Raw genomic sequence first — 55,298 nt, 5'->3', positions numbered from 1 at the left:
CCTGCATCGCTGCGAGGTCCTCGAACCCCTCCGACCCGGTCGCGTCGGCGACCCCTAGGAGCGACTGCACCCGCGAGTCGGCGCCGTAGGCGATCTGCACCCGGTCGACCGGGCTCGGGTTCCACCCGTTGTCGGGTCCGCCCGCGATGAGCAGGGTGGTCGTGAAGCTCGTCGCGTCCGCGACGGCGGGACGAGCGAGCGCACGGTCCTTCAGGACGACGGATGCCGCGGCCAGCGCCGCCGGCATCTGCGAGCCCCACGCGTGCCAGATCGCCGGAGACTCCGCCCACGGCAGCACGGCTCGGTACGGCCACTCCCGCGTCGACCCGTCCGACATCGCGGCGATGCCCTTCGCGAGCTGGCGGAGCGCCGTCGCCGAGGCCCGGTCGGGACTCGCGGCGACACGCGCCGCCAACCCGAGCACGGCCTCAGCCGAGGCATCCGCCCCGTTCGTGATGAGCCAGGCCGGCACGCGCTTGCCGTCCGAGACCGTCCAGGTGCCGTACCTGGACAGGACCTGGCGGTTCAGCGCGCCGAGAGAGAGGTCGAAGCGATCGTCGAGGAAGGCGGCGAAGGCGGGGTCCTCATCCTTGAACGCGGCGTAGCCCTCGCCGAGCGCCCACAGGGTGCGGGCGAGCCAGTAGCTCGGCCCGCTGTCGGACGGGTCGGGGAGCTCGACGGGCTCGGGAGAGGGATTGAAGGTGCCGTCCGGCTGCATCCAGAGGACGACGTTGCCGGCATCCGGACCATCGGTCGTCTGGAAGTACGCGACCGAGCGGAGCAGTTCGTACGCGGTGTCGCGACTGTCGTCGTCGCCGGTGAGCTCCCAGTGGCGGATGTAGACCACGGCGGCACGGGTGATGTCGTCGGCGTTGTAGGCCCCCTGGCCCCAGTAGCCGGTCTCGGGGTCGAGGGGTCCGCCGCCTACCCGCTCGAACGTTCCACCGTCCCGGGCATCGGCATAGGTCCAGGGCATGACGAGCGCGGGCTCCTCGGCCTGTCGGTAGGTGCTGTGCCCGTCGACGTCGGCGGGCGGCGTCGCTTCGTCGAGCAGGAAGTCGAGGTGCGCGAGGTTCGTGACGGGAGGGTCGGCGGGCGCCGCGGCAGCGGCGGTGACGCCGAGCGGGACGGTCAGGGCGAGCGCGGCGAGCGCGGTGAGGCCGACGGTCCTCGCACGACGGTGTGCAGAGGTGTTCACGGGGGGATTCCTTTCGTTGCGGTGCCGAGTGCAGGTCCAGAGTCGGATCGGAGCTCTTCAGTGCGCTCGATGGCCGACGGGACCTGCACTCGGCACGCGATCAGTCGGTGCGTTCGAGCAGGGCGACGCCGATCTTCGAGTCGGCCATGCCGTAGAACACGAACAGGCGACCGTCGACCTCTTCGATCGCGGTCGGGAAGACGACGTTCGGCACGATGCCGCTCCGCTCGTCGTCTGTCTCCGGTGCCAGCAGCGGCTCCGGAGTGCGGGCGACGACCGTCGAGGGGTCGTCGGCGTCGAGGATGAGCGCCCCGGCGGCGTAGTTGACCTTCTGCTGCTGTGCGAAGGCGCTCTCGAGCACGCCCGTCACACCGTGGTGCAGGACGAGCCAGCCTTCCGGGATGCGGCGCGGCGGCGGTCCCCCGCCGATCTTCAGCGCCTCGAACGGGAACTCCGGGCCGGCGACGAAGCGGTGCTGCTCCCACAGGGTCAGCGCCGCGAGGTCGTCACGGACGTCGGCGAGGGGGATGTAGCTGATCCAGATCGACTGCCGTTCGTCCTCGACGCCCGCCGGGACGCGGACGCCCTGGCCGGGCTTCGTCTCGCCGAGGTCCCACATGGGGCGGTGGAGGACGGCGAGCGCCTCCCGTCCGTCGGGCGCGGTGACCGGCTCGGGGAAGAACACGGTGTCCTTGTTGTGGAACAGGTTCAGGTCCATGTCGAGGTCGTCCTGGTACCGGAACAGCGCCGGCCCGAGTCGGCGCCACTCGCGCAGGTCGCTCGACACCGCGATCGCCGTGCGCGGGCCGAGGGGCCCGTAGGCGACGTAGGTCATGACGTGCAGTCCGAGCGTCTCGATCCAGGTGACCCGGGGGTCCTCGACGCCGGCGTTGCCGACCCCGCGCTCCCACCCCCGGTCGGGTTCGAGGACGACGCCCTCGCGTTCGACGCGGGTCGGCACCCCGTCCTCCACGACCACGCGGGCAAGGCCCACGCGCGATACGTTGCCGTCGGCCACGAGTCGGGGCAGCAGGTAGAGCTCCCCGTCGGGGCCGCGGCCGGAACCGGGGTTCAACACCCCCTCGACCTCGTTCGGATCGCCCGCGGCCGGGGTCATCACGACCCCCATGCGGGTGAGTCGGTAGGGCACGTGGGTCTCGGTGGTCATGGTCAACCTTTCACTCCGGATCCGAGGTCGTTGGACGTGAAGTAGCGCTGGAACACGAGGAACAGCACCACGGCGGGGCCGGCCAGCACCACGGCGCCGGCCATCATCGCCCCGAACGGGTTCGCGGTGGATGCCGCGATGTTCGAGATGAAGTTCGCGAGAGACACCGCGAGCGGCTGCATCTCGGCATCCTTCGTGATGAGGAACGGCCACAGGAACTCGTTCCACGGCCCGATGAAGGTCAGCAGCACGACCGTCAGCAGCGCCGGCCGCACGAGGGGCAGCGCCACGCTCCACAGCAGACGGAACTCGTTCGAGCCGTCGATCCTCGCGGCGTCGAAGAGCTCCTTGGGCAGCTGCAGGAAGTACTGCCGGAAGATCACCACCGCCGTCGAGTTGATGAAGAACGGCAGGATCATGCCGAGGTAGCTGTCGGCCAGGCCGTAATCCCGGGCGATCATGACGTAGAGCGGGATCATCAGCAGCTGGAACGGTACGACCTGCACCAGGAGGGCGAGGGCGAACGTCGCCCCGCGCCCCCGCCAGCGGAGGATCGCCAGGGCGTATCCGGCCAGGACCCCGAAGACGACCGTGCCGAGGATCACCCCGCCGGTGAAGATGCCCGAGTTGGCGAGCCCCTGCAGCAGGTCGATGCGCCCGTTGATGGCGGCGTAATTGTCGAGCGTCAGGTTCGCCGGGTTGGGGAACGCCCCCGCCGGCGTCGGATCGACGTTCGTCTGCAGCGACCCGACGATCATGTAGAAGAACGGGAACAGGAACGCGAGCGCACCGATCGACAGCGCCGCGTACATCGCGATCTTCGACCCGAGGGCGCGCTTCATCGCTCCTCACCTCCTACGAGCTTGCGCTGCAGGGCAGCGATGGCCAGGACGAACACGATCAGCACGACGCCGATCGCGGCGGCGACGTCGGGGTTCTGCTGCTCGATGCCGCGCTGGTACATGAGCAGCACGGGCGACGTCGAGGCTCCGTTGGGACCGCCGCCACCGGTCAGCAGGTACGGCTCGGTGAAGAGGTTCGCCCCGGTGATCGTGGCGAGCAGGACGACGAGCAGCGTCGCCGGCCGAACGCTCGGCACCGTCACCGAGAAGAACTGCCGCATCTTCCCGCCGCCGTCCATCGACACCGATTCGTACAGCTCGCGCGGCACGTTCTGAAGGGCGGCGAGGTAGAGCAGGATGTAGAACCCGAGCCCCTTCCACGTCACGAAGATCGCGATGGTCGGCATCGCGAGCGCCGAGTTCACGAGCCACGACGGGTCGGGCGCGAGCGGCCCGAGCACGTTGTTGACGAGTCCGCCGCGGGCGAAGAGGAAGAGCCAGACCGCGACGACGGCGACGGATGCCGTGACGTACGGCACGTAGTAGCTCACCCGGAAGAAGGTCCGCGCCCTCGTGACGCGGTCGAGCGCCGTCGCCAGCAGGATCGACAGCACGACCGTCAGCGGCACGTTGATGATCAGGAAGATCCCGACGTTGCCGAACGACCGCCAGACCTCGGGGTCGCTGAGCGCCGTGACGTAGTTGTCGAAGCCGACGAACGGCCGGTCGACCACGGCCCCCGGGGCGGCGAAGAAGTAGTCCTGGAACGACATCCAGACGGCGAACACCACCGGGTAGGCGAAGACGACCAGGACGAAGACGATGTAGGGCGCCGAGAAGAGTAGCCCGTGCGGCTGCGCGCCGAGGAGGCGGTGGAGGATGCCGCGGCGAGGCGCGGCATCCTTCCCGTCCTTCCCGGGGGTGGCACCGCGGGTCGCGCCGGAATCGGACCCGGCGCGACCCGGGACGACGGCGGTCATCTCAGCCCGCCGACGCCAGCTTGTCGACCTCTGCCGCGGTGTCGGAGAGGAACTGATCGACCGGCGTCTCACCGAAGATGACCGACTTCGAGTAGCCGTCACGGAAGGCCTGCCAGATCTCCACCGATCCGACGACGTTGGGCACCTCGACGGTGCGCGCGGCCTGATCGCCGAACTGCTCGTAGGCGGGGTTGTCGGCGAAGTAGTCCGGATAGGTACCCGTCAGGTCCTGACGCAGCGGCATCTGGCCGGTGGCCTTCAGCCACTCGCCGTCCTGCTCCTCACTGGTGGCGAACTTGAGGACGTCCCATGCCGTGCCCTTGCTCTTGCACGCGGTGAACATGCCGACGTTCTTCGCGTCGCTGAACGTCCAGGTGTCACCCGCCGAGGTGCCGTCCTTCGTCGGCACCGGCACGGCTCCCCACTCGATCGAGTCGCCGTACACACTGATCGCCCACGGCCCCACGATCGCCATGGCGGCGTACCCGTCGGCGAACGCGTCGCCCTGGTACTGCTCGTTGCCGGCGAGCTTCTCCTCGTAGAGGGTCCGCCAGAAGTCGGCGACGGCCTTGCCGTTGTCGTCGTCGAACGTCGCCCTGCCGTCCTCGAGCAGCTGCGTCCCGCCGGTCTGCGCCGCGTAGAGCGGGTAGAAGTCGAACCAGGACTGGAAAAACTCGCTCGTGGGGGCGGGGTTGATCGCGTACTCGGACACGCCCTTCTCCTTGAGCGTCCGGGCGGTCTCGAGGAACTCGTCGTAAGTGGACAGCTTCGGATTCTCGGGGTCGAGGCCGGCCTTCTCGAAGAGGGCCTTGTTGTAGAAGATCATCACCGGGTTCGACTTCCACGGCAGCTGGTAGAAATCGCCGTCCTCGGAGCGGTACTGGTCGGCGAGGTCGCCGCTGCGGGCCGTGATGTAGTCGTCGCCGTCCTCGAAGGTCGACAGGTCGACGAGGCCCCCCTGGCGCTGGAAGCCCGGCACCGCCGCCGGCGAGGTGTTGAAGACGAGGCACGGGGCGTTTCCCGCGGTGATCGCGGCCCCGATGACCTCTTCGCTCGAGGCACCGGCGGGGATCTCCTGCGCCTTGACCTGCTCGTCGGGGTGGTCGGCGTTCCACGCCTCGACCATCTTCTTGCCCCAGCCGATCTCGGCTTCGTTGTTGGAGTACCAGATGGTGATGTCGCCGCGCGTCTCGAGGTCGCCGCCACCACCTCCGCCTCCGCCGCCGCACGCGGTGAGGGCCAGCACACCGGCTGCGCCGGCTGCCGTGATGAGGATGCGTCGTTGCATGTCCTGCTCCTTCGTTCGGTTACTCGTGCTCTCTTGCTGTCGTCGGTCGCGCGTCACGCGCCCGTGGAGGTGCCGTCGAACCCCGGACGGCGAGGGTGGGATCGGGAAGGTCGAGGTGAGTGGGCGCGTCACCGCCGATCGCGGCGAGCAGCGTGCGTGCGGCGGCCACGCCCCAGCCGCGGGCGTCGGTCGCGACGCTCGTGAGAGCGGGGTGCACCCAGCGGCCGATCTCGGTGTCGTCGAATCCGGTGATCGAGAGGTCGTCGGGCACGCTCAGCCCGCGCTGGTGGGCGATCCCCATGCCGGCGACCGCCATGCTGTCGTTCGCGTAGATGATCGCTGTCGGCGGGGTCGCCTCGTCGAGGAGGGATGCCGTGGCGCGCGCGCCGTCGGCGGCGCTGAAGTCGGTCTCCACGACGGCGACGTCGAGGCCGGCGGCATCCGCGGCATCGAGGAAGGCGTCGCGGCGGCGTTGGGCGTGGAGCATGCCGGAGGGTCCTGCGACGTGCCCGACGCGGCGGTGGCCGAGGCCGGCGAGGTGCTCGACGGCGAGACGGATGCCGGCGCCGTCGTCCGTCGAGACCGAGGCGAACGGCGAGGCGACGTCGGGGACGCCGAGGGTGACGGCGGGGATCCCGACTTCGGCGAGGAGCGCGATGCGCGGGTCCGCGACGCGGATGTCGGTGAGGATGACGCCGTCCACGCGTCGGTCCGAGGCGAGCGCCCGGTAGGTGGCCTCCTCCTGACGGCCCGGGTTCGCGACGGCGAGGACGAGGGCCTGACCGGTGACGGAGAACTCGTCTTCGAGCCCGGCGATGAACGAGGGGAAGAAGGGGTCGGCCGCGATGACGTCGGGGCTCCGCCCGATCACCAGTCCGCAGGCGAAGGCGCGCCCGACGCTGAGGGACCGGGCGCTCAGGCTCGGCGTCCAGCCGAGTTCGGCGGCGGTGTCCATGATGCGCTGCCGCGTCTCGGCGGCGACGCCGGGACGGCCGTTCAGTGCGAAGGAGACGAGGCCCTTGCTGACGCCTGCCGCGCGCGCGACATCCGCGATCGTGGGGCGGGTCTCGGGGGGCATCGGTCACTCCTTCGTGGCGGACCTGATCTACTAAACCGGTTCAGGCGACGAAAAAGCAAGACCTTGACACGTGCATCGGCGCGGGCGTAAATGCTGATCAGCGCGTGGGCAGCTCCACGCGGACGCGCCATCGACCCTCGTCGGGGCCTGCGGCGAACGTGCCGCTCAGCACCTCGACGCGCTCTCGAAGCCGGGCGAGTCCGAATGCGGGACCGGGGCGCTGACCCGACACGGGGCGATGCGGATCGTTGATCACCGACAGCACGACGGTGTGCGGGGTCACTACGAGCGACAGCTCGATCGTCATGGCCGGCGCGCCGTGCTTCACGATGTTCGTGACCGCCTCCCGCGCGGCGCGGGTGAGGGTCGTCTCGATGATGCCGGCGAGCGCCGCGTCACCGGTGACCTCCGTCCGCACCGTGTGCCCGAGGTCGCGGAGCTTCTGGGCGAGGGAGTCGATCTCTCGGCGGATGCCGGGGGCGCCGGCATCCGTCACGCCGTCCGTCCCCGTCCTGCCGTGGATGAGCTGCAGAACGCGACGCGTGTCGGTCAGCGCCTGAGCGGATGCCGCGACGATCGCGCGCTGCGAGCTGGAGCGGATCTCGGGGTCGTCCGTGCGCTCCAGGACGCGGGCGTGCATGACGGTGATGGAGATCTCGTGCGCGATGACGTCGTGGAGCTCGTCGGCGATACGGGTGCGCTCCGCCAGCAGCGCCGCGTCGAGCTGCGCCTCGTGCGCGTCGACCTGCGAGGCGAGGACGACGTTCCGGCGGACGACGCGACGCAGGCCCCGTCCGACCGTCGCCGACAGGAGCCCGACGACGAAGACGGCCACGACTCCGCCGACGTCGAGACCCGGCGGCACCGTGGCGATCGCCGCCACCCAGGCGACGGCCGCGACACCGTACGCGGTCGAGAACACGGCGCTGCAGCAGTAGAAGACGACCCCGATGCTCATGGCGACCGCGGTCAGATACTCACCGCTCTGACCCGCGACGACGGCGACGAATCCGGCGAGCACGAGGACGATGGCTCCCCACGTGGGCCGCCAGGCCATCGCGATGATCGAGCCGTTGGTGAGCACGGAGGCGGCGATCGTCGGCCACGAGACCGACGGCCCCGATGTCAGCTGCGCCCACACGACGTCGACCGCCGCGAGCAGGGGCAGCAGAGCCAGGATGGCGCGGGCGACCTTCGGGGGGAGGACGTAGTCCCACAGCTCGCGCTGCACGGCACGGGCTGCTCCGCCCGCGCCGTGCATGCCGCGGGTCAGTTGCAGATGCGCAGCACCCGGCACAGGTGCGTCCACAGATTTGTCGGCTGACTCGCGAACGGGATCCATCGGAACATTCTTTCTCTCCCCATCTCGATTTCGTGCCGGAAGGAGCTCCCGGCACGCCCTGCGCCCATCCTGACGCGAGGAGCGCCGGGGGACGCTCCTGCTCAAGACGCAATCCCGTCACCGCAAGACGCAAAACCGGCACCTATGCTGATCGCATGGACCCCATCCGAGTTCTCATCGCCGACGATGAGGCTCTCGTCCGACGGGCTCTCCAGGTGTTCTTGAACGCAGAACCGGGGATGACGGTCGTAGGAGAGGCGAGCGACGGACCGAGCGCTGTCCGCCTGAGCCTCGAACTGAAGCCCGACGTGATCCTGATGGACATCCGGATGCCGGGAGGCGACGGCATCCGCGCGATCGAGCAGTTGTCGGTCGACCTGCCGTCCGCACGGACCATCGCGATCACGACCTACGGATCCGACGAGACGGTGGCCGGCGCCCTCCGGGTCGGCGCCGTCGGCTTCCTCGTGAAGGATTCCGAACCGGAGCACATCACGGCGGCCGTCCGCAGCGCGCACCACGGCGGCTTCGTCCTGTCGTCGGTCGCCGGCCGAGATCTCGTCCGGCGGATCGGCGCGCAGGCGGGTCAGCCCACCGTCACACTGAGCCCCGCGGAACAGGTCTCCCGTCGTGAGCTCGACGTCCTCGAGCTGCTCGCCAAGGGGATGTCGAACGCCGAGATCGGGCGGGACCTCTTCCTGTCCGAGGCGACGGTCAAGTCGCACCTGCGCCGGATCATGACGAAGTGGGGCGTGCGCGATCGGGTGCAGGTCCTCCTCTACGCCGCGACCACCGGCGTCATCCGACTCCCCTGAGCGGGGCGGCGTCCCTCAGCTGCGCGAACGGCTCCGGCGCGACACGATCGCGTAGGCCGTCGCCGCGGCGGCGATGCCGGCCACGGCGGTGATCCCCCAGCGCAGGATCACCTCGACGTCGGTGAAGACGGCCAGGCAGATGTTGACCGTCAGCGCGACGATGAAGAGCGCGGCGAATGCCGCGCCGTCCGCGGCGGTCCGCTTCTTGTCAGCCATGGGATTCCTTACGTCGCGGACGAACGGGCACCGTGTGTCTGCCGCGCGTCGATGTGGGTGGGAACGCCTCGGAGCCTAGCCGCGGCCTGCTCGCCTCGATACGGCGCGAGAGCGCATTCCATCCGGGGGCGGCACCCCGGGCGGTCCCGTTGCGTCTAAAGGCGGATGCGGATTGCGTCCCCCGCACGAGCGCTGGGGCCTTTCGACTCAAGAGCGGCGGCCCGAGCCGTCGGTAGCGTCACTTCCGGCGCTGCGATCGCGGTCACGAACGCAGCGTCACTGACAAACACCAACGGATCGAGAGGAAACATCATGGGGGCAGTTCTGAGGTTCATCGCGTGGGTCATCGCGAACATCGGCCGCTGGGGCCGTGCCGTCGCCGGCCAGGTCGGACGTATCACCGCGTGGGCACGCAACAACTGGCGTCGCGTGCTCGAGTGGATCAACGCGGGCATCTCGTTCGCGACGATCGTCGACTACATCCTGCGGATCCTCGGCATCGGCTGAGATCTGTCCCGATGGGACGGCACCACGTGCGTGCCGTCCCATCGGGACACCGCGACCACCTGAGAGAGAAGGAGAGGCGACCTATGCCGCAGACACCGGACACCGGCATCCGCGTGAGGGGCGTCTCCAAAACGTACGGCGTCAAGCGCGTCCTCGACGACGTCTCCTTCGACATCCCCGCGGGTACCGTCACGGGCCTGCTGGGTCCCAACGGCTCCGGCAAGTCGACCGCGATGCGCACGATGCTCGGGTTGACGATCGCCGACGCCGGATCGACCACGTTCGACGGCGTCCTCTTCCGCGATCTCGCGCAGCCGGGCCGTACCGTCGGAGCCCTTCTCGACCCGGGCGCCCACCACCCCGGGCGCAGTGTCGAGGACACCCTCGCGACGGCCGCCATCCTGACCGGCTCACCGCGCGAGCGGGTCGGCGAACTCATCGCCACGCTCGGCCTGGCCTCTGCCGCACGTCGCCGATTCGGCGCGCTCTCCCTCGGGATGAAGCAGCGGGTCGCCCTCGCCGTCGCGCTCGTCGGTCGGCCTCGACACCTCATCCTCGACGAGCCCATGAACGGTCTCGACATCGAGACGGGCGACTGGCTGCGATCGACTCTGGTCCATCACGCGCACACGACGGGCGGCTGCGTCCTCGTCTCGACGCATCTCCTGCAGGAACTCCAGACCTTCGCCGATCGCATCGTCGTCCTCAGCGAGGGCGCCATCCGCTACTCCGGCGAGGTCGGCGACCTCACCGCCGAAAAGAACGCGACGGCGATCGCTGCGGACACCGACCTGCTGCGACGCGCGCTCACGACCCGCGGCATCCCGTTCAGTGTGCGTCCCGAGGACGGGCGCTTCTCGGTGGGCATCGACCCCCGCTCCCTCAGCGAGATCTGCATCGCCGACCGCATCGTGCTCGACGAGCTCGCCGAGGACCGCGAGTCGATCAGCGACCTCTACCGTCGCCTGACGCGCGGCCAGTACCGAGTGGAAGGTGACGTCTTTGATCCTCGCTGACAGCACCCCGCAGACGGCCGGCCGCTTCGGCCGCAGCCTGCGGGCCGAACTGCGGAACGTCCGCACGACACGGGGGACGCGGTGGGCGCTGGGCCTCACCGCCGCGCTCTGGGTCGTCGTCGGCGCCGGTGTCGCCGCGATCGCGCTGCTCGTCGACGCGGATTCGGTGAGCATCTCCGGCGCGCTCCTCGGCATGGGAGCGGCCGTCACCGTGTTCGTCCCCATCCTGGCGATTTTCATCATGGCCGCCGACTGGCAGTCGCGAGACGTGCTGACGACGTTCGCCCTCGAACCGCGCCGGCACATCGTCTTCCTCGCCAAGGCGCTGACGGCGCTCATCGTGTGCACCGTCCTCGTCGCCATCGCCGCCGTCCTGGCCGTCGTGTTCACCGCCGGCCTCGCCCTCGCCGCCGGGGCGACCATCGTGTGGAACGCGGATGCCGAGAGCATCGCGGTCCTGCTCTGGAGCGCCGCCGTCGGCACCGTGTCGGGCATCGCGTACGGCGCGGCGACGCAGCGCGTCGCGATCGCCATCGTGTTCTCGCTCGTGCAGGGATTCGTGATCGACCCGCTGCTCATGCTCATCCCGCACGGCATCGGCTCGTGGTTCCGGCTGACCGCCATCACCGAGGCCGGCAGCGGCACGGGCGAGCTCGGCCCGGCTCTGACGGCCGGACTGCTGTGGCTGGTCGTCCCGCTCGCCATCGGATTCGCCCGCAATCAGCGGGCCGACGTGCAATGACCGGCGCCCCCTCTGGAAAGGGGTCTGGCTGGCGTCTCGGTCAAGACGCCAGCCAGGGGTGCTTCGAATCGGATCGAGATGAAGCGGGATCAGTTTACGCGCACCGAGGTTTCGATCTCCCGAGAATCCACGCCGGACGGATGCCCGCCGACGCCGCCGGTGCGGGAGTATCGGGATCATGACCGTCCCCGCGAGCACCCCGTCCTCGGGATACCCGCCGGCGCACGGCACCCGCGGTGACTCGGTGCTGGCACCCCGCGCACTGGCCTACCTCAACGTCCGCGAGGGCGCGACCACTGTCCTCGTCACCACGGCGCTCGCCGTCGCCATCGCCTTCCTCCCCGATCCCGGGTGGCGCACGGCGCTCTGGGTGATCGTCGGCATCCTCGCCGTCGTCTCCCTGCTGATCGAACTGCCCTGGCTCAACCGCAAGCAGGTCGAGAACACGAGCTACACCGCGACGGCCGACTACGTCTACATCACGCGCGGCTGGCTCTGGCGGCGGACCACCGTCATCGCGACGGCCCAGATCCTGAACGTCGAGGTCGTGCAGGGGCCGCTGCTGCGCGCGTTCGACGCCGTGAGCGTGCGGTTCACGTGCATCTCCGAGGTCGAGGGCCTCGGCCCGCTCGAGCCGCGTGCGGCGGAGCGCATCCGCGCGACCGTGCTCCACGCGCAGGCGGAGCCGGCGCGGTGACCGTCCCCGCCGACGCGGTCCCCCGGCGTCTTCCGCTGCGCTACCTTCCGGCGTCGTACCTGGAGTCCTCTCCCAAACTCGTCGGCAGTTCCATCGCGGGCGCCGTCTATCTCTTCGGACCCGCCGTGTGGCCGGGCGCATGGGCGTGGCTGGCGCTCGGCCCCCTGATCGCCGTTCTCGTATGCGAACCGGTCTGGCGGTGGACCTTCACCCGGGTGGCGCTCACCCCGGAGCACCTGGTGGTGACGACCGGTGCGTTCACGCGACGCCAGCAGTCCCTCGCCTGGGCCGACATCGGAACGGTCGACAGCAGGCAGTCCTGGGCTTTCGCCCGATGGGACCTGCGCGTCCTCACCCTGTCCCAGGCGGGCGACGAGCGGACCAAGGTCCACCTGTGGGCGGTCGACGAGGACCTCCATCGCGAGGTGACGGCGCGCGCCGGGCACACGCTCCGGACGGCTGAGGCCGAGGTGACCGCCGAGCAGACGGGCCCGGCGCCCGGCATCCTGCTCTACCGGGTGCGGCTGACGCATCTGCTGCTCGCGAGCGTCGTCTACGGCCAGTTCGCCCTCATCGGCGGTGGCGCGGCGTTGGGAGTATCCGAGACGCTGGGCATGTTCGGCGCCGACGCGGCGCTCACCCGGTGGCTGCCGCTCCCCCCGGTCGTCTGGGCGGTGGCGATCGCCGTCGGCATCGTCGCGCTCGGCCTCGTGCTGACGGTGGTGCGCTACGCCTCGTTCGAGGTGCGACGGATGCCGGGCGACCGGATCGTGATCTCCTACGGCCTGTTCTCCACCCACACCCGGAGCGTCTCGCGGGCGACGACGGTCGGCGTCGTGCTGCAGCGCAACCTCGTCGAGACGCTGCTCGGGCGCGTCCGGCTGTCGCTTCTGACGACGGACTCGGCCGCGCAGCTCGGCACGAACCTCCTCCTCCCGTCGCTCCCCCGCCGGGTCGTGGAACGCCTGCTGCACGAGGCGTTCAACGAGGACCCGTCGACGCGCCTGCTCTCCGGCGATCGGGGTGCCCGAGCCATCGGTACGGGTGTCGTTCTGCTCGCCGGGCTGATCGCTGCCGCCGTCCTCGCCGGCTGGGTCGCCGCGTGGCTGGGGTGGCCGCCGCTGCTCGTCCTCGCGACCGGTGCGATCGTCTTCGCGATCGCCTGGCCCGTCACGGTCGTCCTCTGTTCACGACTGCGGGTCGACGCAGGTTCCGACCGGGTCGTCCTCCTCGTCAGTCACGTCGTGCAACGGCAGACGGTGCTGTCCGCCGCGGCCGTGCACATCGTGGGCACGAGCCGGCTCGCGGGGCATCCGCTCGTCGCCGACGTGTGCTTCTACGCAGGGATGCCGCGCACCTTCCGGGCACTCCGGTTCCGCCCCGCGGAGGTCGACGCGCTGTCGGCTCGGATCGCCGAGACGGTTCCGCTGGCGAGGACGCATCGTCGTGCGCCCGCGCCCGCGCTCACTTGACGAGCGGGAAGAGGATCGTCTCGCGGATGCCGAGGCCGGTGATCGCCATCAGCAGGCGGTCGATGCCCATGCCCATGCCACCGGTGGGCGGCATGCCGTGTTCGAGCGCGCGCAGGAACTCCTCGTCGACACGCATCGCCTCGTCGTCGCCGCGCGCGGCGAGCTTCGCCTGCTCGACGAAACGCTCGCGCTGGATGACGGGGTCGACGAGCTCGGAGTAGCCGGTCGCGAGCTCGAAGCCGCGGACGTAGAGGTCCCACTTCTCGACGACACCGGGAATGGTGCGGTGCTCGCGCACGAGGGGCGAGGTGTCGAGCGGGAAGTCCATGACGAATGTCGGGCGCTCGAGGCCGCCCTTCACGAAGTGCTCCCACAGCTCCTCGACGAGCTTTCCGTGGGTGGCGATCTTCTCCGGCACCTCGACGCCCGACTCGGCCGCGAAGGTCTGGAGCTCCTCGAACGAGGTCTCGGGCGTGATGCGGCGACCGGCGGCATCCGACAGCGACTCGTACATCGAGATGCGGTCCCATTGGCCGCCGAGGTCGTACTCGGTGCCGTCGCCCCACGTGACGGTGGTGGAGCCGGCGACGGCGATCGCGGCGTTCTGGATGAGCTCCTGCGTCAGGTCGGCGATGCCGTTGTAGTCGCTGTAGGACTGGTAGGCCTCGAGCATCGCGAACTCGGGGCTGTGGGTGGAGTCGGCGCCCTCGTTGCGGAAGTTGCGGTTGATCTCGTAGACCCGGTCGATGCCGCCGACGACGGCGCGCTTGAGGAAGAGCTCCGGCGCGATGCGGAGGTACAGCTCGGTGTCGAACGCGTTGGAGTGCGTGATGAACGGGCGGGCCGCGGCGCCGCCGTGCTGCACCTGCAGCATCGGCGTCTCGACCTCGAGGAAGCCGTGCGCGTCGAACGTGCGCCGCAGCGACGCGTTCACCTTGGCGCGGGCGACGACGGTCTCGCGGGCGGTGTCGCGGACGATCAGGTCGAGGAAGCGCGACCGCACGCGGCTCTCCTCGCTCAGCTCGGAGTGCAGGTTCGGGAGCGGCAGCAGCGCCTTCGCGGCGATCGTCCAGTCGGTGACCATGATCGACAGCTCGCCGCGGCGGCTGGAGATGACCTGACCGGTGACCGAGACGTGGTCGCCGAGGTCGACGAGCTCCTTCCACGCCTGCAGCGACTCGTCGCCCACCTCGGCGAGGGAGACCATCGCCTGGATGCGGCTTCCGTCGCCGGACTGCAGGGCTGCGAAGCAGAGCTTGCCGGTGTTGCGGCTGAACACGATCCGGCCGGCGACCGACGCGGTCTCGCCGGTCTCATCGCCCGCCTCGAGCGATGCGAACCGCTCGCGCAGAGCTGAGATCGTGTCGGTGACGGGCACGGTCACTGGGTATGCGCCACCCGCGGCATCCGCTCGTTCGCTCAACAGCCGTTCCCGCTTCGCGAGACGGACCGCCTTCTGCTCGATGACGTCCTCTTCGGTCGTCTCGGCGGGCGTGGGCGCGGACGCGTCGGTCATGTTCGGGGGCTCCTCGGGGATTCGACCCTTCAGTCTATCGACGGGCTCCGGGCGGTTTCGGCGCGGGCGGCGCGGGCGCGGGGTGTGTGCGCCGGGTGCGCGCCAGGTGTGCGCGGATGCAAGAGATCCGCCCCGACACGCCGCGGCACGGCTTCCCACCCCGGGGTGTCGCGCACAATCCCTTGCATCCGCGATCACCCCGCCGGCCCAGCCTCAGCGGCGCGGGGTCCAGCCGGGCGGGCGGGGGTCGCCGCCGGCAGCGCGCTCGGCGTCGAACGCGGCCGACCAGCCCTGTGCGGCGTCGACCGCATCGAAGCCGCCCCGCGCCACGCGGAACCCGACGTCGTCGTGCGTCATGCGGGGTCCGCCGCCGCGGCGGGTGCCGGCGCGGACGTTCCACGCGTCGTCAGCGAAGCCGCCACCGCGGAACACCCGGTAGTCGTCGTAGCGCTCGGTGTCGAGGAAGTCCCAGCACCACTCCCACACGTTGCCGAGGGTGTCGAACAGCCCATTCAGGTTCGGGAGCTTGCCGCCGACCGGCTGCGGCGAGGTCACGCCGTCACCGGCGGTCCACGCCACCTCGAGGAGTGGACCGTAGTGCGGGCCGGTCGAGCCGGCGCGGCACGCGTACTCCCACTCGGCCTCCGTCGGCAGCCGGAAGCCGTCGCTGTCGACGTGCCACCGCACCTCTTCGCCGTCGACGGCATAGGCCGGGTCGAGCCCCTCCCACTCCGACAGCGCGTTGCAGAACCGCACGGCGCGCAGCCAGCTCACCTCGACGGCAGGACGGCGGGGGTCGGATGCCGCCACCCCGATCACCTCCGACAGCTGCTCCTGCGTGACGGGGTAGACGCCGATCTCGAAGGGCTCGAGCGCGACGGTCCACCGCCGCCGGCGTCGAGCGTCGTGCAGTTCGACGCTGCCTGCGGGGATGCGGGCGAGCTCCACGTCGCTCACGAGAGGAGCGGCCCGTCGCCCAGCGCAGGGGCGGCGTCACTCAGCGCGCGGTCGATCGTCGTGTGGACGAGCGCCGAGAGGTACCGCGAGGGGTCGTCGACGCCGGCGCCGCGGAGCAAACCGGCCGCCTGTTGCACGATCGACGAAGAGAAGGCCGTCGCGGTCGAGATCGCCTCGCCGTATGCGGCACGGTCGGCGTCGGCGACCACGACCGGTTCGCACCCCATCTCGACCGCGAGCGCTTGCGCGATCGGCAGGACCGCGGCGGGCGCTGTCACGGCGGCGTACGCGTCTTTGAGGGCGCGAAGGTCCGTCGACGTGCCCGTGAAGGCGATGGCGGGATGGATGGCGACGGGTATGGCACCCCGCGCCGCGGCGGGAGCGAGCACCTGTATGCCGTGCGCGGCATCCGTGTGCATCAGGATCTGGCCCACCTGCCAGGCACCGAGTTCGGCGAGGCCCGACACGAGCCCCGGCAGCTCGTCGTGCGGCACGGCGAGGACCACGAGTTCGCTGCGTCGGACGACCTCTTCGGCGCTGACCCTCGGCACCTCGGGGAGGATCGCCTCGACCCGGTCATCGTCCGATCCCGACGTGATCCCGGTGAGCGCGTGCCCGGCCCCCGCGAGAGCGGCGGCGATGACGGGCCCGACCCGCCCGGCGCCGATCACGCCGACACCGAGGCGCCCCTCGCGGTTCATCGCTCCTCCGTCGGCGACGTCGGCGGGGCGGGCGGCACCCACAAGGGCGGCACCGGCGCAGGGGGCGCGAGCGGCGGCGCGACCGAAGCCGCCTCCGGCCACTCCACCTCGACCGCGTTCCCGTCGGTCGGCTGAGCGCTCTCGGCGGATGCCGCGGCCACCGCGGCATCCGTGATCGCCCGCCACAGCTCGTAGGCGCGAGCGTGGTCGATCGACTCGATGGTGCCGTTCACGGGTCCCATGACCGTGTGTCCCGTGATGGCGGCCAGCCCGAGGCGACGCGCGAGCGGGCCCTGCGAGAGACGCACGGACTGCATGCGGGCCAGCGGCAGGATCGTGAGCTTCGGCCACAGCCGGCCGGTCCGCATCAGCACCGCCTGCGGCAGGACGAGGATGCCGTTGCGTCGCCACGTGAGCGGGTCGATCACCCGCGCCCGGGCAGGCGACGTGACGTACCCGTCACCCTCGCGGGGACCGCGGAGACCCGCGTCGAGCATCGCGGCGTCGACGGAGAGGGACGGCAGCAGCAGTCGCAGGACCCGCTCGACGTCGGCCTGCGTACCGATGGGCAGCACGTCGCCCATCTGGGCTGCCGATGCGTCGCTTGCCGAGCGGCCCGAGAGCTTGTTCACCCGGATCCGGTACCAGCCACCCCACCGCCACAGCAGCGGCTGCCGGATGTCGACGGCGTGCACGCGACCCGGGGGCAGCGTCTCGGTGACCGTCGTGAGCAGACCGAAGGTGACGCGCACCCCCGCCGACGACGGCGCGATCGAGTAGCGGACCGTCTTGATGAACTGCCGCACCGCGTACGCGCCGAAACCGATCGCCGCGGGGATGGACGCACCGAGAGCGGGGATGATCCAGATCGGTTGCAGCACGAGCCCGACGATCGCCGCCACCACGACCAGCACGAACCAGATGGTCGAGCCTGACAGCAACCCCGCGAGGATGAGGCGCGATATCGGCACGCGCACGATGGATTCGGGTTCGGCACCGTCGTCGTCGACACCGTCGATGATCTCGCTGATCCCGGCGGTCACGCGAGAGGTCAGCGGCCCGCCCGCGGATGCCGGGCGGCTCGCGGCATCCTTCGTCCGGTGTCCCGACGCGAGGCGCAGGATGTCGCCGCGGACCGTCTCGGCGTTGCGGGTCGACAGGTACTCGAGCTTGACGTTCGCGTCGAGGCCGGCGCCGACCACCTCGAGCTTGGCGAGTCCGACGAGGCGGGCGAGGGCGGGGCGCGTGAGGTTGACGCCCTGCACGCGGTCGAGCGGTGCGCGACGGTGCGTGCGGAACAGCACGCCGCTGCGCACCTCGACCTCGTCGCCCGTGATGCGGAAGGTGTGGAAGCGCCAGGCCGTCCAGAAGAGGGCGATCAGGATGACGAGGCCGACCGCCACGGCGACGATGGCCTGCACCGCGATGCCGTTCTGCAAGACGAAGTCGACCGGGTCCTCCTCGCCGTAGCGGAAGTTCTCGGGCAGGAAGAACGAGATCAGTCGGTCGCGGAGGTTCGCGACCAGGATGCCGATGATCACGATGAGCGTCAGCCCGCCGCGCAGGAGCGGCGACAGCGGATGCATCCGGTGCCATTCGCCGTCGCTCATCTCGGAGCGGACCGCGGCGGGCGGCGGAGCGGACGCCTGCTCGAGCGGCGCGGGCTGGGGGTCGAGATCGCTCACAGACCGGTCCGCCGGGTCTCAGCCACCTCGATGAGCGTGTCGCGCAGCTGTTCGGCGTCGCGCTGCGGCAGGCCGGGGATCGTCACACCGGTGGATGCCGCCGCGGTGACGAGCTTCAACTGGGCGATGCCCAGCATCCGATCGAGCGGGCCGTGCGTGATGTCGACGAGCTGGAGGCGGCCGTACGGGACCGACACCATCCGCTGCCACAGGATGCCGCGTCTGAAGACGAGGTCGTCCTCGCGCAGCTGATAGCCGATCGACCGCGCCTGCCGCGGTGTGACGACGAGCGTCACGAGGAAGATCGCGAAAAGGATGCCGCCGGGGATGAACGGCCACGTCGCTTCGAACATGAGCCAGAGCGTCAGTACCGCGGCCGCGATCAGCAGGAGCACGACGACGTAGCCGATGACCTGCCCGATCACGTACTTGCGCGACAGCTGGCGCCAGGCGCCATCCCCCAGCGGGAGCCGCGAGGCACCCCGCGGTTCGAGGATCTTCGTGAACGTCTCGTCAGTCGGAGTGGGAGAGCCCGTAGCCGGGTTCGTCGGGTCCGGGCTGGTCGTCATCATCGTCCTTCCGGATGGTGCACAGGTGTTCGGCGACGAGTGCACCGGCGACGAGGAGCAACCCGCCCCCCACCGCGGCGATCACCGCACCCGTTGAGCCTAACGAGGGCGACACGGGTCGTGTGAGCACGAAGGCGAGAAGCCCTCCGCCGAATCCGGCGACGAGCGCTCCGACGATGCTCGACGCCTTGGCCAGCATCGCGATGCGGAGCGCTCGGAAGGGGTCGACGGGTGCTGCGGTTCCGGCTGTCGCCCGGCGGACCGGGATGGCAGCGAGGACGACGGCGGCACCGAGCGCGACGAGCAGGATCGGTAACAGCGGCGACGGGGTGAAGGTCGGCTGCCCCATCCCCGTGAGGACCTGGTCGACGAAGAACCCCGCGATGCCGGCAACGACGGCGACCGCGACGAGGAGGAGCGGGTTCGTACGCCTCATCCCGCACCTCCGGGCAACGCGGCGCGCAGATCGGCGACCGTGCCCACGCCGGGGAGCACCGCGTCGGGGTCGATACTCAGCCACGGGTCGAGCACGAAGTCGCGTTCCGCGGCGCGGGGATGCGGCAGCACGAGAGCCGGGTCGTCGGAACGCACGTCGCCGTAGGTGATGAGGTCGAGGTCGAGTGTGCGGCTCCCCCACCGCTCGCGCCGCTCACGGCCGTGCCGGCCCTCGATCGCGTGCAGATAGCCGAGGAGCAGCGACGGGGCGAGACGCGTGTCGATGAGCGCGACCGTGTTCAGGTAGCGGGGGGCGTCGGCATCCGGCCCGCCGAGGGTGATCGCGACCGACTCGATCGGCTCGGCCGCGGCGACCAGCACGGTCATCGGCAGGCGGCCGAGGTCGGCGATCGCCTCGGCGATGGTGTCGGCGCGCTGACCCAGATTCGCGCCGAGGGCGACGACGGCGCGGTGGGCGGGGCCGTGCGCGCGCGGCTCCTTCTGCGGCATCCCCTCGGCCAGGCGGCGGCTCATGCGCGGGACCGCCTCACCGTGACGGCGACATCGCCGAACGGCACCGGGATCGGCGCGGCGGGTTTGTGCACGGTGACGGCGACCGCGTCGACGAGCGACCAGCCCGTGAGGACGGCGGTCGCGATGCGCTCGGCGACGGTCTCGATGAGGTCGACGGGGTCGCCCGCGAGGATCGCGGCGACGCGCTCGGCGACCTCCCCGTAGTGGACGGTGTCGGTGACGTCGTCGGTCGCCGCGGCGCGGGCCAACGACAGCGACAGGACCAGGTCGGCGACGAACTCCTGCCCGTCGCGGCGCTCGTGCTCGTAGACGCCGTGGAATCCGGTGGCACGGATGCCGGTGATCGCGATCTCGTCGGTCGTCATCCTTCACCCTCCCACGCGGTCCGCACGGCGAGGGCGAGACGCGTCGCGGCGACGTCGTGCACGCGCACCGCCCAGGCGCCGGCCTGCGCGGCGAGGACGCTCGTGACGGCCGTGGCGAGGTCGAGGTCCGACTCACCGCTGAGCTCGATACCCGCGGCGGATGCGGCGACCGCCAGCATCCGCTTACGGCTCGTGCCGATGAGCACGCGATGACCACAGCCGAAGAGCTCGTCGAGGCCGCGGACGACCTGCCAGTTCTGCTCGGGCGTCTTGCCGAAGCCGAAGCCCGGGTCGACGATGATGCGGTGATCCGGGATGCCGGCCGCCCGAGCCGCGGCGACGCGCTCAGCGAGTTCGCCGACCACCTCCGCGACGATGTCGTCGTAGACGGCGGTGCCGTACATGTCGTCGGAGTGCCCGCGCCAGTGCTGCACGACGACGTCCGCGTCGGTGCGGGCGACGACGGCGAGCATGTCGGGGTCGGCGAGGCCGCCCGAGACGTCGTTGACGATCCGGGCACCGGCTGCGACCGCGGCAGCGGCGGTGCCCGCGTTCATCGTGTCGACGCTGATGACCGCCCCCTCGGCGGCGAGCGTCTCGATGACCGGCAGGATGCGCGCCTGCTCGTCGCCCTGCGCGACCCGCGTCGCGCCGGGACGAGTGGACTCCCCGCCGATGTCGAGCAGGTCAGCCCCGTCGGCGAGGAGGGCGCGGCCGTGCGCGATCGCTGCCTCGTTCGTGGCGTACCGTCCGCCGTCGCTGAACGAGTCCGGCGTGACGTTCACGATGCCCATGACGAGGGTCATGTCCGACCGCCGGTCAGCAGGGCGATCGCCTCGGCGCGCGCCACGGGGTCGGTGAACACGCCGCGGGCCGCGATGGTGACAGTGGATGCCGCGGGCTGCCGTCCCCCGCGCATCGTCACGCACTCGTGCACCGCGTCGAGCACGACGAGCACACCGCGGGTGTCGATCGAGCCGGCGATCGCGTCGGCGACCTGCTCGCCCAGGCGCTCCTGCACCTGCGGGCGCGCCGCGAGGATGTCGATCACCTTCGGCAGAGCGCCGAGTCCCACGACCTGCTCGCCGGGAAGGTAGGCGACGTGCGCGTGCCCGGCGAACGGCAGCAGGTGGTGCTCGCAGACGGAGCGGAACCGGATGTCGCGGAGCATGACCGCACCGGAGGGGAGCGTGTCGGGCGCCGGACCGCGCGTGACCGAGATCGTGTGCGCGAGCGGGGCTGCGGCATCCTCACCCACACCCGAGAAGAACTCCGCATACGCGTCCGCGACGCGCTGCGGAGTCAGCTTCAGGCCGGGACGTTCCGGGTCTTCACCGATGGCGACGAGCAGTTCCCGCACCAGTTCGGAGACGCGCTCGCGGTCGACCGCCATGCGCGCCGCCTCAGGCCGTCGCGGGTCGAGCCTGCCCGGTCGCGTGGCGCGCCGGCGAGGTCTCGGGGGCCGGCTGCTCGGCCTCGGTGTTCGCCGCGACCGGAGCCTCGGCGCGACGGGGCACCTCGACGGGCGGAAGCGTCGAGACGGGACGCTCGCTGCTCGAGAGCCACTGCGGCCGGGGCGGCAGGCGCTTGATGTCCTTGAAGATCTCGGCGAGCTCGAGGTGATCGAGCGTCTCCTTCTCGAGCAGCGCCAGGGCGAGCCGGTCGAGGACCTCGCGGTTCGCGTTCAGCACCTCGTACGCCTCGTTGTGCGCCTGCTCGATGAGTCCGCGCACCTGGGCGTCGACGCGCTCGGCGATGCGCTCGCTGAAGTCGCGGCCGTGACCCATGTCGCGTCCCATGAAGACCTCACCCGACGACGAGCCGAGCTTCACGGGGCCGACGTCGGTGGTCATGCCGTACTCGGTGACCATCTTGCGGGCGATGCCGGTCGCCTTCTCGATGTCGTTCGAGGCACCCGTGGTGGGGTCGTGGAAGACGATCTCCTCGGCGACCCGGCCGCCCATCGCGTACGTCAGCTGGTCCTGCAGCTCGTTACGGGTGATGGAGTACTTGTCGTCGAGCGGCAGCACCATCGTGTACCCGAGCGCCTTGCCACGCGGAAGGATCGTGACCTTCGTGACGGGGTCGGTGTGGTTCATCGCTGCGGCGGCGAGGGCGTGGCCGCCCTCGTGGTACGCCGTGATCAGCTTCTCCTTGTCCTTCATGACCCGCGTGCGACGCTGCGGACCGGCGATGACGCGGTCGATCGCTTCGTCAAGGGCGCGCATGTCGATGAGCTGCGCGTTCGAGCGGGCGGTCAGGAGCGCGGCCTCGTTCAGGACGTTGGCCAGGTCGGCGCCGGTGAAGCCGGGCGTCTTGCGCGCGATGACGGCGAGGTCGACCGAGGGCGAGAGCGGCTTGCCGCGGCCGTGCACCTCGAGGATGCGCTGGCGACCCTTCAGGTCGGGCGCGTCGACGCCGATCTGGCGGTCGAAGCGGCCCGGGCGGAGGAGCGCGGGGTCGAGGATGTCGGGGCGGTTCGTCGCCGCGATCACGAGCACCGAGACCTTCGGGTCGAAGCCGTCCATCTCGACGAGCATCTGGTTGAGCGTCTGCTCGCGCTCGTCGTGACCGCCGCCCATGCCGGCGCCGCGGTGGCGGCCGACGGCGTCGATCTCGTCGATGAAGATGATGGCCGGAGCGTTCTCCTTGGCCTCCTTGAAGAGGTCGCGCACGCGGCTCGCGCCGACACCCACGAACATCTCGACGAAGTCGGAACCCGAGATCGAGTAGAACGGGACGCCCGCCTCGCCGGCGACGGCGCGCGCGAGCAGGGTCTTACCGGTTCCGGGAGGGCCGTACAGCAGCACGCCCTTCGGGATGCGGGCGCCGACGGCCTGGAACTTCGCCGGGTCCTTCAGGAAGTCCTTGATCTCCTGCATCTCCTCGATGGCCTCGTCGGAGCCGGCCACGTCGGCGAAGGTGACCGTCGGGGTCTCCTTGGTCACGAGCTTGGCGCGCGACTTGCCGAACTGCATGACCTTGCTGCCGCCGCCCTGGGCGCTCGAGAGCAGCCACCAGAAGAGCAGACCGAGGATGAGGATGGGCAGGAGGATCGAGATCAGGCTGCCGAACCAGCTGGTCTGCGGCACGACGTCGTTGTAACCGTCCTTGGGGGCGGCCGAGTCGACGGCCTGCACCACCGCGTCCGCACGTTCGGTGACGTAGTAGAACTGCACGTTCGTCGAACCCTCGAACGCCTTGTCCAGCGTGAGGTCGACGCGGTTGTCGCCGTCGGTGATCGTGGCCTGCGAGACCGTCGACCCGTCGAGGAGCTTCAAGCCCTCCTGCGTGGTGATGCTCTTGGCGCCGGTGAGGTTCGAGATCAGCGTCATGCCGATGATCAAGAGCACGCCGATGAGCACCACGTAGAGGAACGGGTTGCGGGAGAGCTTCTTGACGTTCATTGTGCGTTCAGGCTACCCCCGCGGCGCTATGCGGGGTCTGTGCGTTCGTTTTGGGCGTACCGCGCGAATTCACGAGTAGACGTGGGGCGCGAGGACCGCCACGTCGCGGAGATTGCGGTACTTCTCCGCGAAGTCCAATCCGTACCCGACGACGAACTCGACCGGGATGTCGAAACCGACGTAGCGGCAGTCGATCTCGACCTTCGCGGCCTCGGGCTTGCGGAGCAATGCGAGGACCTCGATCGATGCCGCGCCGCGCGAGGCGAAGTTCTCGAGCAGCCAGCTCAGCGTCAGGCCGGAGTCGATGATGTCCTCGACGATCAGGACGTGCTTGCCCGAGATGTCGGTGTCGAGGTCCTTCCGGATCTGCACGACGCCGCTCGACTTCGTGCCGGCGCCGTAGGACGACACGGCCATCCAGTCCATCTCCATGGGGCGCTTCAGCGAACGGGCGAAGTCGGCCATCACCATGACCGCGCCCTTCAGCACACCGACGAGCAGCAGGTCCTTGCCCTCGTAGTCCGCCTCCACCCGACGGGCGAGCTCTTCGAGCTTCGCCTGGATCTCCTCCTCGGTGACGAGGACATCGGTGAGCTGGTCGGCGATCTCGGCTGCGCGCATTGCAGAAGTCTAAAGACCGGATCCGGCCCCCGTGAACTCGATCAGCGCGCCCGCGCGGCGGGCGCGGCATCCGGGCAGGTCGATCGGCCCCTGCCCCGCCCACTCAGTGACCAGTCGCGCCACCTCGAGCGTCTGCGTGCGGGTGAGCGAGACGTGGAACTCGCTGGCGACCACGTGCCGGATGATGCGGTGACGGAGCGCGGGAGGGTTGGCGGCGAGCGCGGCGACCGAGACCGCGATGCCGGCCTCGGCGGGTTCGACGATGTCCTCGATCGTCTCGTCGATCATCTCGTCGAAGGCCTCGGCGTCCTCGCGCAGCTGCGCCGCCGTGCGCACCAGTGCCTCGGCGATGCCGGGGCCGAGTTCGGCCTCGAGCATCGGCAGCACCGTCTCGCGGACGCGCACCCGCGCGTACTTCGGGTCGCGGTTGTGCGGGTCGTCCCACGGCTCGAGTCCCTGCGCCGCGCAGGCGTCCCGGGTGGTCGCGCGGCGCACCTCGAGCAGGGGTCGCAGCAGAGGGATGCCGTCGAGATCGGATGCCGCCGCCATTCCCTGCAGGCTGCCCGCACCGGATCCGCGGGCCAAGCCCAGGAGCACCGTCTCGGCCTGGTCGTCCAGCGTGTGCCCGAGGAGCACAGCCGCAGCACGCACGTCGCGCGCGGCATCCCGCAGCACGCCGTACCGCGCATCGCGCGCCGCCGCTTCGGGACCGCCCTCGGTGCCGACCTCCACCCGCACGATGAGCGGATCGAGGCCGAGCGTCGCGGCGGCACGCGCAGCGGCCGAGGCGACCTCGGCGGAGTCCGGCTGCAGGCCGTGGTCGACGGTGACGGATGCCGCGCGCAGCCCGAGCTTCGGCGCCTCGAAGCCGACCGCCGCGGCGAGCGCGAGCGAATCGGCGCCGCCCGAGAGCCCCACGATGACGACGGCGCCCTCCGGGAGGCCGGTCAGGGCGGAGCGGACGGCACGGCGGACCTCGGCGACAGCGGGATGCAGGGACGGCACGAGGTAACGCTATCCGGCCGGGCGTTCCGTCCTCAGTCTCTGCGCCGCGCCGCGGGCGGGGTCGCGGCGTCTTTCCGGGGCTTCGTGCGGGTGCGGCGGCTGCGGGGACTGAATACGGCACACGCTGCCGCGCCAGTAGGCTGGTCGGCGCATCCCACCGGACTTTCAAAGGAGCACAGGTATGGGCGCGTACGACGCCGTCATCGAGATCCCGCGCGGCAGCCGCGTGAAGTACGAGGTCGACCACGGCACGGGCCGCGTCTTCCTCGACCGCGTTCTGTTCACCCCCATGGGGTACCCCGCGAACTACGGCTTCTTCGAGAACACGCTCGGCGAGGACGGCGACCCGCTCGACGTGCTCGTCCTCCTCGACCGCGAGATCTACCCCGGCGTGCTCGCCAAGGTCCGTCCCGTCGCCGTCCTCAAGATGAGCGACGAGGCCGGCGGCGACGACAAGGTCGTCGCGGTCCTCGCGAAGGACCCGCGCTGGGCGCACATCCAGGACGTCGACGACATCGACGAGTGGACCAAGGGCGAGATCGGCCACTTCTTCGAGCGCTATAAGGACCTCGAGCCCGGCAAGTGGGTCAAGGTCGACGAGTGGGCCGGTGCGGCCGAGGCCGAGCGTCTCGTGTCCGAGGCCTTCACGCGCTTCGACGAGCACGAGGGCGAGACCCGCACGCAGGGTGAGGGCGAGGCGCCCAACAGCCTCTGAGGCTCACAACGAGAAGGTCGGATGCCGCGCGGCATCCGACCTTCGTCGTTTCGGGACGCTGAGCGTCAGACGCTGATGCCGCGGGCGCGCAGGAAGGGTGCCGGGTCGACGCGGATGCCGCCGCGGTAGACCTCGAAGTGCAGGTGGCAGCCCGTGGAGGCGCCGGTGCTGCCGATGTAGGCGATCGTCTGGCCGGCACGGACGTAGTCGCCGTATCCGACTGCGTAGCCGCCGTCGATGATGTGCGCGTAGCCGGTGATGGTGCCGTCGCTGTGTCGCACCTTGATGAAGTTCCCCCAGCCGCCGCTGTAGCCGGCGAAGACGACGGTGCCGGAGGCAGCCGCGTAGATGGGCGATCCGCACGAGCTGGCGAAGTCGATGCCGCGGTGGCCGCTGGCCGTGCAGCCGCTGGGCGTGCAGATGCTGCCGCGGACGCCGAACCAGGAGCTGATGTAGCCGTGGGCGGGGCGCACCCAACCGGATGGCTGCACGACTCCACCGCTGCCGCCGCTGCTGCTTCCGCCACCGGAGGAGCCGCCCGACGACGATCCGCCGCCGCTGGATCCGCCGCCGTTGTTGTTGTTCTTGGCCTCTTCTTCGCGGCGACGCTTCTCTTCCGCGAGACGACGCGCTTCCTCCTCGCGGGCTCGGCGAGCGGCCTCCTCGCGGGCCTTGCGGGCGGCTTCTTCACGGCGCTTGCGCTCGGCCTCGACGCCGGCTTTGTACGCGGTGACGGTCTTCGCGGTGGTGTCCTGCAGGGCCTGCAGCTGCGCCTCGAGCACTTCGCGGTGCTCGTTCTGCGCGGCCAGAGCAGCCTGTGCGGCCTGCGCGGCATCCTGAGCGGCCTGCATCTTCTGCTCGGCCTCCACCTTGCGCTTGTCACGCTCGTCGCGGGCGACCTGCGCCTGCGCAGCGAGGCTCTTCGCGCTGTCGCGCGCGCCGACGGCTTCGGCATAGACATCGCGGTTGGCATCGACGAGGCGATCCATCGTGCCGAGGCGACCGAGGAGGTCGTCGGCGCTCGCGGAGGAATCCGAGAAGAAGAGCTCGAGGGTGGCATCACCCTTGCCGGAGCGGTACTGCTCGGCGGCGAGCACACCGAGCTTGCCGGCGGCGGCCTTGGCGCGCTTCTCCTCGGCGTCGGCCTGCGCCTGACGCTGATCCGCAAGCGCTGCAGCGTCTTCGTACGCGATCAGGGCGTCCTGATATTCGGCGCCCAAGCGCTCGGCCTCGGCCTGCTTGACGGTGACGTCGTTCTCGAGAGACGAGATGAGGTTCTGGATGCGGGTGATCTCGGTGCCCTTGGACGCCTCGTTCTGACGCGCCTTCTGGACGTCATCCCAGCTGGGGTAGGACGTGGCGGCGAAGGCCGGGAGGGCGAAGCCGAGACCGGTGGATGCCGCGGCCACACCGAGGACGCCGAGGCCCAGCGCGTTCCGGCGGCTGATGCGCGACGAGAACGAGCGCGTCTCTTCGGCGGTGGGCGCGCAGCCGCAGTCGGCTCCGGTCGCTTCGGGCAGGTCGGTCACTGCACACACCCTTCCCTCGGCCAGATGGCGTGCTGATCCGCCCATCACAGTAGCAACACTGTTCACATTCGTCACAGGTCGAGACCGAGAGAGGCACCGCCATCCTGCCCCCGATTCCCCCATCGGAACGGTGGGCGCGCCCTCGATTCGCACATTCGCGAGGGATCGCATATGCTTGACCCTCGGTAAGCGTGATCCCCCCGGGGTCGCTCGGCCCCATCGTTTAGCGGCCTAGGACGCCGCCCTTTCACGGCGGTAGCACGGGTTCGAATCCCGTTGGGGTCACTCCCACAATTTAATAAGCATGGCCCTGTAGCGCAGTTGGTTAGCGTGCCGCCCTGTCACGGCGGAGGTCGCGGGTTCAAGTCCCGTCAGGGTCGCTCCGAGCGACAGGCCCTTGTCTTCAGCTTCTGTTGAATTCACGGGCCTTTCGTCTAGGACATGGCACTTCTGATGCCATGCGGCTCTGTAGCTCAGTTGGTAGAGCGCACGACTGAAAATCGTGAGGTCACGGGATCGACGCCCGTCGGAGCCACACGAACCGTCGTTACAACGGTTCTAGGAACCCTCGCGAAGCTTCTATTCGCGGGGGTTTCGCCTTTTCCGGGGACGAGCCGTGGACGCTCAGCCCGCGTCGACCCGCTGGCTCTCGGCAGACTGACGCGCCTCCTGGATGCCGTGCGCGACAGCCTTGCGGATGATCCAGTAGAGGACGTACGAGCCGGCGGCGAACACGGTGACGAAGAGCACGGCGCTCGTCAGGGGATTCATGCGACCAGTGTGGTCGCCACCGACTCGTCTATCGACCGTCGCTACTCGCAGCCGACGCCGTCACCGTCCCGGTCGAGGTGCTTCGCGTAGCCGGGATCGCCCACGCGCACGGGGGCGGCCCCTGCTTCGCGGGCCGCGGTGCAGTTCTTGAAGTACACGTTCGCCGGCGGGGCGGGCTTCGACTCCTGCGTCGGCTGAGGCTTCGGCGCCGGCGCGGGCTTCGACTCATGCGTGGGCTGCGGATTCGGCGCCGGCGCGATGCTCGGGCGGGGCTTCGCCGCGGGCTCTCCCGCAATCGCCATGGCGTCCGCGGCGTAGTCCGACGTCCGCAGCTGCTCCGTCGGGCACCCCGTCAGGATGCGCTCCATCGCGTCGCGCTCCGCCTGCGTGACCCACAGCTCGTACGCGACCTTCACCGAGACCTGCCTCGCGACGTACGAGCAGCGGAACTCTGTGTTCTTCGGCAGCCAGGTCGCGGCGTCGCTGTCGCTCTTCTGCGCGTTCGCGGCACCGTCGACGGCGAGAAGGTTGAGCGGGTCGTTCCCCAGGGTCTCGCGCTGGTGCGCGGTGAGTTGCTGCGCGCCCTTCTGCCAGGCATCCGACAGGGGAACGACGTGGTCGATCTGTACGAGCGACGAGGTGTCCTCGCCGCGCTCGAACGCGATGCGCTCGCCCGTGAACGGATCGTCGAGGATGCCGGAGGTCACGACGCATCGACCGTCCTTCTGCACGCCAGCGAGGTCGCGGGCGAGGACGTCGTCGCGCTGCCCGCATCCGTTGCGGTCGATGTCCTTCCAGCGCTGTCCGAACTCGTCGCGGTCGTAGCCCGTCTTGGGGGCACGCCCCTTCACCTCGAGGGCGTCGAGAGCCGCCAGAGCCGTACCCGGCTCGGGTGGGACGGTGTCGGCCGGAGCCGGGTACTCCGGCTGATCTTCACCCACCGCGACCGCCTCATCGGCAGCCGGAGCGAGCGCGACGGGCGCCTCGTCCACCGTCGTGTCCGCCCGCGGCAGGACGAGGTTCGCCATCCCGGCTGACAGCAGCGCGACGACGACGGAGATGATCAGCGCACGTGTGGCGGTGGCCGGCGTCCTGAACCGCAGGAACGTCGGGGTCTTCTTGCCGAGCGAGACTCCCGCGGTGATCGCGACGGCGACCGCGAGGGTGGAGGTGATCGGCGAGAGGACGATGATCGCGATCAGCAGGACCAGTGCCAGAGCAATCCACCGGAACGCCTTGATGCGCGCCACCTTCGCGGTCGTGGTGTTCGAGGCTGCGCGAGGCGGGGTCGACGAGTGCATGGGGGTGCTCCTTCGAGCGAGGAAAGACCGCACGAAGGGCGCGCGAGTACTGAGCGAACTGGCCACCGATCCGTGTCAGTGGCAGAAGCCGGAGCGTCGTCGGGTGGGACGGTCGGCATCGCCGGGACCGGGCTGCAGCAGCCCGTCGCCATCGAACGTATCCCGCGCCGCTCACCCCGGCGCGCGCGACCCGCAGGCCCGGTCGAAACCCGAGCGCGGGCTCACTCGGCGAGCTCGTCGAGCCAGTTCGATCTGAGACGCAGCGCCCTCTCGGTGCTGGCGACCACGACGGCGACGCCCAGCGTGATATTCCCGCCGACCGACAAGCGGATCGGCGAGGTGAACGTGCCGAACGAGTCGGCGATCAGCTCGGTGTGCGAGATCGTCTCGATCAGCTGGGGCACGGCGACGCAGACGCCCAAGAGGACGGTCGCGAACGTGACGACGCCGATGGCGTGACTGAGAATCGGATGCCGCCGGTGCAGGCGCGCGCGTCGCCCCTCCCCCGAACCGGGGTGCGGGCTGAGCTGACGTTCATCGCCGCCCTCGGAGACGAACTGGCAGCGCCGGAGACCGTACGAGGTCGTCGCGACCTCGATGTGCCCACCCGGTACCCGGAACCTCGCGGGCAGTCGCGAGACGGCGGACTGGGCGCCGTCCCGATACAACCGCGCACGCACCTCGCCGTCGTCCCGGTCGCCCCAGTGGTGCACGTCGACGGTGAAGGTGGATGCCGTCCCCTCGGGCGACGGCAGGGTGATGGCGAACATCGACCTGCTGAGCGCCTGCCACCACCGGTAGGGCTGCAGCGGACGGCCGTCCCCGGGCCGACTGCGGCGCTCCGCCCACCGCTGACGCCACGAGTCCGAGGGCGTCATGCGGATCGCGTCGGGGCGGGGGTGTGTCGGGACATGCCTCCATCAGAGGCGCTTCGGCCGCGTCACGACAGTGCCGGAGCGTCACCACCCGCCATGACAAACGTCACGACGCTGGCCGTCAGAACGTCAGCGTCTGCCCGTCCTGGGGGACGTGGACGGCCGCGGTGATCCCCTGCGCCTCTGCCGTCGCGAGCACATCGGCGCGGGTCACGGTGCAGTGGTCGAGCGCCTCCATGTGGACGGCGACGATGCGGGCGTCGGGGGCGAGGCCGTGCACCCGTACGACGTCCTCGGCGCCCATGAGGATCGGGTCCAGGCCGGGGAGCACGGCTTCGCCCGTGTTCAGGACGACGACGTCCGGCCGGTGGGCGGCGAGCGCCGCCTCGACGGCCGGGTGATAGACGGTGTCGCCGGCGACGTAGAGGGTCGGCTCCGCGGAATGCGCGATGACCACCCCCATGACCTCTCCCAGTCGCGGGGCCGCGGCGAGCGTCGCGTCGGAGCCGTGCTGCCCGCCCGTGCGCGTGAAGGTCACGCCGCCCAGTGTCGTCTGCTCGTCGAGGACGATCACCTGAGTGAAGCCGGCATCACCAATCACCGCGGCGTCCTCGGCGTGCTGGACGAGAACGGGAACCTCACGCGGCAGGAGCGCGGCGGCCGCGGCATCCCAATGATCGGAATGCGTGTGCGTCACCACCACGATGTCTGGCGCCAGCAGATCCGCGAGCGGGACGACGAGGTCCACCAGCGGATTGCGGCGCTCACTGGCGAAGCCGGGCTGCGAGCCCCGCGCACCCAGCATGGGATCGACGAGGATGCGGATGCCCCCGACCTCGAGCAGCAGCGTGGCATTACGCACCTGGGTGATCTTCACCCCGGGATCGTCTCACGCGGGCGGCCTCGATAGCCTCGCAGGATGACTCGCACGACCGCCGCGTACTCCCGCCGGGCGACGGAGTACGCGGACGCGCTGGGATCGGTGAGCGCGATGCACCACGCGGATCGCGACCTCATCGAGACGTGGGGAGCCGCGGCATCCGGTCGGCTCATCGACGCGGGCTGCGGGCCGGGGCACTGGACGCAGCACCTCGCCGAGCGGGGCTCCGACATCCGCGGGATCGATCTCGTGCCGGAGTTCATCGACCACGCCCGCGCGGCCCACCCGGGCATCCGGTTCGACGTCGAGAGCATCGAGTCGATCGATGAGGCGGATGCCGCGCTCGGCGGCATCCTCGCCTGGTTCTCGACGATCCACCACGAGCCGTCGACGATCGCGGTTCCGCTCGCCGAGTTCGCGCGCGTGCTGCGTCCGGGTGGATCGCTGCTGCTCGGCTGTTTCGACGCGGACGAGACGGAGGCGTTCGACCACGCCGTCCTGCGCGCGTTCCGATGGAACGCAGACGACCTGCAGCGCATTCTCGAGAGTGCGGGCTTCGACGTCGTCGCCGTCCACCGCCGAGCCGAGCGCGGAGCGCGACCCGTCGCGGCGATCGTCGCCGAGCGCCGCCGCTGATTTCAGCGCGGCTCCGTCACGCGCACGAGCCCGCAGTTGAGGCACGACCACGCGACCGTGAACCGCTCGTCGTCGAGGATCTCGAACCGCAGCGGATCCCCGCAGGTGGGGCACATGACCCCCGGACGCTCGCTCACCATTCGAGCCTAAGGTCGCCGCGGCACCCGGTTACCCTGATCGCATGCCGCAGTTGCTCAGCGCCGAACGGCGGTCGCTCCTCCTCGAGATGCTCGCCGAGTCCGGCAGCGTCCGACTCGAGCCGGCCGCCGAGGCGCTCGGCGTCTCGGCGATGACCGTCCGGCGCGACCTCGACGACCTCGTCCGCGAAGGGCTCGCGCGGCGGGTCCGCGGCGGCGCGGTCGCCGCCATCGTCCCGCAGGACTTCACAGCCCGGATCGCCGCGCGCGGCGGCGCGAAGGCCGAGATCGCCCGCAAAGCGCACGACCTGCTCCCCCACGGCGGTGCCGCGGCGATGGATGCCTCCTCCACCGTCGGCGCACTCATCTCGACCCTCGACGACGGCGACGAGCTCCTCGTCGTCACGAACTCGTACGACAACCTCCGCGCAGCGCAGGGGCGCCCCGGCGTCGACGCGATCCTCCTCGGCGGCCGCCTCGAACCCCGCACCGGGAGCTTCGTCGGCGCGCAGGCGTGCGAGAGCGCGAGCCGGTTCCACTACGACCGCTTCTTCACGAGCGCCGCCGCCCTCGACCCGGCGTTCGGCACGAGCGAGACGACCCTCGAAGAAGCCGAGGTCAAGCGCGTCCTCTCGACACACGCCGACGAGACCGTCGTGCTCGCGGACTCGTCGAAACTCGAGCGACTCGCCGTCGCGCGCGCCCTCGCCTGGACCGACGTCGACCTGCTCGTGACCGAGCTCGACCCCGCCGACGAGCGGCTCTCCGCCTTTCGGGGGCTGGTCGACATCCGCTGAGCCTGTTAGATTGTGAAAGGTTTCACAAGATCTTTCACGCCTGAGCCTCGCAGGAGAGTCGATGTCCCCCACGCCCACGGCCGCCGCCGAACTCATCGCGCGCAGCAACCGCCTCGGATCCGACCCCAAGGTCACCAACTACGCGGGCGGAAACACCTCCGCCAAGGGCACCGACACCGACCCCGTCACCGGCGAGCCCGTCGAGCTCCTGTGGGTCAAGGGCTCCGGCGGCGACCTCGGCACCCTGAAGCCCGAAGGGCTCGCCGTCCTCCGCCTCGACCGCATGCGCGCCCTCGTCGACGTCTACCCCGGCGTCGAGCGCGAGGACGAGATGGTCGCCGCCTTCGATTACTGCCTTCACGGCAAGGGCGGGGCGGCTCCCTCGATCGACACCGCCATGCACGGACTGGTGGATGCCGCCCACGTCGACCACCTGCATCCCGACGCCGGCATCGCCATCGCCACGTCCGCCGACGGCGAGAAGCTCACCACCGAGATCTTCGGCGAGAAGGTCGCCTGGGTGCCGTGGCGCCGTCCCGGCTTCCAGCTCGGACTCGACATCGCGGCGATCAAGGCGGAGAACCCCGACGCGATCGGCTGCATCCTCGGCGGACACGGCATCACCGCCTGGGGCGACACGTCCGAGGAGACCGAGCGCAACAGCCTTTGGATCATCGAGACCGCCCAGGCGCACATCGACGCCCACGGTGCGGCGCAGCCCTTCGGCGGCATCCGCTCCGGCTTCGAGGCGCTGTCGGAGGAAGAGCGTCACGCGAAGGCCGCGGCGCTCGCCCCGACGATCCGCGGGCTCGCGTCGACGGACAAGCCGATGGTCGGCGACTACACCGACAGCGACGTCGTCCTCGACTTCCTCGCCTCCGAGAAGGCTCCCGCGCTCGCGGAACTCGGCACGAGCTGCCCTGACCACTTCCTGCGCACGAAGGTCAAGCCGCTCATCCTCGACCTGCCGGCATCCGCGTCCGTCGAGGACTCGATCGCGCGCCTTCGGGAACTGCACGCGGCCTATCGCGCCGACTACCAGGCCTATTACGACGCGCACGCAACGGCGGACTCCCCCGCGATCCGCGGCGCCGACCCGCTCATCGTCCTCATCCCCGGCGTCGGCATGTTCAGCTACGGAGCGAACAAGCAGACCGCCCGCGTCGCCGGCGAGTTCTACGTCAACGCGATCAACGTCATGCGCGGCGCCGAGGCCCTCTCGACCTACTCCCCCATCTCGGACGCCGAGAAGTTCCGCATCGAGTACTGGGCACTCGAAGAGGCGAAGCTGCAGCGGATGCCGAAGCCCAAGACGCATCAGGGGCGCATCGCGTTCGTCACGGGCGCGGCATCCGGCATCGGCAAGGCCATCGCCACCCGCCTCGCCGCAGAAGGCGCGTGCGTCGTCGTCGCCGACCTCGACCTCGAGAAGGCACAGGCCGCAGCCGCCGAGCTCGGCGGCACGGACGTCGCCATCGGCGTGGCCGCGAACGTGGCGGATGCCGCGGGTGTGCAGGCCGCGATCGATGCGACCGTCCTCGCCTTCGGCGGTGTCGACCTCGTCGTCAACAACGCGGGCCTGTCGCTGTCGAAGCCGCTGCTCGAGACCACCGAGAAGGACTGGGACCTGCAGCACGATGTCATGGCGAAGGGCTCGTTCCTCGTCGCGAAGGCCGCCGCGAAGGCGCTCATCGAGCAGAAGATGGGCGGCGACGTGATCTACATCTCGTCGAAGAACTCCGTCTTCGCCGGCCCGAACAACATCGCCTACTCGGCGACGAAGGCCGACCAGGCCCACCAGGTGCGTCTGCTGGCCGTCGAGCTCGGCGAGCACGGCGTGCGCGTCAACGGCATCAACCCCGACGGCGTCGTCCGCGGGTCGGGCATCTTCGCCGCCGGCTGGGGCGCCAACCGCGCCGCCACGTACGGCGTCGAGGAGAAGGACCTCGGCCAGTTCTACGCGAACCGCACGATCCTCAAGCGCGAGGTCGTCCCCGAGAACGTCGCCGACGCCGTCTACGTGCTGACCGGACCGGAACTCTCACGCACGACCGGGCTCCACATCCCCGTCGACTCCGGCGTCGCCGCCGCGTTCCTGCGTTAATCCCGGCCCGCGTCGGATCACTCCAGAGGAGGATGGTTGCCATGGTGCAGCGTCAATTCCCGAAGCCGGTCGAGCTGCTCGAGCTCATGCAGTTCAAGAAGCCCGAGCTGAACGGCACGAAGCGACGGCTGGATGCCGCGTTCACGATCGCGGACCTCCGCACGATCGCGAAGCGACGCACCCCCAAGGCCGCCTTCGACTACACGGACGGGGCCGCGGAGGGCGAGACCTCGCTCGCCCGCGCGCGCCAGGCGTTCGAAGACGTCGAGTTCCACCCCGACGTCCTCCGGCCCGCCGAGAACGTCGACACGTCCGTCGAGATCCTCGGCGGACCGTCCGCGCTCCCCTTCGGCATCGCGCCGACCGGGTTCACCCGGCTCATGCAGACCGAGGGCGAGGTCGCGGGCGCGGGAGCGGCGGGGGCCGCCGGCATCCCGTTCACCCTGTCGACCCTCGGCACGACCTCGATCGAGGGCGTGAAGGCGGCGAACCCGCACGGACGCAACTGGTTCCAGCTCTACGTGATGCGCGAGCGCGAGATCTCCTACGGCCTCGCGAAGCGCGCGGCCGAGGCCGGGTTCGACACCCTGCAGTTCACCGTCGACACCCCCGTCGCCGGCGCACGCCTGCGCGACAAGCGCAACGGTTTCTCGATCCCGCCGCAGCTGACCCTCGGCACTATCGTCAATGCGATCCCGCGGCCGTGGTGGTGGATCGACTTCCTCACCACTCCGAAGCTCGAGTTCGCGTCGCTCTCAGCCACCGGCGGCACCGTCGGCGACCTGCTGAACGCGGCCATGGACCCGACGATCAGCTACGAGGACCTCGAGATCATCCGCGGCATCTGGCCCGGCAAGATCGTCATCAAGGGCGTGCAGAACGTCGCCGACGCGAAGCGCCTCATCGACCACGGCGTCGACGGCATCATCCTGTCGAACCACGGCGGGCGCCAGCTCGACCGCGCGCCGATCCCCTTCCACCTGCTGCCCACCGTGGTGCGCGAGGTCGGCAAGGACGCGACCATCATGGTCGACACCGGCATCATGAACGGCGCCGACATCGTCGCCGCGATGGCGCTCGGGGCGAAGTTCACCCTCATCGGCCGCGCCTATCTCTACGGCCTCATGGCCGGCGGGCGGGCGGGCGTCGACAAGACGATCGAGATCCTCCGCAGCGAGATCGAGCGAACCATGAAGCTGCTCGGCGTCGCCTCGATCGCCGAGCTCGAGCCGCGGCACGTCACGCAGCTCACGCGCCTCGCGCCGATGCCCCGTTCCGACGCCTGATACACCGCGCTACCCTGGCGCGGTGAGCGCAGCCGACGAGCCCGGACCCTTCTTCCACGGCACGAAAGCCGACCTCGACGTCGGCGATCTGCTCACGGCGGGGCGACGCTCGAACTACCGGCCGTCGATCGTGATGAACCACATCTACTTCACCGCGCAGCGCGACGGCGCCGGCCTCGCCGCCGAGCTCGCGGCGGGCGACGGTGAGCCGCGGGTCTACCGCGTCGAGCCGACCGGCCCGTTCGAGGACGACCCGAACGTGACCGACAAGAAGTTCCCCGGCAACCCCACGCGCTCGTATCGCAGCACCGATCCGCTCCGCGTCGTCGGCGAGGAGGCGGGCTGGCCGCGCCTCAGCCCCGAGGCGCTCGCGGACTGGAAGCGCCGCATCGCCGCGATCGAGGAGTCCGGCGGCGAGATCATCAACTGATGAGCGACGTCGTCCGCTTCTGCCGCAGTCGCAACGCCGGTCGCCGCTGCACGCGCCCGCTCGACCACCCGGGCCTCCACCGCCACCGCACGATCATGTGGACGGATGCCGCGGCCGACCCGTCCCGCTGCACCGGGTCCAGCAAGCCGGGCTCCCCCGCCGCCGCGCTCGCGGACGGGTGGCCGCACGGCCGCGCCCTGTGCCCCGTCTGCCACCGCTTCGTCCCCCTCGAGGACGGCCTGCTCGAGGAGCACGTGAGCTCGGACGAGGACGAGACGGATGCCGAGGCATCCCGTCGTCGCGAATGGCTCAACACCCACGGGTGGTGACGGCCCTCGCTATCCGACGCGCGTGCCATGCTGACGGGATGCGCATCGCCGTCACCGGTTCGTCCGGAAAACTCGGGTCCGTCGTCGTCCGCGAACTCACCGCCGCCGGCCACGAGGTGATCGGCTTCGACCAGCACGGCACCCGCGGCCCCGGCTTCGTGCAGATCGACCTCACCGACCACGGACAGGTCGTCGACGCGCTGACGGGCGTCGGCGATCAGCACAACGGCATCGACGCCCTCGTCCACCTCGCCGCGATCCCGGCCCCTGGCATCCGGCCCGATGTCGCGACCTTCCACAACAACATCACGACCACGTTCAACGTGTTCTGGGCGGCGCTCCGTCTCGGCATCACGAAGATCGTCTACGCCTCGAGCGAGACGGTTCAGGGACTGCCGTTCGAGACACCGCCGCCCTACATCCCCGTCGACGAGGCCTACCCGGCGCGTCCCGAATCGGTCTACTCCCTCGTGAAGCACCTCGAGGAGCAGATGGCGATCGAGCTGACGCGGTGGTACCCGGCGGCATCCATCACAGCCCTCCGGTTCTCGAACGTCATGTGGCCCGAGGACTACGCGGAGTTCCCCTCGTTCGACGCCGACGCGCGGCAGCGCAAGTGGAATCTGTGGAGCTACATCGACGCCCGCGACGGATCGCAGGCCATCGAACGCGCGCTCGACGTCGCCGGCCCCGGCTTCGACCACTTCCTCATCGCGGCGGCCGACACCGTCATGAGCCGCCCGAACGACGAGCTGGTCGCCGAGGTGTTCCCCGGCGTCGAGCTCCGCGGCGACCTCGGGGTCAACGACTCGCTGTTCTCGACCGCGAAGGCGCAGCGGGTGCTCGGTTACCGGCCGCAGCACTCGTGGCGCGACTCCGTGGGCTGAGTGCTCAGCCGCCGAATTCGGCGAGGACGTACACCTCGCTGTGGTTCACCGCGCAGATCCCGGCGATCGGATTCTGGGCGTCCCAGAACTCCTGCACCTCGGTCATCCCGCCGGGGATCGGCGAGCGCTCCGCGAGAACCGTGTGGATCGACCGCAGGTACGGCGCGAGAGTGGTCGTCGACGACGCGGCGAGCGTGTCCGCCGCATCCGCCGCGGCATCCACCCGGCGGTTCCACTCGTCGGCGCCGAAGGCCGCGTAGAAGCCGTAGCCCTCGTCGGCGTTCGTGACCTGGCTGTAGACGCCCGAGAACAGCTCGCACTCCTCGGCGAGCGCGGCGTCCTGCGGGAACGGGGCCGATGAATACGAGACGGATGCCGCCCACTCGGCCTCCGGGGCCAGGCCGAGCGTGAGCTCCGGCGCCGACCGGGCTTCCCACGGCCAGGCGAGGACGCGATCGGGATCGCAGGATCCGGACTGCGGCGCCTGCCCGAGCATCATCGAATCGCCGAGCTCCGCCGTGAATCGCTCCGCGGGGTCGCACGTCAGCTGGACGAGCACCGACTGGGTGCCGGCCGGCACGTCGAGGGCGACGGGGCCGGGCCCGGTGCCCGAGAACGCCTGCGTCGCGATCACCGTCGGCGACGCCGGGGCCGGCTCGGCCGTCGGTGACGCCGGCGCGGGTGCGACCACCGGCGCCTCCACCGTCGGCCGGGCTTCTCCCGCGGGCTCCACCACCGTCGACACGCATCCTGCCGACAGCATCACCACCGCGGCCGCGATCACGGCCGCCTTCGCGCCTCGACGCGTGCGCGGCGCACCGGCATCCCCCCAGATCATCTGATCTGTCTATCAGACGGCCCGGGACCCCGTCAGCGGATCCCTGTCGTTCGCCGGGGACATCCTCAGTCCGGTGCGCCCGGTCCCGGCTAGGCTGAGACGTCCCCGTGCCCGCCGAGCATCGCGAGCCCCGCCATGGATCTGTCGATCATCGTCCCGACCTTCAACGAGGGTCCGAACATCGACGAGCTGTTGCGTCGCATCGGGGAGAGCCTCGAGGGGCGCGTGTTCGAGGTCGTCTTCGTCGACGACTCGACGGACGACACCCCCCAGGTCATCGCGGCCGCGGCGAAGGGCGCCCCGTTCCCCGTGCGCCTCATCCATCGGGAGAACGCCGATGCCGGCCTCGGCGGCGCGGTCGTCGCGGGATTCCAGGCGGCCACCTCGCGCTGGTGCCTCGTCATGGACGGCGACCTGCAGCATCCGCCCGAAGACATCCCCCGACTGATCGAGCGGGCCGACCGAGGCGACGTCGACGTCGTCGTCGCCTCGCGCTATGCGTCCGGGGGCACGTCGAAAGGCCTCGCCGATGCGACCCGCACCGCCGTCTCTCGCGCCTCGACCGCGCTGACCAAGGCGATGTTCCCGCGGAAGCTCGCGAACTGCTCCGACCCGATGACCGGGTTCTTCCTGCTCGACACCCACGCGGTCGACGTCGGCGCGCTCCGCCCGCGAGGCTTCAAGATCCTGCTCGAAGTCCTCGCGCGACGTCAGCTGCGGGTCGACGAGGTCCCGTTCGACTTCGCCTCACGCCACGCCGGCACCTCGAAGGCGACCTTCACGCAGGGCGTCCGCTTCCTGACCCAGCTCGCCATGCTGCGCTTCGGTCGGATGTCGGCGTTCGCCCTCGTCGGCGGGTTCGGCGCCATCGCGAACCTCGTCATCATGTGGGGTCTGATCCGGCTGGGGATGGACTACGTGCCGGCGGCCATCGTCGCGAGCGTCATCACGATCATCACGAACTTCCTGCTGCTCGAGTACCTCGTCTTCGCCGACATGCGGTCCGAGTCGGGGCGGATGCTCACCCGGTTCCTCAAGTCGTTCTCCTTCAACGGCCTCGAAGCGATCATCCGCATCCCGGTCCTGTCGATCATCGTCGAGGCCACCCACATCCCCGCCGTGCTGGCCGCGGCTCTCACGCTCGTGGCCGCCTTCGTCCTGCGCTTCGTCTTCCACGCACTCGTCGTCTACGCACCGCGCCGGCCGGGACGTGCCGTCGCGGCCCAGGAATCCGAGCCCGCAGCAGCGGGCGGGCGTACCCTGGAGTGATGACCGACACGTCCACTCAGATCACGATGTTCGGCGCCGAATGGTGCCGCGACTGCCGCCGCACGAAGGCGCAGCTCGACAGCCTCGGAGTCGATTACCGGTACGTCGACCTCGAGGCCGAGCCCGACGCCGCCGACATCGCACGCGAGATCTCCGGACGCACCAACATCCCGGTCGTCGTGTACCCCGACGCCACGCATCACGTCGAGCCCAGCAACGACGACGTCGCGGCCAAGCTCCGCGAACTGTCGCTCATCTGAGTCCACCGGCACAGCGACGATGACGACGACGTCACCGGCCACGCCGCACGAGCACTCCCCCGAGGCCCGCATCGATCTCGACTCCGCCCTCACCCGGCTGCGCGCCGGTTCGAGCGAGTGGACCGCACTCACCGCTGCCGGGCGTCGTGATCTGCTCCGGCGCATCCGCTCCGCCGTCGCCGGCGCCGCCGATGATTGGGCGCGCATCGCCGCCGCGAGCAAAGGGCTCGAGCCGCGGCATCCGCTCGCGGGCGAGGAATGGCTCGCCGGCCCGTACGCCGCGATCGTCGCGCTCGACGCGTACATCGGGACGCTCGACGCGCTCGCCCGCGGGCGCAGTCCGCTCGCCGGCGTCCGCACCGGCACCGCGCCCGGCGGTCGCACCGTCGTCCACACCTCGCCGCTGAACGTCGCCGACCGGATCCTCCTCTCGGGCTACACGACCGAGGTCTGGTTGCAGCCGGGCGTCACCGCGCACGAGGCGAGGGATGCCGCGGGCCTCGCCTCGCGGCATCCGCTCCGCAGCGGCGGGGTCGGCCTGGTCCTGGGCGCGGGGAACGTGACATCGATCCCCTTCCTCGACGTGCTGTACGAACTGCTCGCCGAGGGGCGCGTCGCACTGCTGAAGGTGAACCCCACGCAGGATGCGCTCGTGCCGGTGTTCGAGCGGGCGTTCGCGCCGCTCATCGAGGCCGGGTTCGCCGCGGTCGTGAGCGGAGGCGGTGACGTCGGGGCCTACCTGACGCGGCATCCCGAGATCGACCACGTCCACATCACCGGGTCGGAGACGACCTTCCATGCCATCGTCGGCTCCGGCGACGACCGCCTGCGCGTGCCGATCACCGCCGAGCTCGGCGGCGTGTCGCCGGTCATCGTCGTGCCGGGGCGCTGGACGGCGGCCGACCTGCGGTTCCAGGCTGAGCACGTCGCCACGATGCGGCTGCACAACAGCGGGCACAACTGCATCGCCGGTCAGGTCGTGCTCCTCAGCCGCGACTGGGATCAGCGCGAGGACTTCGAGCTCGAGCTGCGCCGCGCCTTCGCGCGGACGCCGAAGCGGCCCGTCTGGTACCCGAACGCGGCGGCGCGGCTCGAGCACGTGCGCGAGGTCTACCCCGACGCCGAGTGGTTCGCCGACGGCACGCGGGCGATCGCGGTGGGCGACGGTGAGATCGAGACGACCGAGTACTTCGCCCCGGTCCTCGGGATCGTCGACCTGCCCGGCACCGGCGCCGCCTTCGTCGATGCCGCCGTCGCGCACGCGAACGAACGACTCACCGGAACCCTCGGCGCGAACGTCCTCGTCGACCCCGTCACCCAGCACCGGCTCGGCTCCCCGTTCGACGAGGCGATGGCTCGCCTGCGCTACGGCACGGTCGCCATCAACGCGTGGACGGCGTTCGGGTTCCTCACCCCCACGGCGACGTGGGGCGCGTTCCCGGGCGGCACCGTCGACGACGCGCCAAGCGGCATCGGGATCGTCCACAACGCACTCCTGCTGGACGAGGTCGAGCGGAGCGTCGTCCGCGGGCCGTTCCGGCCGTTCCCCCGCTCCCTCGGCCGCGGGCGCTTCTCGGTGCTGCCGAAGCCGCCGTGGTTCGTGACCTCGCGCACGGGACGCGCGGTGTCGGAGGGCTTCGCCCGGTTCCGGATCGACGGCCGCATCGGCCCGCTCCTCGTGACGCTCGCCCGCGCCTTCGGCGCCTGAGCCGGATCGCCCGGCGACGCAGTCGGGGATCGCAGGCGCGGGGCCTCTGACGACATGACGCGTCGGTTTACATCGAGTTAACGCCCCGCGCTCGCACGACCGTTCGTCGCACGCTACAGTTGCCCTCGAGTGGATCGCGCGGCCGGGGGGTCGCGCGGAGGTTCTTGGGGGACCGCGAAGCTCATTGGGGAACTATGCATCCGCCTTGGGGGCGGGTGCAGTGATCGCACATTGCTTGGGGGCATGATGCGGACACCGTCCGATGTGTGTGGGGACGCACGATGAGCGCGGTCGAGGGCATCTCGCCCGGCCTGTCGCTGCCAGGGCTGAGCCCGCTGACGACCGTGCGCACGTGGGCCGGCGAAGCGCCGCGGGCATCCGCCGCGCTGGTCAGCCGTCAGCAGTGGGAGCGTCGCTTCCGCGTGCGGCTGCGAACCAGCGACACGGCGATCGTCGCGGTGGCCTGTGCGTTCGCGACCGTCCGCGTGACGGCGTCGGGCGCCGTCGCGCCGGTCCCGTACAGCGCGGTCGCGATCGCGCTCGCGACCGGCACGCTCTGGCTCGTCGCGCTGATGCTCTTCAACACCCGGTCGGCGAGCGTCGTCGGCTCGGGCTCGGTGGAGTACGCCCGCGTCGCTCACGCGACCGGGCTCGCGTTCGGACTGCTCGCGATCATGTTCGTCGTCTTCGAATGGGGCGGGATCCGGGCGCAGCTGTTCACCGCTCTCCCCCTCGGGACACTCGCGCTCCTGCTCTCGCGATGGGCATGGCGGCGGTGGCTCGTCGCGCAGCGCGCCGAGGGCAGGTTCGCCTCGCGCACCGTCGTCGTCGGGTCGCGGGATGACGTCGAGTACGCGATCCGCACCCTCGGGCCCGCGGGCCAGCTCGGCTACCTCGTCGTCGGGGTCGCGCTCCTCGAGGGCACCGGCGAGCGCGTGAGCGTCGACGGTGTCGACTACCCGGCGATGCACGGCGAGGACGCCGTCCTCCGCGCGGCGGAGATCTACGAAAGCGACACGATCGTCGTCGCGAGCCAGCCGGCAGGCGATCCCACGTATGTGAAGCGCCTCTCCTGGTCGCTGGAGGGCACCGCTGCCGAGCTCGTCATCTCGAGCCGGCTCGCCGACGTGGCAGGACCGCGGATGTCGCTCCGGCCGGTCGAGGGGATGCCGCTCATCCACGTGAAGATCCCGACCTTCGAGGGGGCTTCCTTCTACGTCAAGCGGGCGCTGGACATCCTGGTGTCGGCCACCGCCCTCCTCGCCTTCGCGCCGGTGGCGGCGGTCATCGCTCTGGCCATCAAGACGAACGACGGCGGCCCGGTCTTCTTCCGCCAGGCGCGCGTCGGCCGAGACGGGCACGAGTTCGCGATGCTGAAGTTCCGGACGATGCGGGTGGATGCCGAGTCCGAGCTCGCCGCACTGCTCGCCCGCAACGAGGGCTCGGGCCCGCTCTTCAAACTGAAGCAGGACCCTCGGGTCACCCGCGTCGGCCAGATCCTCCGGAGGTTCTCGCTCGACGAGGTGCCGCAGTTCTGGAACGTCCTGCGCGGCGACATGAGCGTCGTCGGCCCGCGTCCGCCGCTGCCTGCCGAGGTCACCGCCTACGACGGCACCGTCTTCCGCCGTCTCTACATCAAGCCCGGCATCACCGGACCGTGGCAGGTCGGCGGACGGAGCGACCTCTCCTGGGAGGAGAGCGTCCGCCTCGACCTTCGCTACGTCGAGAACTGGACCGTCATGACGGATCTCGTCCTGATGTGGCGAACCGCCAAAGTCATGGTCACCCCCGAGGGAGCGTACTGATGGTCATCGAAATCCCGCGCCCGGTCGACACCGACGCCGACCGCGGTCGGCACCGGACGCGGACGCTCGAGACGCGGACGCTGCACATCGCGATGATCGGCACCCGGGGGGTGCCGGCCTGCTACGGCGGCTTCGAGACGGCGGTCGAGGAGATCGGTCGTCGCCTCGTAGAACGCGGCCACGAGATCACGGTCTACTCACGGGGCGCGAGCACCCGGACCTCGGAGTACCTCGGCATGAGGGTCGTCCACCTTCCGGCCGTCTCCGTGAAGCAGCTCGAGACACTCAGCCACACCGGGCTCTCTGCCGTGCACGCCGTGTTCGGCCGGCGGACGGATGCGGCCTTCGTGTTCAACGCCGCGAACTCGCCGTTCCTCCCGGTCCTGCGTGCCCGCGGCATCCCGACCGCCCTCCACATGGACGGTCTCGAATGGAAGCGCTCGAAGTGGGGCCGGCGCGGCAAGGCCTACTACCGCTGGGCCGAGGAGTTCGGCGTGCGGACGGCCGACGCCCTCATCGCGGACGCCCCCGGCATCGGCGAGTACTACGACCGCGAGTTCGGGGTCCCGACGGAGCTGATCCGCTACGGAGCGCCCATCCTGGACGATGCACCGACCGACGGCATCCGCGCCCTCGATCTCACCCCCGGCGGGTACCACCTGGTCGTCGCGCGGTTCGAGCCCGAGAACCATGTGCTCGAGATCGTGGCCGGCTATCGGGCCAGCTCTGCGACCACTCCGCTCGTCGTGGTCGGCTCGGCGCCGTACGCCGCCGAGTACACGCAGCGCATCCGCGCCGCGGCCGGCGACGACCCCCGCATCCGATTCCTGGGCGGCGTGTACGACCAGGACCTGCTCGACGCGCTGTACTTCCACGCGACGTCGTACGTGCACGGGCACTCGGTCGGCGGGACGAACCCCTCGCTCCTGCGCGCCATGGGTGCGGGCACCGCCGTGCTCGCCTACGACGTCGGCTTCAACCACGAGACCCTCGACGAGCACGGCCTGTTCTTCGCGGATGCCGCCGAGCTGACGCGTCGCATCGATGCGCTCGACCGCGATCCGGCGCTCGTTGCGAGGCTCGCAGGCCCCGCGAAGAATCGAGCGGCCCTCGCTTTCCACTGGGATGACGTGACGAGCGCGTACGAAGACCTCGCCAAGCGCCTCGCAGGGCGCGAGTCCATGCACCGACTCGGCCGTCGCGCGCGGCGGCGCGCGAGTGACGTCCTCTGACATCGACCTCGCGTCTCCCTGGTGCAGGACACCGCGGTGCGACGACCGGAAAGGACAATCCATGCGGATACTGCTCGCCTGGGCGGATGAGACCTCACCCAACCTGGGGGTACGGGCTCTCGGGCGCGGGTCGCAAGATCTGCTTCAGCGCATCTGGCCCGAGGCGGAGTTCACCTACATGAACTACGGCACGAAGCCCGACGCCGTCACCTGGTCGCCCCGGGGGCTGATCCGCGAATGGGTGACAGGCAGGCGGGGGATGCGCGACTGGCTCGGTGGATTCGATCTCTACTGGGATACCCGTTCCGGCGACAGCTTCTCGGACATCTACGGCCTGCCTCGACACACCACGATGTCGCTCATCCATGAGTTCGCGGCGCGCAGTCACGTGCCGACGATTCTCGCCCCGCAGACCATCGGCCCCTTCGGGTCGCGTCGCTCCCGGCTGCTGGCACGGAGGGATGTGCACCGCTCGAAACTGGTGCTCGCCCGCGACCCGATGAGCGCCCGAGCGTCGGCGTCGCTCGGGCGCCCCGTCGATCTGACGACCACGGATCTCGTATTCGGGATAGACCAGCCCGTCCCCGAGCCCGGGAACGACGTCCTCCTGAATGTGTCCGGGCTGCTCTGGCGGTCGCTTCACCACGGCGATCCTCATGTGTACCGGCGTCAGATTGAGGGCGTGATCGACGGGCTGCTGGATCGTGGACGTGCGGTGACGCTCTTCCCGCACGTCCTCGATTCGGCCGACGCGGACAACGACGTTCCGCTCGCCGTCGAGCTGCGCGATCGGTACGACGGACGTCTCGACCTGGTGATCCCTCGCGACCTCGACCACGCACGAGCACTCATCGCCGGCGCTCGCGTCGTCATCGGTGCGCGGATGCATGCGTGCTTGAACGCCCTGTCCACCGGCACACCGGCGATCGCCATGGCCTACTCGCGGAAATTCGCTCCCCTCATGAGCGAGTTGCAGTGGCCTCACGTCGTGGATGCCGGCAGGTCGGATGACGCCGTCGGCCGCATCCTCGCCGCCGTCGACGATCCCGAGCTGACCGCGCAGGCGCGCAAAGCGCAGGCGCGGGGCCAGCACATGCTCGCCGGCGCGGCCGAGCTCGTCGGATCATCGCAATGAGCTCCGCGCTGACGTTCGTCACCGTCGTCTTCGAGACGGAGACGCACCTCCTCGAGCTTCAAGCGCGCTCGATGTCGCTGCACCTCGACGCGAAAGAGGTCGATGAGATCCTCATCCTCGACAACTGCGTTCTCGGCATGGGCGGATGGACGCGAAAACGACTGCTGCGCGCCTACGGCCGATTGCAGGGCCGCGTCCGCATCGTCCGGACGACCGCCGTCATCGACCCTCGCGCTGCGGGCGGATGGCGCAGCCAACAGGCCGCGAAGCTCGCCATCGCATCGCAGGTGAAGACACACCATTACGTCGTGCTCGACGCGAAGAACCACTTCACCCGACCGACGTCGGCTACCGAATTCGTCGGTCCGGACGGTCGAGCCCACGGTCGTTCGCATTCCTACGTGTCGCACCCGCTGCGAGCCTCCCTCGTGGCGACGCTGGAGTACGTGCACGCCGGCCCTGACGTGATCGACAGGGCAGTCGAGTCATTCCCGCCGACGGCGACCCCCTTCGTTTTCGACACCGCGGCAGTTCGCGCGCTCATCCTCGATCTCGAAGAGCGGTCGGGTCTCCCCTTCGGCGAGGAGTTCGAACGTCACAAGCTGCTGGAGTTCTTCCTCTATGCGGCGTGGAACGAGACGCGAGGGCGGGGTCTCCGCAAACTGCGCGATGAGGTTCCCATCCCGTCGCCGACGGTGTGGCCGAAGGCCGCGTCGGAGGAGGGCGTCCGGTCGGCGATCGATGAGCACGCTCGCGACGGCGCCGCCGTTTTCGCCGTCCACCGACAAGCTCTCGCCAAGGCGGATGCCGCCGCGCTCGAACTCATCGCGATCCAGTGGGTGTCGTTCGGACTCTTCACCGACACCCCCGCCGCGCAGGCGTTCATCCGGCGTTTCCGCCGCCGATACCTGCCCTCACTCGTGTGGGTCCGCGGTGTCGAGCGCGCCCGCCGCTCGCTTCAGCTGTGGCGGGCGCGCTCGACATCGGAGGAGCGAGCCGATCCCGTTCAGGGGAACCGAGCGCCGAGCCGAACTTCACCGGACGCCAGACCGGAGACATCCGCAATCTGATCGGGCACGGGAACTGCGATGGTGCTCTGTCGTTCCGGGGAGATGGAACGGAGCGAGTAGTCGGCGTTCACCGGTGACGATGTCTGCTCGAGAAGGACCGACCGCTTCTCACGGCCCGTCGCCGCGACGAAGTCACTGAGCGTTCCGAAGGACCTCGACGATCCTGAGGCACCCTGGGCGTAGATCGCGAATGACCGCGGTGCGGACGGGGAGGTGCGGTGATACACATTGCCTTCGGCCCGCGTCACCATCTGCGCACCGGTGAGCACCCGCGAGAAGTCGTCGATGCAGACGAGACACGTTCCCTCCGGGTCAGCGGAGACGTTGTTGGCGATCACGATGTTCTTGCTCATCCACGGGATGGTCGGGTTCTTCGAGCGACGCGAGTCCTGGGTGACGGCGATGTTCCGTTCGTTGCCCACCGCGGTGTTGTTCCAGATCGACGCGGAACCCGCGTTCACGATGTAGATCCCGTTGATCCCGTTGTCGGCCACGACGTTGTCCGCAATGACAGCACGCTCGGAGAGCTCGAACACGAGACCGTTCCCCGTATTGCGGAGGCTGTCGTTGCCGGTGAAGACCACGCCGTTGTTCGACTCGTCGAACCACGGACCCTGTCCGTAGTTGTCCGCGAACACGCTGTCGGCCACCGTGACGCCAGAGGAGCTGTGGATCTTCAGCGCACCCGAGACGGGCGCCCTGTTGAAGCGCTCCCTGTTGTTCCCGGACGACAGCATTCCGCGGATCTCGAGCCCGTCGGCGTGGGCTGCGCCCGCGCCGAGGAGTCCGTTGCCCATGAGGGACACCTTCGAGAGGGTGGTGTCCTTGGCCCAGGTGTAGAGCCCGGTGGTCGAGTTGTCCCGGATCGTGACATTGGAGAGCGTGACGCCCTTGGCCGCGATGATGACGGTGCCCATGTCCGGAACGCTCGTGGCATACCTGCGCACGCCGATGCCCCGCACGACCGAACCTTCGGAACGGACGGAAAGAGCGCTGACGAGTGTGCTCGCTTCCACTCGCCTCCCATTCGGGTCCGACCCCACGACGAGCTGATCCGCCGCCGCGTCGACGAAGAAGCGCCCCGGTGCCACCTGAGACCGCGAGGACACCTGTGTGAGCTGCTGACCGTCGATCCACAGTTGATCGGGATGGGCTGCCATCGGATATGCGGGGTCGACGAATCTCCATCCCTCGGCCGAACCGTCCGACGCTCCTCGAACGAACGTCGGACTGGCATCCAGCTGCTGGGTCCATCCGGGACGGACCCACGCGTTGCCGGATGCGCGGAAGCCTGACACCGGCTCCGCGCCGTCCAGCCAGACTGCTTCGGAGCCGTAGGGCTGAAGTGTGACGCGCTTCTGGGGCGCGACGATGACGCTCTCGTGATAAACCCCGCCGCGAAGGGCGATGGTCCCCCCGTTGGGGACCTTCCGCAGGGCGGCCGTGATCGTCCGGACCGGCGCCGCGACCGTACCCGCTGCCGAGTCGTTACCACCGGGCGAAACGATGATCGCGTTCGACGGGACCTTGTAGGCGACCGAGCCCGGGGCGCTGGCCCCGGCAGCCGCCCGGGCACCGGTGACCACCTGTCCGACTCCGGGTGCGGGTCCAGGAGCGGGCGCCGGGCCCGGTGCAGGTGCCGGCCCGGGGGGCGGCGCGGAGACCCCGGGCGCCGCGATGGAGAGATCGTCGACTCCGACCGGAAGCAGCGCGGTCGACGACGAGGTGTACAGCGAGAACTCGGTCCCACCGGAGCCGGCGATGCGCTTCGCAGACGAGTCGGAGTACCTCAGCGTCCGCGCGGCGCTGTCCGCGGAGCCCGCGACGCGGGCGGAGGCGATGAGGGCGACCGTCGTCGACCCGGTCGCCTGGATCCGGACATCGACCGTTCCCCCCTGCCGGATCCTCTCCGGCAGACGCACCGACGCGAAAGTACCCACGGTGACACCGGTTCGTTTCTGGAGGCTCAGCTCCACGACGCCGCCGACCATGATGCGGGCACCCACGATGTACGCGCCGCCGGCGGTCGAGCGCACGCCGTGCGACAGATACAACCCGGTACCCGATGTCGGCAGGGTCGGAACCGCGAGCGAGAAGGTGGAGTCGACGTCTTGCATCGCGCCCGCAAGGGAGACCCGCGACGTGCGTCCGGGCTGCGGGCTCGACACCCAGCCGCGGCCGTCGCGGACGGATGCCACGGATCCCGGCGCCGTCGTCCAGGAACCACCCACCTCGGAGGTCCCCCATCCGGAGGCGACGGATCGTGCCATGCCGTCCTTGACGTACACCGCGGTCGCAGCGGAGGCGGACTCACCAGGGCCACCAGCGACCCCGATGCCGAGGAGGACAGCCAGGAGGAGGGCACCAGTTTTAGTGGGGTGGAAGCGTCGGAACATGAGGTCTCGATTCGAGCGGGGAGGTCGGGACGCCGGCAGGGAACGTCGGGTAGACCTGCTGGCGGAATCCCGCTGAAGGTATCAGGGCGTTCAGATCGGCTCCGTCCGCATGAGAGCTCCCTCATGCGGTCGCCGTGCTCGCCTGCGATGCGCGTCGGCACCGCAGCGCGTCGACGTCTCGAGACCGTCGTTCGCTGTCGTGATGGCGTGCGCGCCGATAGAGTAGGAGGATTCTGGGGGAAGGGGAGCCATGGCGGAAACAACGCCCTGGTCCGGTCATTGGCTGCTGAACGCGCTGCGGAAGTTCTGGTGGGGAATCGCCGCCTGTGCGGTCGTCGGCGGCGCAGCGGCCTTCGGCGTGTCCGCGCTCGAAACCCCCCAGTACCAGTCGACATCCTCGCTCTACTTCGCCCTCAATCAGGGGGCCAGCGCGTCCGACCTGAACCAGGGTTCGACGTACACGCAGAATCAGATGCTGTCGATCGCTCAGTTGGCGACGACGTCGCGGGTCCTCGAACCGGTGATCCAAGACCTTGGGATCGACACGACCCCTCGGGATCTGGCTCGCTCCGTCGACGTGACGATCCCGCAGGACACCGTCATCCTGCGGATCACCTCCACGACGACGAACGCCGAACGGGCGGCGGCTCTCTCGAACGCGATCGCCGCCGAACTCGCCGAGGTCGTGCTGGAGATCTCACCGAAGGGCGCCGCAGGTGCCCCCACGATTGCTGCCGAGACCATCGACAAGGCTGTCGTGCCCACGTCGCAGTCGTCGCCGAACAAGCCGCGGGATGCACTGGTAGGACTGCTCATCGGCGGCATCCTGGGGATCGCCGTCGCCCTGATCATCAGCGCCGCCGACACCCGCGTCCGGAACGAGGATATCCTGGCGCGCGTCAGCGGCACGCCCGTCCTCGGCGTCGTCACACGCGCCCCCCTCCTGTCGCACCGCGCCGCCGGAATCGCGCAGGAGCCCCTGGGCCGATCGGCAGAGGAGTTCCGCCGGCTGAGGTCTGCGCTGACATACGCGAATGTCGGCTCACGCGTCTCGACCCTGCTCGTGACGTCGAGCTCGCCGGGCGAGGGGAAGTCGACCGTCGCCGTCAACCTCGCGCTGACCCTCGCCGACCTCAATCACCGGGTCCTGCTTATCGACGCGGATCTCCGACGACCGCAGGTGCACGCGTTCTTCGGTATCGAGGATGCCGTCGGGCTGACGTCCGTGCTGTTGAAGATGCACGACTTCGACACCGCGAAATACCCCTTCCGGTCATCGACGCTCGACGTCCTGCCATCCGGCGGCACTCCGCCCAACCCTGCGGAGATCCTCGCCTCTCGAGCGCTGGCGGATCTTTTGGAGGAGTCGGCCAGTCGATACGACTTCGTCGTGGTGGATGCCCCTCCGGTCCTGAACGTGGCGGACGCGAGCCTTCTCGCCCCGTCCGTCGACGGCGTCCTGTTCGTGGCCGACGCGACCAAGACCAGCAGGCCGAACGCTGCGAAGGCGATCAAACTGCTCGAGGGCGCCGGAGCGCGCGTCCTCGGAAGCATCCTGAACCGCGCACGGCACGACAAGAAGTCGGGCGAGTACTACGGTCCGGTCAGCCCGGTTCGCGCCGCGAGCGCCGAGAAGCCCGGGTCGGGGTCGGACGCGCCCGTCGGCTGATCGGCGGAATCAGTTCGCCAGGGGTTCGCGGAGCCCCGCGAACAGGGACAACTGTCCATGCAGCGCTTTGGACTGTGCCTGGACGACGCTCAGCACCTTGTGGTGATCACGAGGACGCCTGTTGTGTGCATCGGCGATGTCGAGATCGAGATCGGTCGCGCCACCGCGACGGCGCGGCCAGTGACGACGAGGGGACATCTCCTCCAGGCGAACACTGCCGCGATGACGGTCGAGTGACTCGGCGAAGGCCGCGAGCATGTCATCGACATTCGCCCCCGTCTGCGCCGGGGCGGAGACAGGCTCGATGCGAGCGAGCGCGACCGCCTCGAGAAGCGTGAAGGTACGAGACCGCATCGTCGGGTCGAGAAGTGCAACCTCCGCGCGCTCCGCACGCGTAGCCGTGATCACCAGTCCGGCCTTCTCGAGAACGTCGCGGTCGAGAAGCACAGCGCCTCGATCCGCTCGCCGCGGTCTCGCGCCCAAGGGGGAGTCTGCTGCGAGGAGGAGTACCTCTTCGCAGGGGGGATTGCCAGCCACGGCGGCAACGCCCGCGCTCGACGATCGCCACCGTTCCGGACCTGCCGCTCTCTCTGCAGCCCGGAACTCATGCTCCATCAGCCGCGATCGGCAGACGTTCGCGTGGCAGATGAAAAGCACCTCTGCAGTCATCCGACCCTCCTCGTGAAGCCTCGGACGCATCGCGATCGATCATGACAAACGCTGCTCATGCGGTCAGCCCCGTTCCGACCTACGCGCGGAGCCCTGAACAGCGGCGCGGCTCGAGATCTCGCTGACCTCTCTGAAATAGGTGTTGTTGTCCATGAGGTTCTCGGCGGTGTCCAGCCCGACGATCGCGCCGTCCGCAATCACCATGACCCGATCGCAGATCGCGAGCGTCGACAAACGATGCGCGACCAAGAACACCACAGAGTCGCCCGCCAGATCCCGCAGCGATTCCTGGACGGATTCCTCGGACTTGACGTCCAGCGCGCTCGTCGGTTCGTCGAGGATCATGACCGACGGACGGGCTGCGAGGGCGCGGGCGAGACAGATCCGCTGCTTCTGCCCACCGGAGACCAAGGACGCCCGTGCGCCGACGATGGTGTCGTACCCGTGCGGAAGTCGGAGGATGTCGTCGTGGAGGTGAGAGCGGCGTGCGGCATCCTCGACAGCCGCGTCGTCGATGTCGTCTCGGAAGAACCTGATGTTCTCGCGCACCGTCCCGTAGAAGAGCTGCGGCGACTGGGGAACGTACGTCACCATCCGACGCCAATCCTCGCGGTCGATATCTGATGCACTGACACCGTTGACCGAGTAGGTTCCCTCGGTGGGCTCGCGGAGCCGGAGCAGGAGCTGCACCAAGGTCGACTTGCCGGATCCCGAGGGACCCACGATGCCGATCGTCTCACCGCTCTTCACGGAGAAGGACACGTCGCGGAGGACATCGGCGCCACCCTCGTAGTGGAACCCGACGCCGCTCATGGTCAGGTCGCCGATGTGATCGGCGCCCTGACGACCCGGATCCTGCGGCTGGGACTCGTAGCGCTCGATCGCATCAGCCAGATGGTGCACGAAAGGCAGCTTTTCGTCGACGGAGGAGACCACCGTCTGCACTCGCTGTCCGTAGGTGACGGCGCGGACCAGGATCAGGACGACGGCTCCGAGTGTGGCGACGTTGCCGGCCCCGAGGAGCGCCACCACGCCGAGCGCGAGGACGAGGACCAGGAGCGCCACGCTCTGGTACAGCGACGGGACCGCCGCCGAGAGGAAGCGCACGCGCTGCGACGGCACCTGCACGGCCCGCAGTTGGGAGTAGAAACGTCCGCGGTAGGCGGCGCTCGCACCGAACACCTCTGTCTCTTCGGCGAGCGCGGCGGCTTCCTGCGTGGTCTTCGCGTACTCGATGTTCTCTGAGCTCAAAGTGGTCGCGCTTTTTCGCAGGGAGTTCGAAAGCGGACGGAGAGCGGCGAAGAGCACCAGCGACACGACGGTGATCACGGCCGCCGCCGCGGGGCTCATCACGACCGCAGACGCCAGCAGGCTCGCGAACATGAGCGCAGCGGAGATGATGCCGGCGATGAGGACGATGGTCTCGGACGTCGCGCGGACCTGATTCAGCATGACGGACTGGAACCCACCGTCTCGCTCGGACGCCTTCGACGGCCACGCAGCGCCGACGAACGCGTCGAAGAGGCGGGTCCGCAGGTCGACCATGGCCTGTCCACCCATGACGGCGGGGAGGTAGACGACCCACAGCTGCAAAATCCCGCGCAGCACCGCCAGGGCGACACCCAGTCCCAGCGCGACAGGGATCGTCAGGTCGAGGCCGATTCCACCGAGTTCCATGCGAACGTCGCGACCGTCGGCGAGGGCGAGCGCGAGCGCCGCGATCAGCGTGAGGAGGACGGCCTCGAGGAGTCCGGCTACGACGGAGGCGATGGAGATCAGGACGATCTTGCCCCGGGACTTCGAGAAGAACGGCGCGATACGGCGCCACGCCGCCAGCGATTCCCTCGCGGTCGTCAGAGGAGACCTTCTGAATTTACTTTCCGGACGTCGCGACACTTCTTCTCCCCCTTGCGGACCCGCCGTTGACGGCGTCGTCCATGATCATGAATTGCTGACGCGGCGCTTCGACCGATGAGGCCACCCCCGCACTCGTCTTTGCGCGCCCGACGGTGACGCCGACGATGAACCAGAGCAGCATCCCGTATTGCGTGATGAACGCGACGGCGAACAGTCCTGGCACTTGCGCGACGATCGCCACGAGCCCGGGCGACAGCGCCTTGGATCGCACGGCGAGAACGATGGCGATGGCATAGACCGCGAAGAGGGCCGCCGTCGGCAGATAGCCGTATCGCAACAAGACCGCGATGAACGCATTGTCGATGGATGCCCGGAAGTTGCCCAGATAGACGTCGCCGACGACGAGATCCTCCCACCCGGAGGCACCGCCGATGAGTCCTACCTGGCCCAGCAGGACCGTCAGACCACCGCGATAATCCGCGCTTCCCCCCGCTTCACCGCCGGCTTCGGCGAAGACCGTGTCGAGGAACGGAACCAGGACCGCCGCTGCGACGACGACGAGCCCACCCACCAGCCATCGCGTGGATGCCCCGACACTGCGAAGAAAGACGAGCGAGAGGACGACCGTCAGGACGAAGGTGATGATGCCGATCCTGCTGAACGTCAGGACGACCGCGAAGCCGACGATCACGAGGCCCACCGCCTTCATCCACGCTTTCGCGCGCGATGCCAGCACGAACGCCGCTGACATGGCGAGGGCACCACCCAGCGCGATGGAGTGTCCGAAAGCGCCCTCCACGCGCAGGAATCCTGCGCGTGGCTGAAGCTGCGCCCACGTCTCCTTGAGCGGCTCGTACCCGGGAATGGCGACGAACAGATTCGTCCCGGTGGCGAACTCGACGATGGCCAGTGCAGCGACGCCCACCGCTGCCCCCGCCACCCACGCGGTGATGGTCGCCGAACCGACGCGCTCGTAGACGATTCGGCCCCAGAAGTACGGCAGGACCAGCTCCAGGGTCCCCGACACCAGATAGGTCAGCTCCACCTGCTTCGCGGCGAAGAGCATGACGACGAGCCCCAGGAAGAGGAGCATGAAGGCATCCGGCCCCGAGAGCCGGAAACGGCCGCTGTGAAGGGCGACGAAGGCGACCGTCAGGAGGGTGATCGCGGACATGAAGAACCCGACGTTCACCCCCACCCAGATGGGCAGAAGGAACACCGAGAGGATCCACACCACGAAGCTCAGGCGCGGCGCGCGGGCGAGGAACACAGCGGCGAGGCCCGCGACGACGCACGCCGTGAGCCCCGCAGCGATGACTATCGCACTCGGCACTCGTTCCCCCTCCCCGGTTCGGTCATGCCCGCCGGACGCGCTTCCGCGGTCCGGCGGGCATCAGTCTTCTCAATTGATCGGCGCGATGCGGAACTCGTCGAAGGACACGGTCATCGCGCTGGTCGAGGAGGACGCGCGCGAGGCGCGCAGACCAGCCGGTGCCGCTGCCTGCAGCGCAGCGTCCGTGTCGGAAGCGACGAGTTGCCACGCGGTGGGCTCCGTCG

Annotated in this window: 55 protein-coding genes and 3 tRNA genes (2 of these 58 only partly in view); 25 read left to right on the top strand and 33 right to left on the bottom strand. The window is 69.8% G+C overall.

Features of this window, described 5'->3' with window-relative positions; all coding sequences use genetic code 11:
• From Q9S78_RS03300 to Q9S78_RS03270, 7 genes are all read right to left on the bottom strand, one after another.
• Window positions 1-1,198, bottom strand: partial view of a hypothetical protein gene (locus Q9S78_RS03300; protein ID WP_311868844.1) — the 5' portion only. It extends 809 nt beyond the left edge of the window; 1,198 of the gene's 2,007 nt are visible here — the first part of the coding sequence; its start codon is at window positions 1,196-1,198; its stop codon lies off the left edge, out of view.
• Between the two features lie 100 nt (window positions 1,199-1,298).
• A complete protein-coding gene (locus Q9S78_RS03295; RefSeq protein ID WP_018185739.1) occupies window positions 1,299-2,366 on the bottom strand; it encodes a glycoside hydrolase family 130 protein in 1,068 nt (355 codons plus the stop codon).
• 2 nt (window positions 2,367-2,368) lie between these two features.
• The gene (locus tag Q9S78_RS03290) at window positions 2,369-3,208 is read right to left on the bottom strand and encodes a carbohydrate ABC transporter permease (protein WP_311868840.1); all 840 of its coding nucleotides are present in this window, start codon (window positions 3,206-3,208) and stop codon (window positions 2,369-2,371) included.
• The gene (locus Q9S78_RS03285; RefSeq protein ID WP_311868839.1) at window positions 3,205-4,188 is read right to left on the bottom strand and encodes a carbohydrate ABC transporter permease; all 984 of its coding nucleotides are present in this window, start codon (window positions 4,186-4,188) and stop codon (window positions 3,205-3,207) included. The genes Q9S78_RS03290 and Q9S78_RS03285 overlap by 4 nt, the downstream gene beginning before the upstream one ends.
• A gap of 1 nt (window position 4,189) precedes the next feature.
• Window positions 4,190-5,476 carry an extracellular solute-binding protein gene (locus tag Q9S78_RS03280; protein ID WP_311868837.1) on the bottom strand — a complete coding sequence of 429 codons (1,287 nt, stop codon included), beginning with the start codon at window positions 5,474-5,476 and terminating at the stop codon, window positions 4,190-4,192.
• A gap of 19 nt (window positions 5,477-5,495) precedes the next feature.
• Window positions 5,496-6,554 carry a LacI family DNA-binding transcriptional regulator gene (locus Q9S78_RS03275; RefSeq protein WP_311868835.1) on the bottom strand — a complete coding sequence of 353 codons (1,059 nt, stop codon included), beginning with the start codon at window positions 6,552-6,554 and terminating at the stop codon, window positions 5,496-5,498.
• 97 nt (window positions 6,555-6,651) lie between these two features.
• Window positions 6,652-7,896, bottom strand: coding sequence for a sensor histidine kinase (locus Q9S78_RS03270; protein WP_311868833.1), 1,245 nt, complete (start codon window positions 7,894-7,896; stop codon window positions 6,652-6,654).
• A gap of 155 nt (window positions 7,897-8,051) precedes the next feature.
• On the opposite strand from Q9S78_RS03270, the gene Q9S78_RS03265 reads away from it, so the two are divergent.
• Window positions 8,052-8,711 (top strand): response regulator, encoded by a 660-nt coding sequence (locus tag Q9S78_RS03265; protein WP_018185745.1) that lies wholly within the window; start codon window positions 8,052-8,054, stop codon window positions 8,709-8,711.
• 15 nt (window positions 8,712-8,726) lie between these two features.
• Here Q9S78_RS03265 and Q9S78_RS03260 read toward each other — a convergent pair whose 3' ends face one another.
• Window positions 8,727-8,927, bottom strand: a complete 201-nt coding sequence (locus Q9S78_RS03260; RefSeq protein ID WP_018185746.1) for a hypothetical protein — start codon at window positions 8,925-8,927, stop codon at window positions 8,727-8,729.
• Between the two features lie 312 nt (window positions 8,928-9,239).
• On the opposite strand from Q9S78_RS03260, the gene Q9S78_RS03255 reads away from it, so the two are divergent.
• The 5 genes from Q9S78_RS03255 (at window position 9,240) to Q9S78_RS03235 (ending at window position 13,361) form a co-directional block, all read left to right on the top strand.
• The gene (locus Q9S78_RS03255) at window positions 9,240-9,434 is read left to right on the top strand and encodes an aureocin A53 family class IId bacteriocin (RefSeq protein WP_018185747.1); all 195 of its coding nucleotides are present in this window, start codon (window positions 9,240-9,242) and stop codon (window positions 9,432-9,434) included.
• Window positions 9,435-9,517: 83 nt separating this feature from the next.
• A complete protein-coding gene (locus Q9S78_RS03250; RefSeq protein WP_020097788.1) occupies window positions 9,518-10,450 on the top strand; it encodes an ATP-binding cassette domain-containing protein in 933 nt (310 codons plus the stop codon).
• Window positions 10,428-11,192 (top strand): ABC transporter permease, encoded by a 765-nt coding sequence (locus tag Q9S78_RS03245; protein WP_311858681.1) that lies wholly within the window; start codon window positions 10,428-10,430, stop codon window positions 11,190-11,192. Before Q9S78_RS03250 ends, Q9S78_RS03245 begins: the two co-directional genes overlap by 23 nt.
• A gap of 178 nt (window positions 11,193-11,370) precedes the next feature.
• Entirely contained in the window at window positions 11,371-11,889 is a 519-nt protein-coding gene (locus tag Q9S78_RS03240) for a PH domain-containing protein (RefSeq protein WP_311858680.1), read from the top strand.
• The gene (locus tag Q9S78_RS03235) at window positions 11,886-13,361 is read left to right on the top strand and encodes a PH domain-containing protein (protein ID WP_311868830.1); all 1,476 of its coding nucleotides are present in this window, start codon (window positions 11,886-11,888) and stop codon (window positions 13,359-13,361) included. The genes Q9S78_RS03240 and Q9S78_RS03235 overlap by 4 nt, the downstream gene beginning before the upstream one ends.
• On the opposite strand, the gene lysS is transcribed toward Q9S78_RS03235, so the two are convergent.
• The 13 genes from lysS to tilS all read right to left on the bottom strand — a co-directional run bounded on the left by lysS (window position 13,354) and on the right by tilS (window position 25,156).
• Window positions 13,354-14,877 carry a lysine--tRNA ligase gene (gene lysS, locus Q9S78_RS03230; protein ID WP_311868827.1) on the bottom strand — a complete coding sequence of 508 codons (1,524 nt, stop codon included), beginning with the start codon at window positions 14,875-14,877 and terminating at the stop codon, window positions 13,354-13,356. The two genes, Q9S78_RS03235 and lysS, sit on opposite strands and share 8 nt — an antisense overlap.
• Window positions 14,878-15,090: 213 nt before the next feature.
• Window positions 15,091-15,834, bottom strand: a complete 744-nt coding sequence (locus tag Q9S78_RS03225; RefSeq protein WP_311868825.1) for a formylglycine-generating enzyme family protein — start codon at window positions 15,832-15,834, stop codon at window positions 15,091-15,093.
• The gene (locus tag Q9S78_RS03220; protein WP_311868824.1) at window positions 15,831-16,535 is read right to left on the bottom strand and encodes a DUF2520 domain-containing protein; all 705 of its coding nucleotides are present in this window, start codon (window positions 16,533-16,535) and stop codon (window positions 15,831-15,833) included. The genes Q9S78_RS03225 and Q9S78_RS03220 overlap by 4 nt, the downstream gene beginning before the upstream one ends.
• Window positions 16,532-18,220, bottom strand: a complete 1,689-nt coding sequence (locus tag Q9S78_RS03215; protein ID WP_311868822.1) for a PH domain-containing protein — start codon at window positions 18,218-18,220, stop codon at window positions 16,532-16,534. Before Q9S78_RS03215 ends, Q9S78_RS03220 begins: the two co-directional genes overlap by 4 nt.
• Window positions 18,217-18,789, bottom strand: a complete 573-nt coding sequence (locus Q9S78_RS03210) for a PH domain-containing protein (RefSeq protein WP_018185755.1) — start codon at window positions 18,787-18,789, stop codon at window positions 18,217-18,219. The genes Q9S78_RS03215 and Q9S78_RS03210 overlap by 4 nt, the downstream gene beginning before the upstream one ends.
• Window positions 18,734-19,225, bottom strand: a complete 492-nt coding sequence (locus Q9S78_RS03205; protein WP_018185756.1) for a DUF3180 domain-containing protein — start codon at window positions 19,223-19,225, stop codon at window positions 18,734-18,736. The genes Q9S78_RS03210 and Q9S78_RS03205 overlap by 56 nt, the downstream gene beginning before the upstream one ends.
• Window positions 19,222-19,758, bottom strand: coding sequence for a 2-amino-4-hydroxy-6-hydroxymethyldihydropteridine diphosphokinase (gene folK / locus Q9S78_RS03200; RefSeq protein WP_376716528.1), 537 nt, complete (start codon window positions 19,756-19,758; stop codon window positions 19,222-19,224). Before folK ends, Q9S78_RS03205 begins: the two co-directional genes overlap by 4 nt.
• Window positions 19,755-20,123: a dihydroneopterin aldolase gene (gene folB / locus Q9S78_RS03195; RefSeq protein WP_116227958.1), complete on the bottom strand. Its 369-nt coding sequence runs from the start codon at window positions 20,121-20,123 to the stop codon at window positions 19,755-19,757. The genes folK and folB overlap by 4 nt, the downstream gene beginning before the upstream one ends.
• Window positions 20,120-20,929 (bottom strand): dihydropteroate synthase, encoded by an 810-nt coding sequence (gene folP / locus Q9S78_RS03190; protein ID WP_311868820.1) that lies wholly within the window; start codon window positions 20,927-20,929, stop codon window positions 20,120-20,122. Before folP ends, folB begins: the two co-directional genes overlap by 4 nt.
• Entirely contained in the window at window positions 20,926-21,516 is a 591-nt protein-coding gene (gene folE / locus Q9S78_RS03185; RefSeq protein ID WP_311858672.1) for a GTP cyclohydrolase I, read from the bottom strand. Before folE ends, folP begins: the two co-directional genes overlap by 4 nt.
• 10 nt (window positions 21,517-21,526) lie before the next feature.
• Entirely contained in the window at window positions 21,527-23,530 is a 2,004-nt protein-coding gene (ftsH, locus tag Q9S78_RS03180; protein WP_018185761.1) for an ATP-dependent zinc metalloprotease FtsH, read from the bottom strand.
• A 69-nt stretch (window positions 23,531-23,599) separates the two neighbouring features.
• A complete protein-coding gene (hpt, locus tag Q9S78_RS03175) occupies window positions 23,600-24,151 on the bottom strand; it encodes a hypoxanthine phosphoribosyltransferase (RefSeq protein ID WP_018185762.1) in 552 nt (183 codons plus the stop codon).
• A 9-nt stretch (window positions 24,152-24,160) separates the two neighbouring features.
• Window positions 24,161-25,156, bottom strand: coding sequence for a tRNA lysidine(34) synthetase TilS (gene tilS / locus Q9S78_RS03170; RefSeq protein ID WP_018185763.1), 996 nt, complete (start codon window positions 25,154-25,156; stop codon window positions 24,161-24,163).
• Window positions 25,157-25,337: 181 nt separating this feature from the next.
• On the opposite strand from tilS, the gene Q9S78_RS03165 reads away from it, so the two are divergent.
• Window positions 25,338-25,871, top strand: a complete 534-nt coding sequence (locus Q9S78_RS03165) for an inorganic diphosphatase (protein WP_018185764.1) — start codon at window positions 25,338-25,340, stop codon at window positions 25,869-25,871.
• Between the two features lie 65 nt (window positions 25,872-25,936).
• On the opposite strand, the gene Q9S78_RS03160 is transcribed toward Q9S78_RS03165, so the two are convergent.
• Window positions 25,937-27,400, bottom strand: a complete 1,464-nt coding sequence (locus tag Q9S78_RS03160; RefSeq protein WP_018185765.1) for a M23 family metallopeptidase — start codon at window positions 27,398-27,400, stop codon at window positions 25,937-25,939.
• Window positions 27,401-27,612: 212 nt separating this feature from the next.
• Here Q9S78_RS03160 and Q9S78_RS03155 point away from each other — a divergent pair.
• From Q9S78_RS03155 to Q9S78_RS03145, 3 genes are all read left to right on the top strand, one after another.
• Window positions 27,613-27,685, top strand: a tRNA-Glu gene (locus tag Q9S78_RS03155).
• A 21-nt stretch (window positions 27,686-27,706) separates the two neighbouring features.
• Window positions 27,707-27,780, top strand: a tRNA-Asp gene (locus Q9S78_RS03150).
• Between the two features lie 82 nt (window positions 27,781-27,862).
• Window positions 27,863-27,935, top strand: a tRNA-Phe gene (locus tag Q9S78_RS03145).
• 89 nt (window positions 27,936-28,024) lie between these two features.
• Here the strand turns inward: Q9S78_RS03145 and Q9S78_RS03140 are convergent.
• The 4 genes from Q9S78_RS03140 to Q9S78_RS03125 form a co-directional block, all read right to left on the bottom strand.
• The gene (locus tag Q9S78_RS03140) at window positions 28,025-28,171 is read right to left on the bottom strand and encodes a hypothetical protein (RefSeq protein WP_311868818.1); all 147 of its coding nucleotides are present in this window, start codon (window positions 28,169-28,171) and stop codon (window positions 28,025-28,027) included.
• Between the two features lie 41 nt (window positions 28,172-28,212).
• Entirely contained in the window at window positions 28,213-29,472 is a 1,260-nt protein-coding gene (locus Q9S78_RS03135; RefSeq protein WP_311868817.1) for a GmrSD restriction endonuclease domain-containing protein, read from the bottom strand.
• A gap of 221 nt (window positions 29,473-29,693) precedes the next feature.
• Complete coding sequence (locus Q9S78_RS03130; RefSeq protein WP_116227952.1) at window positions 29,694-30,350, bottom strand: hypothetical protein; 657 nt, start codon at window positions 30,348-30,350, stop codon at window positions 29,694-29,696.
• A gap of 118 nt (window positions 30,351-30,468) precedes the next feature.
• On the bottom strand, window positions 30,469-31,224 hold the full coding sequence (locus tag Q9S78_RS03125) for an MBL fold metallo-hydrolase (protein WP_116227951.1): 756 nt from the start codon (window positions 31,222-31,224) through the stop codon (window positions 30,469-30,471).
• Window positions 31,225-31,266: 42 nt separating this feature from the next.
• Between Q9S78_RS03125 and Q9S78_RS03120 the strand changes: the two genes are divergently transcribed.
• Entirely contained in the window at window positions 31,267-31,863 is a 597-nt protein-coding gene (locus Q9S78_RS03120) for a class I SAM-dependent methyltransferase (RefSeq protein WP_116227950.1), read from the top strand.
• A gap of 2 nt (window positions 31,864-31,865) precedes the next feature.
• Here the strand turns inward: Q9S78_RS03120 and Q9S78_RS03115 are convergent, their stop codons facing one another.
• A complete protein-coding gene (locus Q9S78_RS03115; protein ID WP_256335408.1) occupies window positions 31,866-32,000 on the bottom strand; it encodes a hypothetical protein in 135 nt (44 codons plus the stop codon).
• A 44-nt stretch (window positions 32,001-32,044) separates the two neighbouring features.
• On the opposite strand from Q9S78_RS03115, the gene Q9S78_RS03110 reads away from it, so the two are divergent.
• From Q9S78_RS03110 to Q9S78_RS03085, 6 genes are all read left to right on the top strand, one after another.
• The gene (locus Q9S78_RS03110) at window positions 32,045-32,797 is read left to right on the top strand and encodes a DeoR/GlpR family DNA-binding transcription regulator (RefSeq protein ID WP_116227949.1); all 753 of its coding nucleotides are present in this window, start codon (window positions 32,045-32,047) and stop codon (window positions 32,795-32,797) included.
• Between the two features lie 61 nt (window positions 32,798-32,858).
• Window positions 32,859-34,901, top strand: coding sequence for a bifunctional aldolase/short-chain dehydrogenase (locus Q9S78_RS03105; protein WP_311868816.1), 2,043 nt, complete (start codon window positions 32,859-32,861; stop codon window positions 34,899-34,901).
• 41 nt (window positions 34,902-34,942) lie between these two features.
• Window positions 34,943-36,187 (top strand): alpha-hydroxy acid oxidase, encoded by a 1,245-nt coding sequence (locus Q9S78_RS03100; RefSeq protein WP_116227947.1) that lies wholly within the window; start codon window positions 34,943-34,945, stop codon window positions 36,185-36,187.
• Window positions 36,188-36,209: 22 nt separating this feature from the next.
• Entirely contained in the window at window positions 36,210-36,617 is a 408-nt protein-coding gene (arr, locus tag Q9S78_RS03095; RefSeq protein WP_116227946.1) for an NAD(+)--rifampin ADP-ribosyltransferase, read from the top strand.
• On the top strand, window positions 36,617-36,946 hold the full coding sequence (locus tag Q9S78_RS03090) for a hypothetical protein (protein ID WP_116227945.1): 330 nt from the start codon (window positions 36,617-36,619) through the stop codon (window positions 36,944-36,946). Before arr ends, Q9S78_RS03090 begins: the two co-directional genes overlap by 1 nt.
• Window positions 36,947-36,984: 38 nt before the next feature.
• Entirely contained in the window at window positions 36,985-37,833 is an 849-nt protein-coding gene (locus tag Q9S78_RS03085) for an NAD-dependent epimerase/dehydratase family protein (protein WP_116227944.1), read from the top strand.
• 4 nt (window positions 37,834-37,837) lie between these two features.
• On the opposite strand, the gene Q9S78_RS03080 is transcribed toward Q9S78_RS03085, so the two are convergent.
• Window positions 37,838-38,671 carry a hypothetical protein gene (locus Q9S78_RS03080; RefSeq protein WP_311858661.1) on the bottom strand — a complete coding sequence of 278 codons (834 nt, stop codon included), beginning with the start codon at window positions 38,669-38,671 and terminating at the stop codon, window positions 37,838-37,840.
• A 135-nt stretch (window positions 38,672-38,806) separates the two neighbouring features.
• Between Q9S78_RS03080 and Q9S78_RS03075 the strand changes: the two genes are divergently transcribed.
• The 7 genes from Q9S78_RS03075 to Q9S78_RS03045 all read left to right on the top strand — a co-directional run bounded on the left by Q9S78_RS03075 (window position 38,807) and on the right by Q9S78_RS03045 (window position 47,150).
• On the top strand, window positions 38,807-39,940 hold the full coding sequence (locus Q9S78_RS03075; protein WP_020097763.1) for a glycosyltransferase: 1,134 nt from the start codon (window positions 38,807-38,809) through the stop codon (window positions 39,938-39,940).
• Window positions 39,940-40,200 (top strand): glutaredoxin family protein, encoded by a 261-nt coding sequence (locus Q9S78_RS03070; protein WP_028497448.1) that lies wholly within the window; start codon window positions 39,940-39,942, stop codon window positions 40,198-40,200. The genes Q9S78_RS03075 and Q9S78_RS03070 overlap by 1 nt, the downstream gene beginning before the upstream one ends.
• 19 nt (window positions 40,201-40,219) lie before the next feature.
• On the top strand, window positions 40,220-41,908 hold the full coding sequence (locus Q9S78_RS03065; RefSeq protein WP_116227941.1) for an aldehyde dehydrogenase family protein: 1,689 nt from the start codon (window positions 40,220-40,222) through the stop codon (window positions 41,906-41,908).
• A 281-nt stretch (window positions 41,909-42,189) separates the two neighbouring features.
• Window positions 42,190-43,713, top strand: a complete 1,524-nt coding sequence (locus tag Q9S78_RS03060; protein ID WP_116227940.1) for a sugar transferase — start codon at window positions 42,190-42,192, stop codon at window positions 43,711-43,713.
• Window positions 43,713-44,945 (top strand): DUF1972 domain-containing protein, encoded by a 1,233-nt coding sequence (locus Q9S78_RS03055; protein ID WP_116227939.1) that lies wholly within the window; start codon window positions 43,713-43,715, stop codon window positions 44,943-44,945. The genes Q9S78_RS03060 and Q9S78_RS03055 overlap by 1 nt, the downstream gene beginning before the upstream one ends.
• A gap of 61 nt (window positions 44,946-45,006) precedes the next feature.
• Window positions 45,007-46,080 (top strand): polysaccharide pyruvyl transferase family protein, encoded by a 1,074-nt coding sequence (locus tag Q9S78_RS03050; RefSeq protein ID WP_116227938.1) that lies wholly within the window; start codon window positions 45,007-45,009, stop codon window positions 46,078-46,080.
• Complete coding sequence (locus tag Q9S78_RS03045; protein ID WP_311868814.1) at window positions 46,077-47,150, top strand: DUF6492 family protein; 1,074 nt, start codon at window positions 46,077-46,079, stop codon at window positions 47,148-47,150. The genes Q9S78_RS03050 and Q9S78_RS03045 overlap by 4 nt, the downstream gene beginning before the upstream one ends.
• Here Q9S78_RS03045 and Q9S78_RS03040 read toward each other — a convergent pair.
• Window positions 47,087-49,546 carry a right-handed parallel beta-helix repeat-containing protein gene (locus Q9S78_RS03040; RefSeq protein ID WP_311868812.1) on the bottom strand — a complete coding sequence of 820 codons (2,460 nt, stop codon included), beginning with the start codon at window positions 49,544-49,546 and terminating at the stop codon, window positions 47,087-47,089. The genes Q9S78_RS03045 and Q9S78_RS03040 overlap by 64 nt on opposite strands.
• Before the next feature lie 250 nt (window positions 49,547-49,796).
• On the opposite strand from Q9S78_RS03040, the gene Q9S78_RS03035 reads away from it, so the two are divergent.
• Entirely contained in the window at window positions 49,797-51,215 is a 1,419-nt protein-coding gene (locus Q9S78_RS03035; RefSeq protein ID WP_311868809.1) for a tyrosine-protein kinase domain-containing protein, read from the top strand.
• 9 nt (window positions 51,216-51,224) lie between these two features.
• Here the strand turns inward: Q9S78_RS03035 and Q9S78_RS03030 are convergent, their stop codons facing one another.
• From Q9S78_RS03030 to Q9S78_RS03015, 4 genes are all read right to left on the bottom strand, one after another.
• Entirely contained in the window at window positions 51,225-51,884 is a 660-nt protein-coding gene (locus Q9S78_RS03030; RefSeq protein ID WP_181900396.1) for an arsenate reductase/protein-tyrosine-phosphatase family protein, read from the bottom strand.
• Window positions 51,885-51,947: 63 nt separating this feature from the next.
• Complete coding sequence (locus Q9S78_RS03025; RefSeq protein ID WP_311868807.1) at window positions 51,948-53,780, bottom strand: ABC transporter ATP-binding protein; 1,833 nt, start codon at window positions 53,778-53,780, stop codon at window positions 51,948-51,950.
• The gene (locus Q9S78_RS03020; RefSeq protein ID WP_116227933.1) at window positions 53,758-55,074 is read right to left on the bottom strand and encodes a hypothetical protein; all 1,317 of its coding nucleotides are present in this window, start codon (window positions 55,072-55,074) and stop codon (window positions 53,758-53,760) included. The genes Q9S78_RS03025 and Q9S78_RS03020 overlap by 23 nt, the downstream gene beginning before the upstream one ends.
• A gap of 69 nt (window positions 55,075-55,143) precedes the next feature.
• Window positions 55,144-55,298: the 3' portion of a PKD domain-containing protein gene (locus Q9S78_RS03015; RefSeq protein WP_311868805.1), read on the bottom strand. It continues 5,260 nt past the right edge of the window; 155 of the gene's 5,415 nt are visible here — the last part of the coding sequence; its start codon lies beyond the right edge, outside the window; the stop codon is at window positions 55,144-55,146.

The sequence above is a fragment of the Microbacterium aquilitoris genome (assembly GCF_031932285.1).
In the GTDB taxonomy this organism is placed as follows: Bacteria; Actinomycetota; Actinomycetes; order Actinomycetales; family Microbacteriaceae; genus Microbacterium; species Microbacterium aquilitoris.
This window is presented reverse-complemented; position numbering and strand designations above follow the sequence as displayed.

What these genes read in the sequence shown, in the direction of transcription:
- Q9S78_RS03220 (WP_311868824.1), bottom strand. Translation starts at nt 16,535, where the DNA reads ATGAACCGCGAGGGGCGCCTCGGTGTCGGCGTGATCGGCGCCGGGCGG.
- Q9S78_RS03240 (WP_311858680.1), top strand. Translation starts at nt 11,371, where the DNA reads ATGACCGTCCCCGCGAGCACCCCGTCCTCGGGATACCCGCCGGCGCAC.
- folP (WP_311868820.1), bottom strand. Translation starts at nt 20,929, where the DNA reads ATGACCCTCGTCATGGGCATCGTGAACGTCACGCCGGACTCGTTCAGC.
- Q9S78_RS03285 (WP_311868839.1), bottom strand. Translation starts at nt 4,188, where the DNA reads ATGACCGCCGTCGTCCCGGGTCGCGCCGGGTCCGATTCCGGCGCGACC.
- Q9S78_RS03260 (WP_018185746.1), bottom strand. Translation starts at nt 8,927, where the DNA reads ATGGCTGACAAGAAGCGGACCGCCGCGGACGGCGCGGCATTCGCCGCG.
- folE (WP_311858672.1), bottom strand. Translation starts at nt 21,516, where the DNA reads ATGGCGGTCGACCGCGAGCGCGTCTCCGAACTGGTGCGGGAACTGCTC.
- lysS (WP_311868827.1), bottom strand. Translation starts at nt 14,877, where the DNA reads ATGACCGACGCGTCCGCGCCCACGCCCGCCGAGACGACCGAAGAGGAC.
- Q9S78_RS03210 (WP_018185755.1), bottom strand. Translation starts at nt 18,789, where the DNA reads ATGACGACCAGCCCGGACCCGACGAACCCGGCTACGGGCTCTCCCACT.
- Q9S78_RS03105 (WP_311868816.1), top strand. Translation starts at nt 32,859, where the DNA reads ATGTCCCCCACGCCCACGGCCGCCGCCGAACTCATCGCGCGCAGCAAC.
- Q9S78_RS03250 (WP_020097788.1), top strand. Translation starts at nt 9,518, where the DNA reads ATGCCGCAGACACCGGACACCGGCATCCGCGTGAGGGGCGTCTCCAAA.
- Q9S78_RS03060 (WP_116227940.1), top strand. Translation starts at nt 42,190, where the DNA reads ATGAGCGCGGTCGAGGGCATCTCGCCCGGCCTGTCGCTGCCAGGGCTG.
- Q9S78_RS03205 (WP_018185756.1), bottom strand. Translation starts at nt 19,225, where the DNA reads ATGAGGCGTACGAACCCGCTCCTCCTCGTCGCGGTCGCCGTCGTTGCC.
- Q9S78_RS03255 (WP_018185747.1), top strand. Translation starts at nt 9,240, where the DNA reads ATGGGGGCAGTTCTGAGGTTCATCGCGTGGGTCATCGCGAACATCGGC.
- Q9S78_RS03030 (WP_181900396.1), bottom strand. Translation starts at nt 51,884, where the DNA reads ATGACTGCAGAGGTGCTTTTCATCTGCCACGCGAACGTCTGCCGATCG.
- Q9S78_RS03065 (WP_116227941.1), top strand. Translation starts at nt 40,220, where the DNA reads ATGACGACGACGTCACCGGCCACGCCGCACGAGCACTCCCCCGAGGCC.
- Q9S78_RS03265 (WP_018185745.1), top strand. Translation starts at nt 8,052, where the DNA reads ATGGACCCCATCCGAGTTCTCATCGCCGACGATGAGGCTCTCGTCCGA.
- Q9S78_RS03110 (WP_116227949.1), top strand. Translation starts at nt 32,045, where the DNA reads ATGCCGCAGTTGCTCAGCGCCGAACGGCGGTCGCTCCTCCTCGAGATG.
- Q9S78_RS03120 (WP_116227950.1), top strand. Translation starts at nt 31,267, where the DNA reads ATGACTCGCACGACCGCCGCGTACTCCCGCCGGGCGACGGAGTACGCG.
- Q9S78_RS03055 (WP_116227939.1), top strand. Translation starts at nt 43,713, where the DNA reads ATGGTCATCGAAATCCCGCGCCCGGTCGACACCGACGCCGACCGCGGT.
- hpt (WP_018185762.1), bottom strand. Translation starts at nt 24,151, where the DNA reads ATGCGCGCAGCCGAGATCGCCGACCAGCTCACCGATGTCCTCGTCACC.
- Q9S78_RS03275 (WP_311868835.1), bottom strand. Translation starts at nt 6,554, where the DNA reads ATGCCCCCCGAGACCCGCCCCACGATCGCGGATGTCGCGCGCGCGGCA.
- Q9S78_RS03070 (WP_028497448.1), top strand. Translation starts at nt 39,940, where the DNA reads ATGACCGACACGTCCACTCAGATCACGATGTTCGGCGCCGAATGGTGC.
- Q9S78_RS03040 (WP_311868812.1), bottom strand. Translation starts at nt 49,546, where the DNA reads ATGTTCCGACGCTTCCACCCCACTAAAACTGGTGCCCTCCTCCTGGCT.
- Q9S78_RS03140 (WP_311868818.1), bottom strand. Translation starts at nt 28,171, where the DNA reads ATGAATCCCCTGACGAGCGCCGTGCTCTTCGTCACCGTGTTCGCCGCC.
- Q9S78_RS03135 (WP_311868817.1), bottom strand. Translation starts at nt 29,472, where the DNA reads ATGCACTCGTCGACCCCGCCTCGCGCAGCCTCGAACACCACGACCGCG.
- Q9S78_RS03075 (WP_020097763.1), top strand. Translation starts at nt 38,807, where the DNA reads ATGGATCTGTCGATCATCGTCCCGACCTTCAACGAGGGTCCGAACATC.
- Q9S78_RS03045 (WP_311868814.1), top strand. Translation starts at nt 46,077, where the DNA reads ATGAGCTCCGCGCTGACGTTCGTCACCGTCGTCTTCGAGACGGAGACG.
- Q9S78_RS03050 (WP_116227938.1), top strand. Translation starts at nt 45,007, where the DNA reads ATGCGGATACTGCTCGCCTGGGCGGATGAGACCTCACCCAACCTGGGG.
- Q9S78_RS03080 (WP_311858661.1), bottom strand. Translation starts at nt 38,671, where the DNA reads ATGATCTGGGGGGATGCCGGTGCGCCGCGCACGCGTCGAGGCGCGAAG.
- Q9S78_RS03280 (WP_311868837.1), bottom strand. Translation starts at nt 5,476, where the DNA reads ATGCAACGACGCATCCTCATCACGGCAGCCGGCGCAGCCGGTGTGCTG.
- Q9S78_RS03290 (WP_311868840.1), bottom strand. Translation starts at nt 3,208, where the DNA reads ATGAAGCGCGCCCTCGGGTCGAAGATCGCGATGTACGCGGCGCTGTCG.
- folK (WP_376716528.1), bottom strand. Translation starts at nt 19,758, where the DNA reads ATGAGCCGCCGCCTGGCCGAGGGGATGCCGCAGAAGGAGCCGCGCGCG.
- folB (WP_116227958.1), bottom strand. Translation starts at nt 20,123, where the DNA reads ATGACGACCGACGAGATCGCGATCACCGGCATCCGTGCCACCGGATTC.
- Q9S78_RS03035 (WP_311868809.1), top strand. Translation starts at nt 49,797, where the DNA reads ATGGCGGAAACAACGCCCTGGTCCGGTCATTGGCTGCTGAACGCGCTG.
- Q9S78_RS03165 (WP_018185764.1), top strand. Translation starts at nt 25,338, where the DNA reads ATGGGCGCGTACGACGCCGTCATCGAGATCCCGCGCGGCAGCCGCGTG.
- ftsH (WP_018185761.1), bottom strand. Translation starts at nt 23,530, where the DNA reads ATGAACGTCAAGAAGCTCTCCCGCAACCCGTTCCTCTACGTGGTGCTC.
- Q9S78_RS03270 (WP_311868833.1), bottom strand. Translation starts at nt 7,896, where the DNA reads ATGGATCCCGTTCGCGAGTCAGCCGACAAATCTGTGGACGCACCTGTG.
- Q9S78_RS03130 (WP_116227952.1), bottom strand. Translation starts at nt 30,350, where the DNA reads ATGACGCCCTCGGACTCGTGGCGTCAGCGGTGGGCGGAGCGCCGCAGT.
- Q9S78_RS03295 (WP_018185739.1), bottom strand. Translation starts at nt 2,366, where the DNA reads ATGACCACCGAGACCCACGTGCCCTACCGACTCACCCGCATGGGGGTC.
- Q9S78_RS03090 (WP_116227945.1), top strand. Translation starts at nt 36,617, where the DNA reads ATGAGCGACGTCGTCCGCTTCTGCCGCAGTCGCAACGCCGGTCGCCGC.
- Q9S78_RS03085 (WP_116227944.1), top strand. Translation starts at nt 36,985, where the DNA reads ATGCGCATCGCCGTCACCGGTTCGTCCGGAAAACTCGGGTCCGTCGTC.
- Q9S78_RS03100 (WP_116227947.1), top strand. Translation starts at nt 34,943, where the DNA reads ATGGTGCAGCGTCAATTCCCGAAGCCGGTCGAGCTGCTCGAGCTCATG.